Raw genomic sequence first — 57,671 nt, 5'->3', positions numbered from 1 at the left:
ACTTAACCTTTTCATATTTTGAAAATCTAAATTTTAGAAAGTTTCCATAAAGATATTAATTCCACGGAAATTAGCTATTTTTATGGTCTGCAATTTGCAATTAAAATTTAACGTAAAATATTTATACCTATGAAAAAGTTTTTGCCCCTTTTATTATTGCTAGTTACTAGTGTTTTTATCTTCAGTTGTAAGGACGATAATGATGACGTACAAGTTCAAGTAGATTACCCCACAGTATACGACCTTAATTTAAATCTTATAAGAAACAGTGATGATTATTATGGATTTAATCAGCGCTTTGACAGACCTATGCTTGGACAGGATATTGTTTTAGTTTATAGAAAAAATAATCCCGGCTCCAACACTCCTATTTGGGAACCGCTTCCTAAGTCTTACTTTTTCAATGAGGGAACAATGGATTATACTTTTAACTTTACAACAGCAGATGTTCAGATTGATCTAAGAGCAGATTTTAATATGACTATAAAAGAAGACAATAATTTTAAAGCCAATTTCATCAATGGTCAAACCTTTAGAATTGTTCTAGTTCCTGCTGTATATGGAAATAAAAACGCTAATACTACTGACCTTCACAGAATGTCATACGAAGAAGTTATTAAAAAATACAACATTAATGACAGTAAAGTTGGAACATTATAATCCAATCTTATAAAGAAATTAAAAACCACAGTTTTGTGGTTTTTTTTATAATTAAAAATAAATAATACCAAATTAGTATGAATTAAACTTTTATTCCTAAATTTGTTTTCCATTAATTACAAAATTTAAAAAATATGTCTATTAAACTTGGTGATACAGCTCCGGATTTTGACGCAGAAAGCAGTCTTGGAAAAATTAACTTTTACGAATATCTTGGCGATTCCTGGGGAATCTTATTTTCTCATCCCGCAGACTACACGCCGGTTTGTACAACCGAACTGGGAAAAACATCACAATTAAAACCCGAATTTGACAAAAGAAATACAAAAGTTTTAGCATTGAGTGTTGACGGACTTGACAATCACAAAGGTTGGATCTCTGATATTAATGAAACTCAGAATACAGAAGTTGAATTCCCGATTATTGCCGATCAGGACAAAAAAGTTTCAGAATTATATGATTTCATCCATCCGAACGCCAGTGCTACTTTAACTGTAAGATCTTTATTAATTATCGATCCCAATAAAAAAGTAAGATTAATTATTACTTACCCGGCTTCAACGGGAAGAAATTTCTCTGAAATCCTTAGAGTTTTGGATTCTTTACAATTAGTGGACGGTTATGGCGTTGCAACGCCTGTTGACTGGCAAGACGGCGAGGATGTGATTATACCGCCGGCAGTTTCCCAGGAAGATGCTGAAAAGAAGTTTACAAAAGGCGTGAAGGTCATAAAACCTTATTTACGATATACTCCACAACCAAATAAATAATTCTGGATTTACAGAAAAAGAAAGCTCAGATTACCTGAGCTTTTTATTTTTATTTGAAATTACTGCTTGTTTAGTTTGCTATAAAAACTTCTTTGACAAAGTCTCCAGTATTTAAAGGGATTTCTATAACGATATTTCCATTTTCATAATAGCCCAAAGTAGACTCGCCAGACGCAAGTTTAACACGAAAAACATCATTTTTTGCGGTGGTTTTAAAAGTCGCAAAAGGAACACTGCTATTCCCATCAACCAAGATAAACTGAGACTCATCAATTTGTATTTTTTGTAATGTCAGGTTACCTTTAGAATATTTTTGGGCAGATTTTTTAATATCCTGAGCTTTGCTGTTAGCAGCAGAGTTAGTTGTTTGCATTGCAATGGTTTCATTTGCGGGAGCTGTACCAACAGATGTATTGGCAGGATTGGAAACAGGAATTTTTGCAGCAGCCTGTCTCATAGCATCTTGAAAACCAGGTTCGAATTCTTTGATTGTGCTGCTGGATTTTTCGGAGTAAATGATTTTGTTATTACAATCCCTGAATTGTAAGGAAATCTTGTTTCTCAATAAGCTTTTTTCATTAAGAACATCAGCATTCAAAATTTTACATGGATTAATCAATGCATCATTAGGCCAGTTACTTTTTTCAGCAGATAACACTATATATTTTTTGGATTTCAGAGAATTTCTCAAAATCGTATCCATTCCGTAATTTTCTTTCAGTGTTGCAAATTCAGATGGAATCATGACATATTTATAATCACCAACAGTCTGAGCATTAATCGCAACAAGTAAAAAAACTGATAATAAGCCAAGTATCTTTTTCATAATTCGAATTTAATAATTTTTTCTAATTTCTAAAACCCTGCATATCCAATTTCAGAGAAAAGAAATTGGAATAAAAATTAGAACCGCCAATTCCGGAATTGGTAATGGCATAATCCAGCGTCAAACCTTTGTAACGGATTCCTATACCTGCACTAGGCTGGAAAGAAACTTTTCTTTTAAGGTCTTCTATATCAGTAATTGATTGGAAACGATTCAATCCCAATCTTACAAAAATCATATCCTGGAAAATCAATTCTCCACCCAAATAAGGGGTGATACTGGCAAAATCGGTGGAAATAAGTGCAGCCGTTTTAGCAAAATCTATGTTGACACCTGCTTCCGGTAATAATTTTAAATCTCTATTAAACTCATAAGTTCTGCTGACACCAAGATTCAGTTTTGGCATTGTGATTTCCATTTTGTCCGTTGGCGCCGGGTTAAATTCTTCCCCATTCACAACTGCCGATAATTCTTTCTGATTAATGGTCCAAAAATTGACCGTTGTTGTAGCATCTCTTAGCATAAATCCATAGTTCCAATCGGTATCTGTATGGTAAATAGCTCCTAAATCAAATCCAAAACCATAACCACTTGCAAATTTTCCAACATTTCGGTAAACCACTTTTGCTGTTGCCCCAACATCTAATTTTTGATTTCCGTTGGGATGAAAGGCGTAAGAAAATAATGCTGCGTAATCTGATGTTGAAAACGAACTGATTTTATCATAATCAATATTTCCCTCAGAATCTATCAATTGAGTTGTATTAAGAATATTATCAACACCTAATCTTACTAATGAAATTGCGAAAACGCCGTTTCCGTAATCCAAAGGCTTCGCATAGGCGATATAATCGTATTTGGCAATGGATTCAAAATATTCTGCATGCATCGCCGCAGCCTGCCAGTCGCGGTCAATTTTCATCAATCCTGCCGGATTCCACATAGGGGAATAAACATCATCCTGGTTAGAAACAACAGCTCCTCCCATTGCCAAACCTCTGGCACCGGCACCAATATTCAAAAATTCATTAGAATACTTCCTGATGATTTGAGCATCAACAAGTTGCGAAAAAACAATCAGTAAGAAAAATAAAATTCTTTTCATCAAAAGCTGTTTACAGATGATTGGTTTCTGTAGTTATATCTTCTTTTTTCCGTCTTGATTTTATAATGCCGTTGATAACAATTGCTATAATCATCACCAAGGAAGCAATATAAAAAACAGGACTCATATGTTCTGATGCTCCAAAGATAAAAAAAGCCAGAATAATCCCATAAACAGGCTCCAGATTTACGGTCAAAATCAACGTGAAAGGTGAAATAAACTTCATCAACTTGACACTTTCAAACATTGGATAAGCAGTAAAAACAGAAGCCAATAATGTTATTAACGCAATATCTGTATAACTTATTTCACTGACAGAAGAAATTTGTCCTGTGAAAATAAAAAACAAACTGATGATTAACCAACCGCCGGCAATCTCGTAGAAAATAATATTCCCGGAACTGGTTTTACCAAAAATTTTACCATTGAAAACAGAAAAGATCGTCCCGAAAAGTGCGCAAAGAATGCCATAAAATATGCCTTCTTTATATTTCAGCTCGGCATTGAAAATCATAGAAATACAAATCACAATAATAACGCCGATAACAATTTCCATCCAATCCGGTTTCCTTCTGAATATCAAAGGTTCTATCAATGCAGCAAATAACGTTGATAATGACAAACATGATAAAGCTATCGACACATTGGAAACCTTGATAGACTGGAAAAAGAACAGCCAGTGAAAAGCCATTACGCTTCCGATCCCTACTAATTTTAATAATAAGCCTTTTGTCACTTTGATGCTTTCCTTTTTTACAATCCGAAGATATAAATAAAGGAAAACTGCAGCAAATGACATTCTGTAAAAAACAAGGATGTGTGCATCAGCCGAAATCAATTTTCCTAAAATAGCCGTGAATCCCCATAAAAAAACGATAAAATGTAACCGCAGCAAATAAGAATTCTTCATTGGAAATATTGATTTTGATTTGCAAAACTAAGATAAATTTATGGGTTCACAGAGCATATTTTCTAATCAATACATGAAAAAATCCGTATAAAATTTTATACGGATCTTTTAATAAGAAAACTTATTAAAAATAAACATAAACTAACTAAAAATTTATCTCATTTAATCAATAAAACGCCAAAAATTAAAAAATATTACAAAACGAATATTAAATTTTAGTACCCATCAATACGATTGTATAATTAATAAACTCTTTCGTTTTGGTATATGTCAAAAAATTTTATCTTTAGGCCCAAAGAAAACCCTTATGGATTTAGAATTCAATAAAAGAGAAGATATCAACAAACTGAAACTTTCTGACATCAGAGCAGCTTTGGCAAAAATCAAATTAGGCGGCGGTGAAAAAGCACTTCAGAAACAACGCGATCAGGGAAAAATGACTGCCAGAGAACGTGTTGAGTATCTTTTTGATAAGAATTCTGACTCTATAGAAATCGGGGCATTTGCAGGTTATGAAATGTACGATAAAGAAGGCGGTTGTCCAGCAGGCGGCGTTGTTGTAAAAATCGGATATATCTCTGGTAAACAATGTATAGTTGTTGCGAATGATGCTACTGTAAAAGCCGGAGCATGGTTTCCGATCACAGGCAAGAAAAATTTGAGAGCTCAGGAAATCGCTATGGAAAACCGTTTGCCAATTATCTACCTTGTTGATTCTGCAGGTGTCTATCTTCCAATGCAAGATGAGATTTTCCCGGATAAAGAGATGTTTGGCAGAATTTTTAGAAATAATGCGAAAATGAGTTCTGCAGGAATTATCCAGATTTCTGCCATTATGGGAAGTTGTGTTGCCGGTGGCGCTTATCTTCCGATTATGAGTGATGAAGCAATGATTGTGGATAGAACAGGAAGTATTTTTCTGGCAGGAAGTTATCTTGTAAAAGCGGCAATTGGAGAAAATATCGATAACGAAACACTTGGCGGAGCAACTACACATTGTGAAATCTCTGGTGTTACAGATTATAAAGCCAAGGATGACAAGGATGCTTTGGATCGCATCAAAAATATAATGAAATCTATTGGAGATTTCGAAAAAGCTGGCTTTGACAGAACCGAAAGCTTTCCTCCAAAAGAAAGTCCGGAAAATATTTTCGGAATAATGCCGGCCGTGAGATCTGAGCAATATGATACTTTTGAAATCATCAAATGTCTTGTAGATAATTCGGAATACGAAGAATATAAACCAGATTATGGGAAAAGCATTATTTGTGCAACAGCCAGAATCGATGGCTGGAGTGTAGGAATTGTTGCTAATCAAAGAAAACTTGTAAAAAGCGGCAAAGGCGAGATGCAGTTTGGCGGTGTTATCTACTCTGACTCTGCTGACAAGGCGACCCGTTTTATTGCGAATTGTAATCAACGAAAAATACCGTTGGTATTTCTTCAGGACGTTACAGGTTTTATGGTTGGTTCAAAATCCGAACACGGCGGCATCATCAAGGACGGTGCAAAAATGGTCAATGCTGTATCCAATTCGGTAGTTCCGAAATTCACTGTGATTACAGGAAATTCTTATGGCGCTGGAAATTACGCAATGTGCGGAAAAGCATATGATCCTAGATTAATTGTCGCCTGGCCATGGGCAGAACTGGCAGTAATGGGTGGTTCACAGGCAGGGAATGTTCTTTTACAAATCCAGGAATCAGCACTCAAAAAACAGGGAAAAGAAATTTCGGAAGAAGAAAGAAAAGATATTCTGGATAAAATCCTGAAGGATTATAACAAACAGACCCAACCTACTTATGCTGCAGCAAGACTTTGGACAGATGCCATCATCAATCCAATTGATACAAGAAAGTGGATCAGTATGGGAATAGAAGCAGCCAACCATTCTCCAATTACAGAAAAATTTAATCTAGGTGTGATTCAGGTATAAAATTTATTTTATCTTTGCAGGACACACTTATAAAGATGAAAAATTTATTTATTCCGATTGCCGGATTCCTGGCGATCACAAGCTTATATGGGCAATGTACCATCACTGCAAGCAAAATTCCGGTTCAGAACGAAACAACAACTTTCACAGTTGATACAAAAGCACAATGTGAAGAATGTTACTCCTGGAAAGTATCAAATGATGACGTTGTTAAAATTGAAGAAAACAGTAAGATCAATAAGATCAATGTCACAGGAAAAGGTACTGGTAAAAGTACAATATCCGTTTCTGTTTTAACAGCTAAAGGATTAGTCCAATGTGAGAAAGATATTAATATTATTGATTCCAGGCAACAACTTGTTGAAAACAGCTGCGGAATCAAAATCGATGATTTCAAAGATGTGAAAGTTAATGAATCCATTATTTCATTCTTTCCCAATGCCAATTCTTCTGATTATCTCTACAAATGGACTGTAGCTTATTCTAACGGAGAATCCAGCGAATCCGATGATAAGATTCCACAATTCAATTATTCAGACAGCAATTACATTACTTCAGTAAAAGTTAAAATAACCAACAAGGCGCTTTTGTGCTCTATTACACTGATGAAAAAATTTGATCAGAATTACTGGAGAGCTACAAAAAACATTGTAGAGCAAAAAGCTTATTCGCCAATCAGCTACAGTGATTATGTAAAACCCGAAAATAAAACTAAGATCACAAATTAATTATAAATTGTATTTATGTAAGTGAACCTCTCAATAATGAGAGGTTTTTTATTATTCAAAATCAAAAAATAATTTTAATAAAATTAAAATATTTTTTAACTTTATTAAAATTATCATTACATTTGTAAAACAAAAATAGAATAAATGAAACTTCCAATCATATGTCCAAGCTGCGATCATACTCTGAATGTAAGCCAGATGACTTGTCCATCTTGTGCAACTCAGGTGAATGGAGACTACGAATTACCTGTTCTTTTGAAACTGAACAGGGAAGAGCAAGAGTTCGTCCTCAATTTTTTTCTGTCCAGCGGAAGCATCAAAGAAATGGCAAAACAGGCTGAATTGTCCTACCCAACAATGAGAAACAAAATGGATGATCTCATCGAAAAAGTAAAAAAACTTCAAAAGTAAGACTATGACCTGGAGAACTATATTCAATCCGTTTGGGAAATTTAATGATATACATCTGCTTATTACAGGAATTATATTTTTCATTGTGAACATCTTTGGTTGTTATTATTCCGGAAATGTAAATGACAGTATTTTTCATCTTTCTCATTTAGATGAAAATCAAACGATTTGGGATGTTGCGAGAATTAATTCTTTAAGCTTTCTCTTTGCAATTATTATTTTATTTATACTTGCCAAATTCTTTAATAATAGAACAAGAATCATCGATATCATTAATACTATTCTCATATCTGCCATTCCATTAATTATAATAATGCCAGTCTACGGAATGTCATTTTTTAAGAATGCTACGGATAGTGTTACAAAAAGCGCAGGCGATCCAGGTCAAGTGGAAACAATTAATCTCATTGTAGTTACGGCTTTTGCATTAGCAACTTTACCATTGATGATTTACAGTTTCGTATTGTATTATAACGGATTCAAAACGGCTACCAATATCAAAAAGTGGCAACACATTGTTCTCTTCGTAGTTGTTTCATTGATACTGACAATCGTGAGTCAATCGATACTTTAACCAAAATTTAAATATATGAAAACCAAGCTTTTATTGGTGCTGATTTTATTGGCACAGACTTTTTACGCCCAGGATTTAACAGGTTCCTGGAGAGGAGAAATCGATCTAGGCGCAATGAAACTGCCTTTGCTTCTTGATATCAAAAAAGAAAACAACGCTTATGTTTCTACTGCGAGAAGTCCAAAGCAAGGAGACAAAATTATTACAGTCGATAAAACCGAATTCCGTAACGATGAATTGATTTTTGAAATGAATGAGCTGAAAGCTTCTTACAAAGGTCTATACAAAACCGATCATTTTGAAGGAACCTTAGAACAGAATTCAAGATCGTTCCCGTTAAATCTTTACCGAAATGACGGCACCGTTAAGTCAAGTCCACAAGATCAAAAAATCAAAGACATCGGCAACAGAGAAATCAATACTAAGAAAATTGATGATTTCTTAAACTACCTGACGGCGAACAAACAGTCTGTTGGAAGTATTTCGATTTTCAGAAATGGGAAAGAAATTTATCAAAGAAATTTCGGACAAGACCAATTACCAAATGTCAAATGGAATCCCGACACACAGTATCAGGTTGGATCTATCAGCAAATTGTTTACAGCCGTAATGCTGATGCAACAGGTAGAAAAAGGAAAACTGAACATCAACGACAAGCTGTCCAAATATTATCCTGACATTCCAAATGCAGACAAAATCACCATCGAAAAACTAATGAATCACACCAGCGGTCTGGGAGATTATGTTGGAGAACATTATCAATGGTTATTCAAAAAACCAGTCGGAGACAAAACAATTCTTGACACGATCAAAGCACAAGGCGTAGAGTTTCAGCCGGGAGAAAAAACGAGATATTCCAATTCCGGATATTATCTTTTGAGCAGGATTCTGGAGAAAATTACAAAAAAACCTTATAATATTCTCTTAAAGGAAAAAATCACGAGCAAAGCGAATATGAAAAATACTTTGTCAGTTTTGGACAATCCTACCAATGTTTTCAGATCTTACAAGAATAAAGACGGTAATTGGATGGAAATAAAGGATTTCGATTTTCACAATTGCATCGGTTTGGGCGATATTGTTTCAACACCTTATGATCTAAATCTTTTTATTAATGCCTTATTTAACAATAAATTCGTTAAAAAAGAAACACTGGAAAACATGTTGCCAAAGCCAAGTTCAGATTTAAAATTCGGATTAGGAATAATGCCTGTTCCGTTTTACAATCAGGTTTCTTTTGGACACGGAGGTGATACAGCCGGAAGCCACTCGATCACCTCTTATAATACAAAAGAAGATTATTCGGTTTCTATGATTATTAATGGAGAAGAATTTCCCCACAATAATCTGGCTATCGGTATCCTGAGTTTGATTTATGATTCAGGTTATGAATATCCAAAATTTGGAACTCAAACTAATGATATTTCTAAAACACCTGAGAAATTCCAAAAATATATTGGTAATTATACTTCGCCTGATATTGCTATGGGTTTGAAAATCTATTCGGAAGATGATCAATTATTGGCGCAGGGAAAAGGACAATCAGCATTTCCTTTGGAATACGTTGATAAAGATCTGTTCAAATTCGCACCAGCTAACATCGAGGTGGTTTTCTTCCCGAATCAATTGCAGCTGAAGCAGAATGGGAAAATATACCATTTCACAAAAGAATAAAAATTTAAAGGCTTCGTTTTTTGAAGCCTTTAAATTTCAGCAACTTCGGGAATTTTGCCTGTAATCTTTTTTCTGTGCTCAATGCCCCATTCTGCAAGATTCTCAATGATTTTTTTCAAAGTTCGTCCGTAGTCCGTTAATTCATATTCCACACTAATCGGTTGTGTGCTGAGAACTGTTCTTGTTACCAATTGATTGATTTCCAAATCTTTCAGTTCGCTGCTCAACATTTTCGAAGAAACACCTGCGATTTCTTTCTGCAAATCAGAGAATCGCATTTTGTCATAACAAAGCGCCGCAATAATTTGAACTTTCCATCGCCCTTTCAAAATATCCATTGTATCCTGTACAGCGAGAAGGTTGGTTTTACAACATTTAATTTTCATAAATAATATCTTTTATTGAAGAAATGTAAATTAAATTTACGTTAATTCAATTTCACAACTTACTAATTATCAAATAAGTTACCTTTTTGTAACAGTAACTTTTAGTAACTTAATTACAAATATAAACTTTTGTTTTTTAACTTTGATGCCTCAAATCAAGAAAATTATAAAAAATGAGTTTATTAGAAGACTTAAACTGGCGGTACGCAACCAAGAAAATGAATGGACAAGCCGTCCCTCAAGATAAGGTAGATTACATCGTAGAAGCTGCAAGATTGGCACCTTCGTCATCAGGTTTGCAACCTTACAGATTATTCGTCATTTCCAATAAAGAATTATTAGAAAAAATCCGGCCGATTGCTTTTGACCAGGCGCAGATTACAGACGGCTCTCACCTTTTGGTTTGGGCAGCCTGGGACGGTTATTCTCACAACAGCATCTCCGAAGTTTTTGAAAAAACAACATCTGAAAGGGGAATCCCTAAAGAAGCAATGGATGACTACAAAACCAGATTATGGGGAATGTACGAACCGCTTGGAAAGGAATGGCATGCGACACACGCTGCAAAACAAGCCTACATTTCTTTTGGATTGGCAATTGCTGCAGCTGCTGAGCAGAAAGTAGATGCAACACCAATGGAAGGTTTTAATAATGCTGCTCTTGATGAATTGTTAGGATTCCCTGAGAAAGGTTTGAAAAGTGTTGTGATTTTACCGCTGGGCTACAGAGAAGAAAATGGCGACTGGCTGGTGAATCTTAAAAAATACAGAACTCCAAAAGACGAGTTCGTTACTGAAATCAAATAAAAAAAATATTTCTCTCGCTGATTAGATAGATTACGCTGATTGTAAAAAATCGGCTTAATTCATAAAACCTACGAGAAAAATCAAATAAAAAAAGCGGAAATAAATTTCCGCTTTTTCTCGTCTATTATCTTTTATCTAAAAGTCTATTGTCTGAATTTAATATCCCAAAAGTTTCAAAACATCTTCTGGCCTTTGTTCTTCCCGGAATAGTTCGTAAGTGAAGTTTCCGTCTTCATCCTTATCAATCAAAATATGTTTTGGCTGAGGCATCAGACAGTGGTGAACACCGCCGTAACCACCTATAGTTTCCTGATAAGCGCCTGTATGGAAAAAACCAATGTACAAAGGTTTCGTTTCATTGAAAACTGGCAGATAGATCGCATTCGTATGCTGTTCAGAATTATAATAATCATCTGAATCACAAGTCAATCCACCAAGAAAAACTCTTTCATAAGAATCATCCCAACGATTCAACGGCAACATAATGAAGTGACGGGAAATCGCCCAAGTATCAGGCAAAGTTGTCATAAAAGACGAGTCAATCATATTCCATTTTTCCCGGTCGTTCTGACGTTTCTGAGAAATTATTTTATAAAGATGGCCACCACTTTCTCCAACTGTGAAGCTTCCAAATTCTGTATAGATATTAGGTTCTTCAACACCTTCTTCTTCGCAGAATTTTTTGATTTGGGATACAATTTCGTTCACCATATAAGCATAATCGTAATCAAAATTCAAGGATGTTTTAATTGGGAAACCACCACCGATATTCAACGAGTCAACTTCCGGCGCAATCTTTTTCAATCTAGCATAGACGCGAAGACATTTGTACAATTCGTTCCAATAATAAGCCGTGTCTTTGATTCCGGTATTGATGAAAAAGTGAAGCATTTTCAGCCTAGCATTCGGATGTTCAGCAATTTTTTGACTGTAATAAGGAATAATGTCTTTGTATCCGATTCCTAATCTTGAGGTATAAAATTCGAACTTCGGTTCTTCCTCAGAAGCAATTCTGATTCCGATGTCAAAAGTCCTGTCGATACTTTCCGTTAGCTTATCCAACTCTCTGTAGTTATCAAGAATCGGCGTGATATTTTCGAAACCATTATTAATCAGCTCCGAAATTTTCGCCAAATAATCATCAGTTTTGAAACCGTTGCAAATGACTTCGATATCTTTAGTCACTTTTCCTTTGTCGTAAAGCGACTTCACGATATCCATATCATAAGCCGAAGACGTCTCCAGACTGATGTCATTTTTCAACGCTTCTTCTACAACAAATGCAAAATGACTGGACTTTGTGCAGTAGCAATATCTGTAATTTTTCTGATAATCGTTCTTTTCAAAAGCTTCTTTGAACCAGAATTTTGCCCTTTCTATATTCTGAGATATTTTTGGTAAATAATTGAACTTCAAAGGAGTCCCGAATTTTTCCACAACCTCCATCAGATTAATGTCGTGGAACTTCAGATTATTTTCTTCTACACTGAATTCCTCAGTTGGAAAATAAAGCGTTTGATCAATTAGTTCAGAATATTTTATTTTCATTTCTGGCTAAAAAAGTTTAATTGTTTTACGATGCAAAAATGATGAAATAAACTGAATATTCACGTTAATAATTCCATAAAAATTAATGAATTAATTCCCAACAAAAATCAGCAGGTCACCTTGTTTATACTCAATTATAACATCTTTATTTTCAGCAACATTCCGTGTTCCGATCCGTTCTCCCAAAATTAAATCTTCTTTATACAAAGGCCATTTCAACCCTTTTGTTTCGATATTTTTTGCTATAGGAAAAGGCATCAAAGAAATCATCTTCCCTTTAACATCAGAAATTGCGAATTTTTTCGGAATAAAGTAATATGAAGAGTATTCATCAAAAAAACGAAGATTCACTTTATCCTTAAAAGCAAAAGCTACACTCAGATTCCCGAGAAAATGGTCTTGTTCACCTCCACTTCCACCGTAAACATCAATTTCATCAAATCCTTTTTCGATAATGATTTCTAAGGCTTTATGAAAATCCGTTTTGTTCTGGTCAGGCGTTTCTATGATTTCAAAATTGTCATTCTGAGCCTGTCGAAGAATCTCTTCCTCAATTTTATGAGAATCGAAATCGCCGGAAATAAAGTCCAGTTTGTCCAATGGAAATTTCAGTTGTTTCAAATAATGAAATGCACCATCTGTACAAGCAATCAAATCATAACCTGACAAATTCGGAATTGATTTCGGAGAATCTCCGTTGATGAAAAGAAGTGCTTTATTTCTCATTATCTTTTTTATATTTCCATTTAAAGAAAAAGCCTTTATCAGTCTCATTCGTAGGTTTCGAAACTGTGCAAGATGATAGAAAAACAGCACCAATTAAGATCAAAATTATCTTTATCATCATCTTAACTTCTATCATTCGGATTCCAATATTCTTCCGGCTCATTATGAAGTTTCGAAACATATCTTGCCAAAACAAAAAGGTAATCTGACAAACGATTCAGATATTTGATTAATTCCGCTCGTACTTCTTCGGATTGATTGAGAAAAACCAAACTGCGTTCTGCACGTCTGCAAACCGTTCTCGCTACGTGAAGAAAAGTCGCCGCTTTTCCACCGCCGGGCAAAATGAAATATTGCAAAGGCTCAACTTTCTCTTCCATTTCGTCCATCCAAGTTTCCAATTCTTCAATTTCTTTATCAGAAATCACAAGTGGAAGCCGTGCTTTTCCATTAGCCAAAAACAATTTATCAATCGGGGTCGAAGCTTCGGAACCAACCGTAAACAAATCAAATTGAATTTTCTTAAGCTGATTAATGATACTTACATCTTCGATATGAGATTTCGCAACGCCAATATTAGCATTCAGTTCATCGATGTTTCCATAAGATTCTACTCTTGCGCTGGCTTTGGAGATTCTACTTCCGCCATAAAGTCCGGTTTCACCTTTGTCGCCGGTTTTTGTATATATTTTCATTGTTTCTTTTTATGAAAGTTTAAAATTAACTTTTTTTATTTGAATATTGAGGTCAAACACAATGGCACAAAGAATTAATTTGAAGTATTCTAATGTTTTTAAGGCACAAGGTTTGACTTTGTCAGAAATTAAAATCTTTGATTTTTCTTATGCCTTAAAAAATCATCAATGAGAATAAAAACTTTTGTGTCTTTGTGTTAAACTCCAATATTTCCTAACTTGCTGATATGAAAAAACCTTTTCAGAAAACAACCAATCTTATCCATATTTTCAATCAACTGAAAAGTTTTATAAAACCTTACAAATGGATGGTTTTCGGGACTTTGGCTTTGACTTTTATCGGTGCTTTGTTCGCTCAGGTCAATCCGATTGTCTTGAAATATACGGTTGATGAAGTAACTAAGCTGACGCAGCTTCCACATCCGATGTCGGAAGGGATACATATTTTGATTCTGATTTCAATTATACTTTTAGGAAAAGAATTAGCCAATATTTTCATTCAGTTTGGTCAGAAATTTTATGGCGAAAAGATCCGAATTAATGTTAGTTCAGAATTGGCACAAGCGGCGATTGACAAAATTCTAACCTACCGAATTGCTTATTATAACGACGATAGACACGAATCAGGAAAACTTCAAATCCGCATCGACAGAGGAATTGAAAGCTTGACAAAATTGGTTCAAAATTTTTTCATTGATATTTTGCCCTTATTTTCAACTGCCATTATTGCTTTGATTGTAATGTATATGCAGAATCTTTACGTTGGTTTGGTTTCGACTTTTGTAATTCCGATTTACTTTTATGTAACCTCGAGGCAAGCTAAAAAATTAGGAAATGTAAGACGGACTTTAAGAAATCAACGAGAACAAAAAACATCCGGACTTCTGAATCTTATCAATTCCATAATGGTCATTAAGAGTTTTGTCCGTGAAAAATTTGAAGGCAGAAAACAGTACAATCTCCAGATGCATTTGATGGAAAGCCAGTTGTACACGCGCAGAACGAGTTTTATTTTCGATGGTTTGAAAACTTTTATCGAGCAATTTGGCGTTGTTCTGATTATCCTTTTGACCGTTTATCTGGTGCTTGACCAGCAAATGACGATTGGTGCGATTATGCTTCACATTATGTTGTTCAATAACGTTTCTGCGCCGATTCGCCAGCTTCACAGGATTTATGATGATATGAATGATGCTTTTATCTATGCCGAAGGTTATTTTGAAATCCTAAATGACGACGACGAAACCGAACCTAACGGAACGATTGATAATATTCCAATTCAAGGTAACTTTGAAATCAAAAACGTGGATTTCACTTATCCTAACGGTATGAAAGCCTTGAAAAATGTTTCTCTCAAAATCGAAAATGGGAAAACAACGGCTTTGGTTGGATTGAGTGGTGCTGGAAAATCAACAGTTATCAATTTGCTTTGTAAGTTTTACGAACCTGATTCCGGAGAAATCCTTTTGGATGGCAACAATCTGAATGATTTTGACAATGATTATTTGCGTGATGACCTTGGTCTGGTGCTTCAGAAAAATCATATTTTCAAAGGAAGTATTGAAGATAATATACGCTACGGCAATCTTGAAGCCACTTTGGACCAAATCAAAGAAGCGGCGACCAAAGCTTATCTTCACGAGCAGATTTTGGATTTACCAGATGGTTACAATCACGATGCGACACAGCTTTCCGGAGGTCAGCAACAGAGAATTGCCATTGCAAGATTATTCCTGAAAAATCCACCAATTATTTTTCTGGATGAACCCACTGCAAGTCTGGACGCGATTGCAACGGAACAAATCAAAAACTCTCTGGATGCGATTAAAAAAGACAGAACTGTGATTATTATTTCGCACTCGTTGTCGCAAATTTTGGATTCTGATATGATTTACGTGATGAAAAAAGGCGAAGTTGTGGAAAACGGAACGCACGAAGAGTTATACGAAAAAGATGGAACTTACCGAGAAATTTTCGATGCGTCTGCCAGGAGTCTGAATCTGGATAGATTGGTGAAAACTTATAAGGATGAATGAAGACCATTACATTAAAAAAATAGACCGAGTTACTTCGATTCTAACACAACTACAAACCAAATCGATTGTCCGAGCGCAGGATTTGGCTGAGAAATTTGATGTCAGTATCAGAACGATTTACAGAGACATCAAGACTTTGGAAAATGCCGGCATTCCGATTTTTGGAGAAGCGGGTTCCGGTTATTCTTTGGTTGACGGTTATAAACTTCCACCCGTGATGTTCACAAAAGAAGAAGTTCTAAGTTTCATTACTGCAGAAAAACTGATGCAGAAGTTTTCTCATGAAAGTCTCGACTCTCATTACAATTCCGCAATGGAAAAAGTGAAAGCAGTCATCAGAAACTCGGAGAAACATCTGGTTACGACTATTGAGAATCAAATTGACATCTATTCCTATCGCCCGAAAAATTCTGACAATGTCAAAAATATTATTCCAATAATTCTGGAAAGCATTGCCGAAAAGAACCAGTTAAAAATCAGTTATAAAAATGTAAAAGACGAGGCTAGCGAAAGAATTATCGAAGCGGTTGGTATTTTCTACGAAGTCAATTACTGGTATATGATGGCGTTTTGTACAATGCGAAAGGATTTCCGACAATTTCGTGTAGATAGAATTTTGAAAATCGAGAAAACTCAGAATTCCTTTCATCAAGAATATGGAAATGTTGGAGATTACCGAAAAAAATCAAAGAATCAAAAAGTGAGTGTTAAACTTTTGGTTGAGAAAAAAATCCTGCCTTTTCTGGTTAATTCTAAAAAATATTATGGATTGATTTCTGAAGAAGAAAACAGTAACCGGATGCTGATGACCTTTGAAACTGAGTGGATCGATGAAGGTTTTCCGCGCTGGCTAATTACGTTTGCAGATTTTGCGGAAATCCTTGAACCTGAATATCTCAAAGATACGATGAATGATTTAATTAGTAAAATTTCTAATCAATTGAACAAAAAATAAAGTCTGCCAAAAAGCAGACTTTAAAATCAAATCAAGCGTATAAAATTATCTTTCTCTTTCCCAGAAAAACGGAGGTTCAATTCCCAAAGCTCTCAGGTAAACATAACCTTGTCCTCTGTGATGAATCTCATTATCCACAAAATATAGAATATTCTGATAAATAGGAAACTCGTATTGTCCAAAAAGATTGAACATTTCCTGAAAACGTTCCTCTGAAATCTGAGAAAAATATTCGTTAATAGTTTCCGTTTCTTCATCCCATTTTGCCAAAAGCTCATCTTTGGTTGTAGGGTTGAAAGTTTCATCGAATTTATTAATTGTCCCTTCAACAATAGATTTCAGGGCTGGTCCGCCAATAGCAATCAGTTCAAGAGCTAATTTTGAAAACGGTCTCATTCCACCAATCGAGAATTCGAATAAATCTTTCTCGGGAAAAGCTTCAATCACTCTTCTGGTCAGATTTCTGTGGCCTTGCCAATGGATTAAAAGTTGTTGTGAGTCAAGGACTTTTGCGTTTGCGTTCATAATAGTTTGTTTTATTTGATACAAATTTATAACGCTGTTGTGACAATGGTTTGTCAGTAGGATTTTTGAATAATTTTTTTTTGCAAAGGCGCAGAAATATTTGATTTGAGCAATAAAAAAGCCGCCAAGTTTTCCTTTGCGACTTTATATATTTATAACAAATTTAAAATGTCCGCCTTTGCGATACAATCTAAAACTTTTCAAACCTGAAGTTTTCTCCAAGATAAGCCTGTCTCACTTCCGGGTCATTGGCAAGATCTTCCGGCAAACCTTCTTTCAGGATTTTCCCTTCGAACATAATATAAGTTTTGTTGGTAATCGCCAAAGTCTGCTGAACGTTGTGATCGGTGATCAGAATTCCGATATTTTTCTCTACGAGAGACCTTACAATTTTCTGAATATCTTCTACCGCAATCGGGTCAACGCCTGCAAAAGGCTCATCCAGAAGGATAAAATTCGGACTTGTTGCCAGACAACGTGCAATTTCCGTTCTACGTCTTTCACCTCCGGAAAGCAGATCACCTCGGTTTTTACGAACGTGTTCCAGGTGGAATTCTTCAATCAATTCATCACATTTTTTTCTCTGCTCCTTTTTTGATAGCTTCGTCAGTTGCAAAACTCCCAGGATATTATCTTCAACAGATAGCTTCCTGAAAACCGAAGCTTCCTGCGCGAGATAACCGATTCCTTTCTGCGCTCGCCTGTACATTGCATCTTGTGTGATATTCTGATCATCCAGAAATACATTGCCCAAGGTTGGCTTCACCAATCCTACAATCATATAAAAAGATGTTGTTTTTCCTGCTCCGTTTGGTCCCAAAAGTCCGACAATTTCACCTTGTTGAACCTCCAACGACACGCCTTTTACCACCTTTTTCGGTCCGTATTCCTTGATTAAATTTTCTCCTCGTAAAATCATAAAACAAAGATAGATATTTTTTATCTTCTCATTATAACAATTTGGACGTGTCCCTCGCCTTCAGCAATGCAACAGCTCGGGCCGGGCTATCCACTGCAATCTTTTTGAACGCATGGGCGTTCAAAAAGGATTTCCGTTACTATCCCTCACGCACTGCGCAGAGTTAAATATTAGTCAAAAATTCATTTCACGACTCATAACGCATCATTCATAACTACTTTGTACATTTGCAAAAAATATAAAAATGCTCATAGAAAGCCTTCAAAACGAAAAAATAAAAAGATTGACCCGACTTCTATCCAAAAACCAGGACAGAAGAAAAGCCGGTGTTTTCATCGTAGAAGGTCAGCAGGAAAACGAACGCGCATTACATTTCGGAAATCAGCCGGAAGAATATTTTATCTGCGAAACTATTTTCAAAGGAATATTGCCCGATTCCAAAATTCATTTTGTCTCGGAAAAGCTTTATGAAAAAATCGCCTATCGCGGAACAACCGAAGGAATTATAGGAATTTATAAATTAGAACAAAGGAATCTTGATGAATTCAAACCGAAACAAGATTCGGCAATCATCATTTTAGAAAGTGTGGAGAAACCGGGAAATCTTGGAGCAATCCTAAGAAGTTGCGAAGCATTTGGAATAAACGCTTTGATTGTTACCGATACAAGAACGGACTTCTACAACCCAAACGTTATCCGCTCAAGTGTTGGTTGTCTTTTCGGGATGAATATTTTCCAGGCTTCTAATGAAGAAACTTTAGAATTCTTAAAAATCAATGACTACAACATTTTCACTACTTTTATGAGTGATGATGCAAAACCTATTCAGGAGAAAGATTTGACTGCCAAATCTGCTGTTTTATTTGGAACAGAACATTCAGGTTTGAGTGACTTCTGGAAAGGAAAAGGAGAAAATGTGTTGATTCCAATGTCCGGAACTATTGATTCTCTTAACCTGAGTAACGCTGCTGCCATTACTTGCTACGAAATTCTGAGACAGAAATTAGACAAATAAAAAAACCGCCTCTAAAAGAAGCGGTTTATAATTCTTAACAGGGTTAAGATTATTTTTTAGCAGCAGCTGAATCAACTTTTTTAGCAGCTCCTTCTACTTTAGCAGCAGCAGAATCAACTTTTACAGCAGCAGAATCAACTTTAGCAGCAGCAGAATCAAGAGTTGCAGCAGAAGAATCTACTACAGCAGAATCAGCAGATGCAGTTTCTACGTTTTCAGTTTTTTTACAAGCTACAAGAGCAACAGCAGCGATAGCAGCTACGAATAATGACTTTTTCATAATAATTAAATTAAATTGTTAGTTAATAGATTGTCCTTATTTGAACGGGACAAAATTATGACAACAAATAAATCTTGTTTTTGAAAATTAATTGTAATATATTTGTAAAACACGATTTACAAATAAGAACAACTGTAAATCAACAAATTAAGAACAAAATACAACTTTGAGCGATATAGAATTTTCACATTTTCAATCCTTAAAAAGGGCCGTTCAGGAAAAATATCTTGAGACACACTCGCCGTCCTATGATGACATTTCCAAATGGAAGGGTATTGACATTATATATTTTCAAGAGGACTTAAGACAAAAAGCCAAAGGAAATATTAGCGAAAAAACCTTTTACACTTATTTCAAAAATAATGCTCAGGAAAAAATCCCGAGAATCGATATGCTGAATATCCTTTCTGTCTATGCAGGCTATAATTCCTGGTTCGAATTCAAAAAGAAAAACCCAATCGTAACAGCAGTCAATGATAGCTTTCAGACATCTTTACCTGTCGAAGTTCCTTCAGAGAACAAACCTGAGGTAATAGAGTCAAAAGTTCCAGTTACAATTGCTGAAAAACCGCCGGTCTCAATCGACAATCAGGCGTTTGACGAGATTAATCAGAATATCAATTTTAATAAACCTAAACAAAATTTCCTGAGAACATATTTGTGGTTAGGCATTTCTGCATTTTTATTTGCTGTTGTTTTGATTTTGGTATTTTATGACAATTTATTTTATAAAAAATACACTTACGCTTTTACTGACGCTGACAGAAATTCTTCTATAAAAGGAGAATTGGATGTAAAAATCATCAGAGAAAACGAATCTCCCATACTTTTTAAAGTGAAGCCTAACTCTCCCTTTGTTTACGAAACAAAAAGCAAGAAGCTTAAGATGATCATCTCTTCCCCTTTCTACAAGACAGACACTGTCAGCAGGGATTTGACAAGCGCTCCGGAATCAGAAAATATTGAGTTGAAGCCTAATGACTATGCCATTCAGCTTTATTATTATTCAAAATCAATCACGGACTTTAAGAAAAAAACTAATGAACTCAACAGGCTTATAAGTGACAACGCATTGATTTATCAGGTTGTAGATAGTGACATCTATGGCATTGAAACAATGGATAAACAAAAATACATCTCGCTGGTTACGCTTCCTACAACATCACTGGAAAATTTGGAAGTGATCGATTCTCAGATGAAAAACGGTAAAATAGTCATGATTAAATTCAAAATTACTGATGATGGAAAAGAAAAATAACTTATATAAATGGATGTTGATTCCAGCTCTGCTGATTATCGGAATTATATCCTGTAATAAAAAATACGAAGGTGATGATAATTCTCTGGAAACACTCAGAAATGCTAACAATAACGCAACCTATTCCAAAACAAAGCTGGATAGTTTGCAGGCTACTAATGTGATTACTTCGCAAAAAGTCCAGGATCTATTAGATTTATCGGCACTTTATACATCCGGAAATAAGGATACTGAAATAGATTCCGTTATCTATACACAGATGCAAGCTCATTTTCTTACAAAAGATTCAAATAACCTTAAGCCTTTGTTAAAGGAAATGGATAGCCTGAAAGTAAGATATGCAAAAGTCAATAACCTAATGACATCAAAAAAAATTAAGGAAAAGGATACGCTTGACTTTGCAACTTTTGATGTAGAATATTATGATAACAAGAGAACTTATATTACTACAGTTAATAGAAAAGCACAATATATGCTGAAGGCTTCGCCTGTGAAATTCCAGAAAGAATTCAAATTCTATTTTACAAGTTTTTATCCAAAAAATATAGACAGTATCAAATAAAAAAAGCCGCTAAATAGCGGCTTTTTTTGTAATAATTAGAATCTAATTATTTTTTGATTTCTTCTTTTGCAGCTTTTTCGTCAGCTTTTACTTCAGCTTTAGCAGAATCAGCAGTAGCTTTTACAGAATCAACTGTAGCAGTAGCAGTAGAATCGATAGCAGCAACAGCAGAATCAGCTTTTGCGTCTACTGAATCAACAGCAGCAGCTTCTACGTTATCAGTTTTTTTACAAGCTACAAGAGCGATAGCAGCGATAGCAGCTACAAATAATGACTTTTTCATTTTCTAAAAATTTAAATTAATTATTGTGATTATATTATCTTTTAATATTGAATCATATTAACAAGACAAAATTAGGACGGTCTGATAAAAATCATTTAGAAATAACTTGTAAAGCGTTTGTAAAGCATTTTACAAAAAAATATTATTGATTTTCAGTTAATTAATATTAAAATCAATAAAATTATAAGGCGTTATCAAACCATCTAAAGCTATATCTGATTCAAAAACATCAGCAACATCTTGATCCGGAAAAAAGAAGTTTAAACCAATTTTATTATGAATCCCAAAATCCCCAGAAAAGAAAGAATCATAAAAACCTTTTCCATAACCTACTCTGTTTCCAAATCGATCACAGTATAATAAAGGTGCTAAAACATAGTCCAGATCAACATTAGAGTCAATATTAGAAACCGGCTCCTTAATTCCCCAATTATTAATTTCAAAATCCGAATCAGGAAAAATCTCTACAGATATAATTTTATCGCCTTTAATTTTTGGCGCAAAAACCTTTAATTTTTTATCAAAAAAATAATCAATAAAAATCTGAGTATTGATTTCATTCATTTTTCCAATCGGTAAAAAAACATTAACCTTTTGATTTTCAAATACATTAAATTGTAAAACGAATTGTTCAAAGATTTTTTGAGACAAAAAATTGACCTCATCTTGTGATAAGGCCATTCTTTTTGCTTTATAAATCGATCTAAGTTCTTTTTTTGTAAGACTGAGATTCACCTTTAAATTGTATTAATTTTCTAAAATCTTGTAAAGTTTATCCGACAAGCGAACTCTGAAAGGCAGTTCAAAAGTAATCTGATCTCCCGCTTTCGCAGTATCGCTGAAATCACCATTTACAAAGATCTGAGTAACCGTAATTTCCTGATCGCCAGTTGTTGGTCCGGAAATTAACACTTTATCACCTACGGAAAGTTCATTATTTTCAATGAAGAACTGTGCGATTTTTGATTTTGAATAATAATGCTCAGCTTTTCCGATCAAAGTTTTTTTCGTTTTTATTTTCTGGCGAATATCTTTTGTCTCGGCTTTAGTCACTTTTGCTAAAGTCTGTGTCGACAGATCTCCGGAATTTTTAAATTTCAAAGCTTCAGATTTTCCTTTTCTGAACACTTTGTTTCCAACCTGAAGACCTTTTCTCAGTTTCACCTGCTCTTCCCAAGGCAAATGAATGGTTTCCAGACATTCCGTAGAACATGTATTTTCCATTGCTGCCTTACATTCATCACATTGGATGAAAAGTAAATGACAGGCATCATTGGCACAATTGGTATGATTATCACAAGGTTTTCCGCACTGATGACACTGTGCAATAATATCATCTGTAATTCTTTCTCCTAAACGATGATCGAATACGAAGTTTTTACCGATGAATTTACTTTCGATTCCCTCTTCTTTAATCTGGCGTGTGTATTCTATAATTCCGCCTTCCAGCTGGAAAACATTTTTAAAACCCTGATGTTTGAAGTAAGCGCTTGCCTTTTCACAACGGATTCCGCCGGTGCAGTACATCAAAAGATTTTTATCTTCTTTAAAATCTTGTAATTGTTCGTTGATGATCGGTAAACTTTCCCTGAAGTTTTCCACATCCGGAGTAATAGCCCCTTCAAAATGCCCTACTTCACTTTCGTAATGGTTTCTGAAATCCACCACGATCGTATTCGGATCTTCCAGCATATTGTTGAATTCCTGTGCTTTCAGGTGAATTCCTTTATTGGTAACGTCAAAAGTTTCATCATTCAGACCGTCTGCAACAATTTTGTGTCTTACTTTGATGGTTAGTTTTAAAAAAGAATGATTATCCTGCTCCACCGCCACATTCAGACGGATACCTTTCATAAAATCATAAGCCTCCAGCGTTTCGCGAAATGCCTCAAACTGATCCGCAGGAACACTCATCTGAGCGTTGATTCCTTCATGAGCGACATAAATACGACCCAATGCATCAAGAGCATTCCAGGCTATAAATAAATCGTCGCGAAATTTTTTGGGATCTTCAATTTTGGCATACGCATAGAAAGATAATGTAAGGCGCTCTTTTCCGGCCTCATCTATAAGTCGAGCTCTTTCTTCTGCGCTTAAGGTGTTGTACAGTTGCATGCTATAAACGTTTTAAGTGAGAAAATAATGGCGCAAAGATAAGAAATTTGGCCAATATTTTTGGGTTGATAGTTGTCACCTATTCAGTAGGTCATCAAACGATATGATTAAACAGTCAAAGTAATTAAGTAAACCTCAAGGGCCTTGAGTAGATAATGAAGACCCTTAAATAGTCAATCAAAGCGCTTTAGTAAGCAATCAAAGGTCTTGAGTAAACTGTCAAAGGAGTTAAGTAGACAATCAGAAGAGTAAAGTTGACTGTGAGAGAAGCAAAGCAGATTATTACAGATACAATTAACCTTATATGGACTAGCCTCAAAACAATTAATCTTTATTATATTTACGTCATTAAAATTTGAAAAATGAAGAAAGTTCTCTTATCTGTTGTTTTGATGGCAGCAGTTTTTTCCCAAAACATTAGTGCACAGGAAATCACATTAGATAAGATCTATTCCGGATATTACCGTGGAAAAGGAATTTCAGGAATTGCATCGCTGAATGATGGTGAAAATTATGCAACCATAGAAAAAGACGGCATCGTAAAATACAGCTACAAGACTTTCCAGAAAGTTGGAAACATTGTGGATGGAAGTTATGAGTCTTATATTTTTTCGGCGGATGAATCCAAAATTTTGCTTCAGAAAGAAAGCGAACAGATTTACAGACATTCTTTTTTAGGGAAATTTGATGTGAAGGATTTGAAATCCAATAAAGTAATGCCTCTTAATAACGGCAATTATATCCAGGAACCGAAATTTTCGCCGGACGGAAGCAAAGTGGCTTTTATAGTTGATAATAATTTGTTTTACCAGGATTTGATCTCGGGGAAAATTACTCAAATCACGAATGACGGGAAGAAAAATTCTATCATCAATGGGCTTGGAGACTGGGTTTATGAGGAGGAATTTGGTCACGCTGATTATTATCAATGGAACAAAACAGGTGATGCGATTGTTTTCGTGAGGTTTGATGAGTCCAAAGTTCCGGAAATCTATATTCCTATCTACGGAAAATCCCTATATCCAAAGGAGATGCGATACAAATATCCAAAAGCGGGTGAAACAAACTCGACGGTTACCGCCAATCTTTACCAATTAAATTCGGCAAAAACAACCGTTTTGAATTTGGGAAGGTTTGAGAATTATTATATCCCGCAACTTTGGCAGACGAATGGTAAAGATGAAATTGTTTTGGCGACCAGCAACAGACACCACAATCACGTGGACTTGCTAAAAGTGGATACCAAATCCGGCAACATAACCAAACTGCTTACGGAGACGGACAATGCCTGGATAGAAACCGATAATCTGACTTTGGAATTTTTGGATGACAACTCATTCCTTTGGGCTTCGGAACGTGATGGCTACAGACAATTGTATTGGTACGAAAAAGATGGAAAACTGAAAAAACAGGTCGCAAAAGGACAATGGGAAATCACAGATTATTACGGTTATAATCCAAAAACCAAAGAAGCTTACATCCAGACAACCGAAAAAGGAAGTCTTAATAAGGTAGTTTCAAAGCTAAATATCAATTCCGGAAAAACAACTTTGATTTCTTATCCGGAAGGGAACAACTCAGCGAGTTTCAGCAAGTCATTTAATTATTTCATTAATACCAATTCAACTGCAGGAACACCTTACAGATATGTATTGAAAGACGCATCGGGAAAGGAAATCAAGGAACTTCAGAATAACAATGAGTTGCTTTCCAAACTCCAAAAAGATAACTTCGTGACAAAGGAATTCATCACCATTCCGAATTCTGTTGGCGACCAGCTCAATGCCTGGATCATCAAGCCGAAAAACTTTGACCCGAACAAAAAATATCCATTGTTTATGTTCCAATATTCCGGTCCGGGTTCGCAGCAGGTTTCCAATTCGTGGGACGGCGGAAACGGAATCTGGTTCGAAATGCTGGCTCAAAAAGGCTATGTCGTAGCTTGTGTGGACGGCCGTGGAACAGGTTACAAAGGTGCAAAATTCAAAAAAGTCATTTACAAACAATTGGGGAAATATGAAATCGAAGACCAGATTACTGCTGCAAAATGGTTCGGAAATCAGTCTTATATTGACAAATCCAGAATTGGAATCTTCGGATGGAGTTTTGGCGGTTATATGAGTTCTTTGGCTTTGACAAAGGGTGCGGATGTTTTCAAACTGGGAATTGCTGTTGCACCAGTGACAAACTGGAGATATTATGATACAGTTTACACAGAAAAATTCTTACAAACGCCACAGGAAAACCCGGAAGGTTATGACCAAAACTCGCCAACCACTTTTGCAAATCTGTTGAAAGGGAAATTTCTTTTGATTCACGGAACAGCTGATGACAATGTGCATTTCCAGAACTCTATGGAGTTTTCTGAGGCATTGATTCAGAATAAAAAACAGTTTGAGTTTATGGCTTATCCGGATAAGAATCACGGAATCTATGGTGGAAACACCAGATCTCAGCTTTATGAGAAGATGACGAATTTTATTTTGGAGAATTTGTAGAAGTCGAAAGACTGAGGCTTGAACAAAAAAACCGCAGAAGATATTTTCTTTTGCGGTTTTTTTAATATGGATGTGAACTTTTATTATCCATTAAAGAAATAAGGAATATTTTTCCATTAATTTCCTGATATATCAGGGAGTTGTTTTTGTCAATCAAGCATTTTCGGAAATTTAAAATTTTAGATTTTGGACAAATCCTCGTATTGACTTTAATCCTTTCAATCAATTCATCAAAATTACTTTCAAAATTTTCAATTTCATTGCTAGTCCAGTTATCGAAAAGATAATCCAAAACCTTGAAATAATTCTTCAAAGCTTCATCCGACCAAATAATTTCCATTATTTCGATTTTTCTGAAAGATAATTTTTGATTCTTTCCTTAGCTTCTGTATGGGAATAGACTCGTCCGTTTTCAATATCTTCTAAACCTTTATCTATTGATTTTTTTTGACTTTCGGATAAATAAGTTGCCCAATCTTCATTGACTTGTCCGGTATATTTCATCTTTAAAAAAGCAACATAATCACTTACCTGCTGAAGAAGTTCCGTCGGCAGCGATTTCAAATCCTTTTCTAAATCTTTTATTGTGATTTCCATTGTTCAAGTGTTTAGCCTTATCAAAGTTAGCAATTTTTTTAATTGGCTGAAAAAAGCTATCTTTAATCACATCCTAAATTTATGAATCGCAAAATCATCGTCCCCATTCTATTTCTATTTAACATTATGATTTTTAGTCAAAGTGATAAAGAAGTATTGTTGCTGTACAAAAATGTCATTGAAAAATCGGATTCATTATTAGCGGTTGGGAAAATAGCGCAAATTGATTCCAAAAAAGTTCTTTCGGACGCCAAATTAGCTGATAAAGAATATCCTGTGAAGTATTTTGAAAAATCAATGGAATATTTCAGGAATCATCAATATAACGAAAGTGGATTTCTATTCTATCTCGGGAAAATGAGAACAGAAGACCTTAATAATCTGGGACAGGAACATTATACTACTGGTAGTGAATATGACACCTTGCTGGAGGAAGGTCTATTTATATATCTGGCTGTTGATGCTGACAATTATGCAAAGGTTTTGAAAATGACGCAGGATTATTATGAGAACAATGATTACACCTACATCAGCAAAACCAAAGGTTATAAAAAGCTGAAAGACCCGAAAAATTATTCGCAAATGATTAAAGCTCTGCAGGAAGACAAAGGAAAAATCCAGGCTGAGTTGAACGCAGAAAGAGAAGAAATGAAGAAAAGGATTACGCCTTATTTTCAAATGCTTAAAGAGTAAATACAACAAAAGCCTTTCAAATAAGAGAGGCTTTTTCGTATATTAAATTTAAAATCCTATTTTTGGAAACGTTGTGAAAAATTAAGTTATGAAGACTAAGCATCCTAAAGGTTTACCTTATTTGTTTTTTACCGAGATGTGGGAACGTTTCGGTTACTATTTGATTCTGGGCATTTTCGTTCTCTATCTGATAGAGCCACAAGGTGTTGCCGGTGGATTGGGAATACCGGATAAAGATGCAGATGATATTTTCGGAACCTTCATTGCGCTCACTTATCTTACACCTTTTCTTGGCGGATTTTTGGCAGACCGCGTTTTAGGTTACATCAGATCCATTTATCTTGGCGGCGTTTTGATGGCAATTGGGTATATCGGCGTTGGTGTTTTTAAAGAATTGCCTCTGTTTTACGGTTCGCTTGCATTAATTATTATTGGGAATGGCTTTTTCAAACCAACCATTTCTACACTTTTGGGGAATCTATATTCCGAAGAACCTTATAAAGCTAACAAAGACTCCGGTTACAATATTTTTTATATGGGAATCAACATCGGGGCATTTATCTGTAATATCATTGCGGCATTTATGCGTAACAAATTCGGTTGGGGCGAAGCATTTATAACAGCAGGAGTTGGGATGTTGCTTGGGTTGGTCATTTTTACGATTGGTAGAAAACATTACCTCCACGCTGCACAGATGAAACCGAAACAGGAAGGCGACACCAAACTGTCTGAAATCCTGATGAAGGTTTTTGTTCCTGCAATTGTTGCGGGAGTTATCGGCTGGTTTGTTCCGACGATGATTATTGGAACTAATATTTTTGGAAGCACGAATACGGATGCCTTTATTTTCGCCTGTATTCCTGTGATTTATTTTTATGTTTCGCTTTATTTCAAATCCAATCCACTGGAGAAACCTGCGATTGGCGCTTTGCTTTCGATATTCCTCATCAGTATGTTTTTCTGGGCGGTTTTCAAGCAGAATGGAACGGCTTTGACAAGATGGGCCAATTATTACACAGACAGAAGCGTGTCTGAAAAAGTCGAAAAGCCTTTGGCTTCGCTATATCTTGTCGAGGAGAAAAGTTATGCTGATAAAGAGACACCTATTTTTGATGAGCAATTCCGGTCTCAGAAAGATGCTGACGGAAAAGCTTTAAAAGAAACAGGAAAAGATATTTACTTTAGAAATGTTTCCGCTGAGAAAAAAGCAGAATTAGAATCCAATCCCGACAAACCTGTTTTCCTGTATAATACAGAATTATTCCAATCGATAAATCCATTTTGGGTAATTGCATTAACACCTGTAATTGTCGGAGTTTGGGCAATGCTGAGAAAACGAGGAAAAGAACCATTGACACCCACGAAAATCGTTTTGGGATTATTCATCACCAGCTTATCTTGTCTTGTAATGGTTGCAGCCGTTTATGCTGGAAATAATGGTGCAGAAAAAGTCTCTTCACTTTGGTTAATTGCGGGATACGGCGTAGTAACAATTGGGGAACTTTGCCTGTCGCCAATGGGATTATCATTCGTTTCAAAATTATCTCCGGCAAGATTGACAGCCTTGATGATGGGAGGATTCTTCTTAGCCAATTCTGTTGGAAACAAACTGTCGGGAATCCTTGCAAGTACCTGGTACAATTATGAAAACAAAGCCAATTATTTCCTGGTCAATTTTGGCTTATTGATATTTGCAACATTGCTAGGATTAATGATGCTAAAAAGACTGAACAGAATAATGAAAGAAAGTGGACATTAAATCGACAAAGACATATTCATAGAAAGTAAAAGCGAAATTAGTCTAATTAATTTCGCTTTTTATTTGCTTAAATTTCAATAAAGTCATAATACTTTTTCAAAAGCTTTTCTTGCACTTCCCCGGAAATGAACTTCTCCACAATATTGGTAGCCTAATTTATCCAGAATCGCCAGCATTGCCGGATTATCAAAGTTGGTATCCACTTTTATACTGAATGTATTATTCTGTTTTGCAACATCTTCGATAAAACTAAAAATCTTTTTAGACAAACCTTTTCCCGCGAAGTTATCTGAAATCGCTACTCTGTGAACCACCAAAAAGTCTCCATTAGTCAGCCATTCACCTTCGATAGCGTCATAAGCCGGCTCATCATTGAAAATTAGTGCACTGTAACCGGCAATAATCCCGTCCACCAATAAAACATAACCCAATCCTTTTTCGATATCAGATTTTACAGTTTCTAAGTTCGGATAACCATCCTGCCACTGCCGGCTGCCATCGTTTTTTCTCCTTGTAATAGCGTCCTGTAATATTTCCCAAATCACCGAAGAATCTTCGGTAATTGCCTTTCTAAATTCTAAATACATTTCCATAAAAAAGACAAAATTAAATCAAATCTGTAAAATATGGATTATTAAATCTTGCATAAACAGCAACTTGAATCACTTACGTTGATGAAAAAAAACTATATTTGTTACCTTTAAGAAAATTTAACAATTAATTTATATGGAGACAGTTCAGACTAATTCAAAACATCCTAGAGGTCTATGGGTCCTTTTTGGGACGGAGATGTGGGAGCGTTTTAATTTCTATGGAATGAGAGCTTTACTTACCTTATTTATGGTAAACTCTCTCTTAATAAGAGAAGCCGATGCTTCTATCATCTATGGTGGATTTTTAGCATTGTGTTATTTAACGCCGCTTTTAGGAGGTTTTATTTCTGATAAATATCTTGGAAACAGGAACTGTATTATTCTTGGAGGAAGTTTGATGGCAATTGGACAATTCCTACTTTTCCTGAGCGCATCTACTTTTTCTGACAATCTTGGAGGTGCAAAAGGCCTAATGTGGTTCGCCCTTTTCGTCATCATCTTCGGAAACGGATTTTTCAAGCCGAATATCTCATCAATGGTTGGAAGTCTTTATCCAAAACAAGAAAAGTCCAAACTGGATTCTGCTTTCACGATTTTCTACATGGGAATCAACATTGGAGCATTTTTGGGTCAGTTCATCTGTCCTTACGTAGGTGACGTAAAAGATGCTGCGGGAGTAAGAGATATTTTTGCTTTCAAATGGGGATTCTTAGCTGCATCTATTGCAATGATTATTGGAACCGTAACATTCTTCATTCTTAAAAATAAATATGTTGTAACGCCGGAAGGAAGACCAATCGGAGGATTACCAAAGCATAATACGAGCGAAGACTTTGAAGAAGGTGAAACTCAAACCGCTAAATTTGCTGGAAAATCAATAGGAATTACAACGGTATTGTTTGTGATGCTGTTCTTCGTATTCAGATACTTTTTGGTGGGCGAATTTGGATTCAACTCTGTGGAAATGGGACAATTGATCAAAGGAATTATTTATCCTTTCATCTATGCAGCCGGGATTTCATTGGCATTCTTAATTATGAGTTCTGCTGAAAATAAAATCGAAAGACAAAGAATCTGGGTGATCTACATTGTTTCGTTTTTCATTATTTTCTTCTGGGCGGCTTTTGAGCAGGCAGGTTCATCACTAACCTTCATCGCAGATAATCAAACTGACAGAAATATTTTTGGCTGGGATATGCCGCCTTCAATGGTTCAGATTTTCAACGGGCTTTTCGTGGTGCTTTTGGCTTTACCATTCAGTTTACTTTGGGATAAATTAAGAGCTAAAGGCAAAGAGCCGGTTTCTCCTTTGAAACAGGCGATCGGTTTAGCTTTGATTGCACTATCTTATTTCATCATCGCTTACAACGTAAAAGACCTTGGAAACTCAGGATTATTAGCAATCAAATGGTTGATTTTGCTTTATCTGATCCAAACAATGGGTGAACTTTGTTTATCGCCAATCGGATTGTCTTTGGTTGGTAAATTAGCGCCAAAAAGATTCTCATCTTTATTATATGGCGTATTCTTCATCGCCAATGCTGCAGGTTACGCATTAGCAGGAACTTTGGGAGCAATCATCCCTGCAACTGGAGACAAATTTGCAAAAGCGCAGGAAATTGGTGTTAATCTTCAGGATGTTCTGGATAAAAAAATAACACTTAATCCTGAACAGGCAAAGGCTTTTGCTACAGCGCAATTGCCGACAGAATACACAACATTCGCAGGTTTTACCATTCACAATCTTTTCGAATTCTTTATGGTATTCGTGGTTCTTTGTGGAATTGCAGCCGTATTATTAGCCTTCTTATCACCAATTCTTAAGAGAATGATGCACGGTGTGAAATAAAAATTTTCACATTGATTTATAAATTCAAACCACCGGATATTCGGTGGTTTTTTGTTAAATTCGTATAATGGAAATCTCAGAAGACTCTTTGTTTCTTTCCGTAAAAGAAATTATTAATCAATCGCGCGAACGTGTTTTTCGAATGGCGAATTCTACTCTGTTGATTTCTTATTGGAAAATTGGACAACTCATTGTAGAAGATGAACAAAAAGGAAATGAGCGTGCAGAGTATGGAAAATTTGTTCTAAAAAATCTTTCTAAAAAACTGACTTTCGAATTCGGAAAAGGTTTTGATGAGAGCAATCTTAGAAATATGCGCTCTTTTTTTAATGCATTTCCAAAATGTGACGCATTGCGTCACGAATTGACCTGGACTCATTATAGATTGCTTTTAAAAATAGATAATCCCAATAAAATCAATTACTATATAGAAGAATCTATACAAAATAACTGGAGTTCCAGAGACCTCAAAAGACAAATCAATTCTCTGGCTTACGAAAGAGTTTTAGTACATAAAAAATCTTCGACTGAAAATATCCAAAGCGTTCTAAGAGACCCATACATTTTTGAATTCTTAGGATTAAAGACAGACGAAAAAATTTCGGAAAAAGAAATTGAAACTGCCATTATTGACCACATTCAGAAATTTCTGCTTGAGTTTGGAAAAGGTTTCGCTTTTGTAACAAGGCAGCAGCATATTTCTACAGACACTTCAGATTTTTATATTGATTTGGTCTTCTACAATTACATTCTCAAATGCTTTGTCATCATTGATTTAAAAACCGGAGAACTTTCTCATCAGGACATTGGACAAATCGATATGTATGTGAGAATGTACGATGATTTGAAACGTAACGAAGGCGATAATCCGACAATCGGAATTTTGCTGTGTTCTGAAAAAGATGAAACCATTGTAAAATATTCTGTCCTTAATGATAAAAACAATCTTTTTGCCAGCAAATATCTGCTCTACCTTCCAAAAGAGGAAGAACTGAAACAGATTATAGACCAAGATAGAATCCGGTTTGAGCTAGACAAAGAAAACAATAATTAAAATTTAATATCATAAACTTATTATGAATCTTACCCTCGAAGAAATTCAGAATTTCAAAGGCAAATACCCTAAACAGATTTGGTCTTTATTTTTCTCAGAAATGTGGGAGCGTTTTTGCTTTTATGGAATGCGGGGAATGCTCGTTTTCTTTATGATTTCCCAATTAAAATTTGGCGATGAACAGGCTAATCTTCAATATGGCGCAACGCAGGCATTTGTTTATGCATTTACATTTGTAGGCGGTTTGTTTGCCGATAAGATTCTTGGATTCAGAAAATCTTTATTTTGGGGCGGAATTCTGATGATTATCGGAAGCCTTATTCTTGCGGCCAATCCTCACGATTATTTCTTTTTAGGAATTTCATTCACTGTTGTGGGAACAGGATTTTTCAAACCGAATATCTCCACAATGGTTGGAAAACTATATAAGCCTAATGACAGCAGAACAGATGCGGGATTTTCCCTGTTCTATGCAGGAATCAACCTTGGAGCGCTATTGGGAGGCTATCTTTGTATTGCTATTGGAAAGGGCGAAATGTTTTCGGATCTGATTCCGGAGTATAAAAGATGGAATGTAGCTTTTGGATTAGCGGCTATTGTTATGGTCGTTAGTCTGATTAATTTCATTTTTACACAAAGAAGCCTTGGGCCAATTGGACTTCAGCCTCAAAAGCTGAATGCTGATGGTACATTTTCTCCACTGGACAAATGGAAAGAATATGGCGTTTACATTTTATCATTAGTTTTCATTCCGTTGATTATGATAATGGTTTCCGTTCCGCAATACACGGATTATTTTATGTGGACGGTCGGACCATTGACACTGCTCTATCTTTTTTACGAGATGACAAAAGTGAATTCAGCCGAACGCAAAAAACTTTGGGCAGCGTTGATTTTCATTATTTTCTCCATTTTATTCTGGGGAATCTACGAACAGAGCGGCGGTTCATTAAGTATTTTCGCAGCGAAAAACCTCAACAAAGACCTTTTCGGATTGGATCCAAATGGCGTTAACAATTCTGGTGGTGCTTTCTTTATCATTTTTCTGGCACCTCTGGTTGGATTACTTTGGATCTGGTTAAATAAAAAGAAACTGGAACCGAATACTATTAATAAATTCGGGTTAGGCTTTATATTCCTGGGACTAGGTTATTATATTCTTTTCGGAACCAAATTTTTCGCTAATCTGCAAGGGATCACCTCGCTTAATATTTTCACCATTGCATTATTAGTAATCACTTTCGGAGAACTATGTTTATCACCAATCGGACTGTCTATTATGACAAAACTGTCTACAGAAAAACTACAGGGAATGATGATGGGAATGTGGTTTCTTGCCTCTGCTTATGGACAATATGTTGCGGGACAAATAGGTGCAGGAATGGCAAAGGTAAAAGCCGGCGCCAACAACTATGATGCGCTCATCACTTATACCGATGGATATAAACAATTGGGATTATACGCTCTAATTGCCGGAGTAATATTAATTTTGATTTCACCTTTTGTAAAAAAACTAATGCAAGGTGTAAAGTAAACTGAATCATTGAAACGTCTATAATTATGGAAAGCTAACTGAATATAAACACAGATGAAAAAAATACTATTATTAACCTTATTTCTAATTCAAGCTTCGGGTTTTGCACAGGTCCGCTGGATGACGATGACGCAGGCTTTGGCTGCGCAGAAAAAAGAGCCTAAAAAAATCCTGATTGACTTCTATGCTGATTGGTGTGCGCCTTGTAAAGAGATGGACAAATTCACGTTCAATCATCCGGAGATTGCGAAGATTATCAATGAAAAATTCTATGCTGTTAAGTTCGAAAGTGACGGCAATGAGACAGTTAGTTTTGCCGGACATACATTTATCAATCCTGACTATAAAAACAAGAAAACAAAAAATCCGCTTCACCAGTTTTCCAAGTATATGAACATCAATATGATTCCGACAATGGTTTTTCTGGATGAAAAAGCAGATCCAATCACCAGCCTTTCCGGAGCGCTCAAAGCCAAAGAAGTGGAACCCTATTTCACAATGATTGCTTCCGACGAATATAAAAACATCAAGACCCGAAAAGAATGGGAAAGCTACCAGAAAAAGTTCAGGTCGAAGATTAAGGATTAATTTAAATTCAAAAGAAAATTAATGCTACATTCTTTTCCGGTGACAAATTTTGCGTTTTTCTTTTGTGACTTTTGTGGTTTACTTTAATTTTCCCGAAATTCGTCGGAACAAATTTTTCTTGTTTGACTTTAGAAACTTCCATAGAATTTCTCAAAAATATCGGAACCGAACGCGCAAAACTCATCAAAAACGTGTTGGGAATCTCGACTGTGGAAGATTTGCTGACCTTTTATCCCATACGTTATATTGATAAAAGTAAGATTTACAAAATCGGTGATTTGACAAAAGAGCCGGATGCGGATATTCAGTTGAGAGGAAAAATCACAGATATCCAGGAAGTTGTTTACGAAAAGGGAAAACGTTTGTCCGCAAAATTTCGGGATGAAACCGGAACGATGGATTTAGTTTGGTTCCGATATACGAATTGGATGAAAGATTCGATTCCGTTAAATAAAGAAATCTTTATTTTTGGGAAAGTTAACCTGTTCAGTGGCAATTTTTCGATGCCTCATCCAGAGATTGAAGCCGATGAAAAAAAAGCGTTGTCAGGTACGCTTTTACCGGTTTATCCTGGAAGCGAAAAGCTTAGCAAACGAAGTATTAATAATAAGTTTTTTCAAAATATCATTTTCAACCTTTTAAAAGATCTGCCTCAACTGATTTCAGAAAATCTGCCGGATTATCTTTTAAAATCGATGAAATTAATGGGAAGACTGAATTCCTATTACAACATTCATTTTCCAAAAGATTTCAAACATTTTGAAGCGGCTGACAGACGATTGAAATTTGAGGAAGCTTTTTTCTTTCAGCTAGGCTATGGCTTGAAAAAACTGCATCAGAAAACAAAATCATTTGGAAATCCGTTTCCGATTGTCGGTGATCATTTCACTAATTTCTATAACAATAATCTTCCTTTCGAATTAACGAACGCTCAAAAACGTGTTCTGAAAGAAATCAGAACCGATATGAAACGTTCGACTCAAATGAATCGTCTTTTGCAAGGCGATGTAGGCTCAGGAAAAACGATGGTTGCTTTGTTAACGATGTTGATCGCGATGGATAACGGATTCCAGTCTTGCCTGATGGCTCCGACAGAAATCCTGGCTCAGCAACATTTCAATTCGATCCAAGAATTATTGCAAAATACGGATATCAACGTCAGACTTTTGACCGGTTCATCCAAAGCTTCGGAAAGAAAAATCATCCACGAAGAATTAGAAAATGGTCAACTATCTATCCTGATCGGAACACATGCAATCCTTGAAGACAAAGTGAAATTTCAAAAATTGGGATTGGCAATTATTGATGAACAACATAGATTTGGAGTAGCTCAACGTGCGAAACTTTGGGCAAAAAATAATATTCCGCCTCATATTTTGGTAATGACAGCAACACCGATTCCGAGGACGTTGGCGATGAGTTTTTATTCGGATCTGGATGTTTCTGTGATTGACGAAATGCCAGTTGGAAGAAAACCAATCATTACAGCGCACAGACGGGAAAAAGACCGGCTTTCCGTGTATCAATTTTGCAGGGATGAGATTGAAAAAGGTCGCCAGATCTATTTTGTATATCCGCTCATCGAAGAATCGGAAACCATGGATTACAAAAACCTGATGGAAGGCCTGGATCACGTAATGACTTTTTTCAAAAGCTATAATGTAACAATGGTGCACGGAAGAATGAAACCTGCAGAGAAAGATATCAATATGCAATTCTTCGCTTCCGGAAATGCCCAGATTATGGTTGCAACCACCGTAATAGAAGTTGGCGTCAATGTTCCCAATGCTTCTGTTATGGTGATTGAAAGTGCGGAAAGATTTGGGTTGTCACAGCTTCATCAGTTGCGGGGGCGTGTTGGAAGAGGTGCTGAACAAAGTTATTGTATCCTGATGACAGACGACAAACTGAGCAAAGAAAGCCGGACGAGAATCAAAACGATGGTTCAGACGAATGACGGTTTCAAAATCTCGGAAGTTGATATGGAATTGCGTGGTCCTGGTGATATTCTCGGAACTCAGCAAAGTGGTGTCATCGATTTCAAAAAATTAAGCCTGATAGAAGATTCTGCAATCATCAAAGCTTCAAAATCAACTGTTGAAAAAATCCTGGAAAGAGATTCTCTTCTCAATCATCCCGATAATCAAGTGATGAAACAGTATTACATCAGGCAATATAAAGGAAAAAATAAATGGTCGCAGATCAGCTAATTGGTAATTCCATCAGATAGTCATCCATTACATAACCGTTTCCAACATCCAAAATTTTTTCTTCATAAATTTTAAATCCTTGATATTCATAAAATTTTTGAGCAGAATTATTTTTATTAACCGTTAGAATCAGTCTTCGGTTTCCATTTTTCTTAGCTTCATTTTTCACAAATTCCAAAACTTCTTTGCCTAAGCCTTTTCCTTGTGCTTCTTTCAAAAAGTAAATCCTATGGAGCTTTGTAGTTTCCGGTTCTTGATGGAATTCAAACCCAACAAAACCTAAAAACTGATTTTCTTCCCGGATCAGATAATAATGAAAATTGGGGTTTTCGAAATGTTTTTTCAAAGCTTCTTCAGAGTACATCATATCCAACATGTAATCAATCTGATCTTGTTTCAAAATATCGGCATAAGCAACAATCCATGACTTTTTTGCTAAGTCCTGAATGGTGGGAATATCTTTTTCTTTTGCTTTGATAATCATAATTAAAAAATTTCTTTAATAATTTCTAGGGATTTCGGCTCTCTGAAATCTGCTAAATGATAATGGTAATATACTAATATAGAGTCCAGAAAATTTTGTTTTACAATCCTGCTAAATTTAATGTCATAAGGATTTTCTGACACCAACAATTCTTTCCAAATGGCCGAAATATCCTTATTAAAAAAATGATGTGATTCAGTTTCTTCGAAGTTTCCGGACTCAGGGTTCAAAAAAACATGTTGGTTGAATAATGGTTGTAAACCCTGATGCTTCAGTAACTGGAAAATAAAAACCAAATGTGACTGGAAATTTTCTGTTTGCAATTCATATAGAAAATTAGTTATTTCATAAAAAATATTCTGATTTTGACTTTCATTTCTGAGAACCTGATTCAGCAGATCCGATACAAAAAACAAAATGGAATTTTTTCTGATATCAGAACTGAAGAGATTAGCATTCTTTTGCTCTATCTTCAATATATTCCGGATATTCTTCTTTCTGTCTGATGTCTGAAGAAATAGCTGGTTCAAAGGAAACAGAAAAGCTTTCTTTTTGTTCTTTGGGGCATAAATTCCTTTTGCAAAGAAACTTTCGAATCCATTTTCCTTACAAAAACAATGGAGAACAGCATCGTGATCTCCATATTTTGTATATGACAATAAAAAAACTTCCTGTGTCATTGATTAGTTCACAACGGCAATTTTTGCGGTAGCCTTATCTGTTCCGTCTTCGTTTGTCATCAAGACATAATAGATCCCCGAAGCCACTCTCACACCACGTTGATTATTAAGATTCCACTCAAAATAACCACCATTCGCGACTGCGGAATGTACAAGATTACCAGCAGCATCAGTAATTCTGATATTTGTTTTTTGTGCTAATCCACGGATTCTAACATTACCTTTGTATTGAGCATACACTACCGGATTTGGATAAACCAATACATTACCAAAATTGGATGTAACTTCAGAAACATCACCTTGATAAACCACAATACCATCTGTAGTCGCAAAATAAACTTTGCCTGTTTTTTCATCAATTTTGATATCTGTTACACTGTTGTTGGGTAATGATGAATTAGACTTAGTAAAATGATAAATTGTTCTATCACCATTGGGTGTGATATAAAAAACACCACCACCATCAACAGAAATCCATTTTTGATTTCCGGAATCTACTACAATCTGTAAAATTTTCGCATCCCTGAAAAGTTCTTCGGCTAATCCATTTTCTTCAATAACAATAGGATCGGTCTGCGGATTTTCTTCCAAGATAGCAGATTTGGGGCTAGATAGAATTCTAAGCCCTTCTCCATTCCCTATCCATACATCATCATTATTATCCACAGATACAGATGATGTTCCATTGATAGGTAAATTATTAGTGGTTTTTAAAACTTTGAATTTGTCATCCGATGTTGATGCTGCAGTATTATTGTAGTCATACATCAAGAGTCCGCCATCCGAAAAGAAAGGTGCAGGAATATATATAATACCGTCTTTCGTAAGCGGTTTTTGTACACCCCCGATATTAAAAGTAGTAAAAGGATCCGCCCCAAAAGCATCTGCGGCTTTATTAAACAGATAAAAACTGGAAACACTACAGTTACCGCTTAATGCCGGGATGGTACATTGTACACTACAGAAAAGGTTATTTTGCTCATCAAAAGTAAGCCCCACAGGTCTGTAATAATAAGCACTACCATTATTAAAGTTATATCTTTTTACAAACTCATTATTTTGCATTTTGTATACACCTTTTTCGGCTGGAGCAGGTCCGTTAGCAAAAAAGTTTGTAAAATAAACAGTAGTAGGATCAGAAGGATCCGGAACTACATCCAGAATATTAAAAAGAATAGTAGAGTTGCTTACAAAAAACTGTGGGTAGTTCCATTTTGTGCCATCGTAATGATAATAACCAATTTTTTGTTCATTAGGTTTTGAAGGTGTAGCAATAGGGTCTGCATCTCTATTTCCGGAAGATACCCATATCTGATTATTGAGAAGGGATAATTTATAAGATCTATTATTATAGGGTCCATCTGGTTTAAAACTACTTTTTTGTTCATTATACATCCCGGAAACCTTGGTTCCTGTAAATAAAGCAGTATTATATACCAAAGCAGTATTGATCAATTCTCCCGCATTAAAATTCTTCTGCTGAATTCCATTTGTACCATAAACATAAACCTGTGATTCATCGGATACGATGATCTGATTATTTGTAACTTTCACATCCTGAATATTGGTGAACGTTCTGGGAATTGTTGAAAAAGTTGTCCCTGTACCATATTTGACCTGATTATTACTTGCAAAAGCAATAACAGCATTTGCATCTACTTTTTTAAAAGCTCCCGACTGAAAGTTTGCCCAACTGGAATATACGGGAAATGTGGAATTAACCTCATGATACTTTAGTCCTGCGTCGGTCGCTGCATATACAACGTTATCCTTTAAGACTGCTGCATTTACAGCCTGATAAACTCCCCCTACAGCAAAAAATGCAGTATCCCCAAACTCTCTTCTCGAAACATTAAAAATTGATAAGCCATAACCTGATGAAATAATTGCTTTATCACCATTAATGGATATATGATTTATATTTTTACTACCATTATAACCTGTTGCCAAAGGAATGTCAACTACCATAAAAATACCGTTAGGAGTAATTACATCAAGTGAACCACTTTGATAACCCACAATGCCCGTTTGAGTTTCTGCATTATAATCAAAGGCGGAAATTTTAACTTCATGCAAACCATTGGCTTTTGATAGCTTTTTAATTTCTCCTGTTCCTGGATAATAGTAAAAGATGCCATTCTCGGTAGCCGCAATTATACGATCTCCATCTTCACGTATTACCAAAACGTTATTGTACGAAAACAAATCACTCCATTTGGTTGCCTGCGCCTGAGAAATCAGAGTTATAAAAATTGATATAAGTAATAAAATTTTTTTCATCTTAAACTATTATGCTTTCATCTATTAACTGATTATTCCACGAAATATTTTTTACGTTTTTGTTTTTATCAAAATAAAAATCTAATCTTCCTAATAAAATCCCTGCCCATCCTACCTGATTGACAATGACATTTTTACCGTCCTTATTCTGAAAGCTTAATGGTTCTTTCAAAAAAGTATGTGTATGGCCTCCTAAAATCAAATCTATTCCGGAAGTTTTTGCTGCCAAATGTTTATCCGACATTTTCTCAGGCTGGTCCTGGTAATCAAAACCAATGTGGGACAAGCAAATTACCAAATCACATTTTTTCTCGTTTCTTAAAAAATCGGCATAATGCTGAGCCACTTCAATTGGATCGTGATAAACCGTTTCTGCATAGTTCTTCTTTCCAACCAAGCCATTCAGCTCGATTCCGACTCCAAAAATTCCTATTCTGATTCCGTCTTTGTTGAAGATTTTATATTGCTCGGTTTTTCCGTCAAGGATTGTATTTTTGAAATCATAATTAGAGCAAATGAAAGGGAATTTTGCATTCGGAAGGACTTTCAGAAAACCTTCCAAACCGTTATCAAAATCGTGATTTCCCATTGTTGACGCATCATACTGCATCATACTCATCAGTTTAAATTCCAATTCGCCGCCAAAGAAATTGAAGTAAGGTGTTCCCTGGAAAATATCGCCGGAATCCAGAAGAAGAACATTTCTTTCTTCGCTTCTGATTTTCTTGATTAATGAAGCTCTTCTTGCAAAACCGCCCTGGTTGGGATTACTTTTAAACGAATCAGCAAAAGGTTCAATCCTGCTGTGCTGATCATTGGTATGTAAAATAGTCAACTTGTATGCAGATTCTTTTTTCAGTAGATCAAATTGTTCTGCTAACAAAAGATTAGGCGCTAATGTCAAAGCAAGACTTCCGCCTCCAATATATTTTAGAAACTCTTTTCTTTTCATTATTCCTGCACTTTTTTATTTTTGAAAATCAATCTGACGTCATCAGGCGCAGAAATTTCCGGATTTTGCTTAAACTTTTCCAGAAACAGATCACGCATTTTGATTCCGGTAGGAATCATTTCGCCTTTGCTGAAGAAAAACATATTATCTCCTCCCAAAGCCAGATAATCCGATGTTGCAATATAATACGTTTTGTTCTCATCAATTGTTTTGCCGTTGATAAGCTTTTTCGAGATCATATCACCTCCGTCTGTTTCTATTATCATATGAGAAACTGGGTTATTTTGCTGCGTTTTTAAATAATATTGAAACATACCATCAATAACCTTTCCGGACATTTTTACAATTACAATTTCGTTATTGAAAGGCATCACTTCGTAAATATTTTTCAGAGTAATATCTCCTTTCGGAATTATATTTCGGATTCCTCCGATATTGATCACTGCCGCATCTATTGCAGGAATGTTATTCTTTTTCGCCCATTCGTCAGCACCTTCGAAAGTATAATCCGCCAGAAGGTTTCCCAGGTTGCTGTTGTCTCCTGATTTATTAAGTTCCGTATTGGTATGAGAAATTTTGGTATTCATTTTACCTTCCAATTCGTGTTTGTAAGGTTCTATGATAGCAGCCATTTCTTTATCCTCCGTGAGATCGCTGGTGATGTAAATATTCTTTTCGGTATGGATGTTTGCTATATTGAGCGGTGCTTTACAACCAATCAACAACAAACTGATGATACCAAATCCTAATAATTTATTTTTATTCATTTAATTTTTATCTTAATTACTGAATCGTGAATCTCCGATTTCATTTAAAAATAATATGGATACAAATCTAATGATTTTCGGGTTTTAAAACTAAATTAATCCTGTTATTGATTCTTCAAATTGGATTCTTAATTATAACATTTTGAGATGTTGTTTTTATGAAATGAATTGCACGCAGCCCGGCCTGAGTGGAGCTCATCCGCCACAGGCGGATAGCGGGAACGGAGGACGGAAATAGCTGCCCAAATAAAAATATTAATATTGACAATTTAACAGCAACATCAATGTTTTAAATAAATATTGTGAGTGAGTTCTATTGTCTGTTTATCAAAATAAATTAACTTTGAGAAATTTAATTTTCAAATAAAAATGGGTCAGCTAAAAGGCGTAGGTGTAGCTTTGGTAACACCTTTCAATGAAGATCTATCCGTAGATTTTGATTCTCTTACGAGATTAATCGATTATAATATAGACAACGGAACCAGCTTCCTGGTTGTTTTGGGAACTACAGCTGAGGCTGCAACACTTTCTAAGGAAGAAAAGGACAGAGTCATTGCTCACATCACCAAGATCAATAATAACAGATTACCATTAGTTTTAGGAATTGGCGGAAATAATACGGCTGAAGTTGTACAGCAAATCAAGGAAACGGATTTGTCAGATTTTGATGCTGTTTTATCGGTTTCTCCTTATTACAACAAACCAAATCAGGAAGGGCTTTACCAGCATTACAAAGCTTTGGCGGAAACTGGCGAAAAAATCATCATTTATAATGTTCCCGGAAGAACCGGTCAAAATGTTGAAGCTTCTACAACTTTGCGTTTAGCTAACGATTTCCCGAATCTTTTTATGATTAAAGAAGCAGCACCAAATATTTTGCAGTATTTCGATATCCTGAGACAAAAGCCAGAGAATTTTTCACTAATGTCTGGCGATGACGAATATACTTTGCCAGTGACTTTGGCGGGCGGTGACGGTGTCATTTCGGTAATCGGCCAGGCCTATCCCAAAGAATTTTCTACAATGGTAAAATTGGCTCGCAACAGAGAAGTGGATGAAGCTTATAAAATTCACAATTCTTTGGTAGAAATCACAAGATTGATCTTTGCTGAAGGTAATCCTTGCGGCGTCAAAACTATCCTTGCGGAAAAAGGTTTGATTAAAAATTACTTGAGACTTCCATTAGTTGCGGCTTCGGAAGGACTTCAGGAAAAGATAAGACAAGAGATGCAAAAGCTTTCTTAAAAAATAAAAAGGTTCAGAGATTCTGAACCTTTCTTGTTATATATCCAATTTGATTTTATAAACATCGGAAGAGTTTCTTACAATACCTTCCTGAAAAAATCCCCCATTCTGAGGAATCAATTCGATAAAATCAAAAACCAGACAATCTTTTGGTAATCCTGAGAAAATCAATGTAAACCAATATTCTTTTCCATAAGGGACATCTGTCCAATCCGGGAACAAGCTGATATTCTCAAAATGAATCAGCTTAGAAATATGTTCAGAATGCCTGTCAACCAAATAAGTTGAAGACCAAATTCTGATTTTCTCCTCCAAAAACATATCTGATTTGTAACAGCAATGCAATATGACTTGCTTTTCTTCCAGGATTTCCGTTTTCAGTTTCAGAAGAAGGTCTTCGGAGATATTCGGTTTTACTTTTGTTTCACTCATTGGTTGAGTTCTGTATTAATAGTCCAATTCCAGTTTTTCTTTAGAATAATCTCTGATGTGATGAATCAATTCCGGATGCTCAGCTAATTTTTTACCATAACTTGGTATCATTTCCAGAAGTTTATCATACCAGTCTGTTGTCAGTTTCTTTTCAAAACATTTCTCCAAAACCATTATCATTGCAAATGCAGATGTACTTGCTCCGGGAGAAGCCCCTAATAATGATGCGATATTTCCTTCTTTGTTCACAACAACTTCTGTCCCGAACTCTAGTCTTCCACCTTCGAAACGGTCTCTTTTGATAATCTGGACTCTTTGTCCTGCATGTTTCAGTTCCCAGTCTTCTTCTTTTGCATCTTTCACAAAATCCCTCAGATGTGACATTCTCTGAGATTTGTTCATCGTTACTTGCTGAATCAAATATCTCGTTAAAGGCATATTGTGCCACCAAGCTCCGAACAAAGAACGGATATTTTTGAAGTTAACACTTTCCGGCAGATCCAGATAACTTCCTTCTTTTAGAAACTTAGTTGAAAATCCTGCAAAAGGCCCGAACAACAATGCTTTTTTTCCGTCAATAATTCGAAGATCAAGATGCGGAACTGACATTGGCGGCGCACCAACCGTTGCCTGTGTATAAACTTTAGCGTGGTGTTTTTCCACCAATTCCGGGTTGGTTGTAACCAGCCATTGCCCGCTTACAGGAAAACCGCCATAACCTTTGCTTTCCTCGATGCCTGAACTCTCCAAAAGTGGTAAAGCATAACCGCCGGCTCCTATGAAAACAAAGTCAGCGTTTACAGTTTGTTTATGAAGATTTTTCCTGTCATTGACCTGCAGTTCCCAGCCACCTTTTCCATCGGCATCAATATCTTTAACCTCGTGGTAAGTGAAAACTTCTACAGATTCAGTTTTGTTGAGATGATCAATTAATTTCGACGTTAATTTTCCGAAATCGACATCGGTTCCCAGATCCATTTTAGTTGCAGCCAGTTTGTCCGATGGCATTCTTTTATGCATCATTAGCGGAACCCATTCGTTCAGTTTTTGATGATCATCAGAATATTCCATCCCTTGGAACAGAGGCGACTTTTGTAATGCTTCGTGTCTTTTTTTAAGATATTCCACATCTTTTTCACCAAAAACAAAGCTCATATGTGAGCAGGAATTAATGAATTCTTTCGGCTTATCAATAATACCTTTATTAATCAGGTAAGACCAGAATTGCTTAGAAACTTCGAACTGTTCAGCAATATATTCCGCTTTTTTGATGTCAATTTTACCTTCTTTTTCCGGCGTGTAATTCAGTTCACAAAAAGCGGAATGTCCTGTTCCTGCATTGTTCCATGCAGATGAACTTTCTTTTGCCACTTCGCCTAATCGCTCAAAAATTACAATTTCCAGATTCGGGTCAAATTCGTGAAGCATTGTTGCCAGAGTTGCACTCATTATACCACCTCCGATCAATGCAACATCATACTTTGGTTTAGGGGTCATTTATTTAGATTTTTCGGTTACAAAATTACAGATTAATGTCAAGTTTTGTGCCTCATTATTTTCAAAATAACTTATCATTTGTTAAGAAATCTCAAATCTGGTTGTAAAGTGTTATCTGAAATTTTAAATCATTAATTTTGCAAGGATTTTGGAAAATCGGAGTGTAAAAAAAATGAAAGCTTTAAAAACACTGAATCCATATTTCTGGAAACATCGCGTCTTACTTTTTTGGGGATTTTTATTCATTGTCCTGAGTAATTTTTTCGCGATCTACAAAATCCAGTATATCGGTCAGACCATTAATATCATTGAGAAAAATTACTCAACACTTAACTTATCATCTGACCTTAACATCATTGATAATGTTAAGAATAACTGGACTTATTTCAGAGTAATTTTTATCAACTCAGGAATATTAATTGGGTGTTCGTTACTTTCGGGCTTCTTTACCTTTATGATGAGGCAAACTATTATTGTAGCATCCAGAAGGATTGAGTACGAACTGAAAAATAAAATCTATCGCCATTATCAGGAATTGTCGGTCACAGATTATAAAAAGACAACCATTGGAGATTTGTTGAATCGCTTGAGTGAAGATGTTGTAGCTATCAGAATGTATCTTGGTCCTGGCGTGATGTATGTTGTGAATTTGATTATCTTATTAATCATTACCAGCGTTTACATGTTTATGACCGATCTGCAGATGACACTTTGGACTTTGATCCCGCTTCCGATCCTTTCTTACGGGATTTATAAAGTGAGCGACATCATCAACAAAAAATCGAAAGTCATGCAGAAAAGCCAGTCTGCAATTTCGACATTTGTACAAGACAGTTTTTCCGGAATCCGGGTTGTAAAGTTTTTCAGTAAAGAAAGATATATTGAGAAAAATTACGGAATCAAAGTAAAAGATTATCAGGACAAAGCGCTTGATCTGGCTAGAACTGAAGCTTACTTTTTTACGATTATCATTTTCGTCATCGGGCTTCTGAATGTTGCGATTCTTTACATTGGCGGGCAAAAATATATTGCCGGAGAAATGAGTGTAGGAACCATTGCCGACTTCTTTATGTATATTAATATGTTGATTTTTCCTTTCTCTATGTTGGGTTGGGTAACGTCTGTCAATCAAAGAGCGGAAGCCAGTATGCAGCGTGTGAATGAGTTTCTGGATTTGAAATCTGAAATTATTAACACAAATAATGAAGTTTATCCGATAACAGGCGACATCGAATTCCGAAATGTAAGCTACACTTATCCAAATACGGGGATCAAGGCTATAGAAAATCTCAGTTTTAAAATTAATGCCGGAAAATCGCTTGCAATAATGGGTAAAACCGGAAGCGGAAAATCAACAATCGCACAATTGCTTTGCCGGTTAATTGATCCGGATGAAGGTGAAATTCTTATCGACGGTAAGAACCTAAAAACTCATAATCTGAAACTTTACCGAGACCAAATCGGTTATACGCCACAAGAAAGTTATCTTTTTTCTGACACGATAGAGAACAATATTGGATTCGCCATTGACAATCCAAATCATAATTTGGTAGTAGAAATGGCGAAAAAGGCAGATGTTCACAAAAATATTGAAGAATTCAAAGAGCAATATCAAACGATGGTTGGTGAACGCGGTGTAATGCTTTCTGGCGGGCAAAAACAGAGGATTTGTATTGCCAGAGCAATGATAAAACAGCCAAATATTCTGATCTTTGATGACTGCCTTTCCGCCTTGGATACCGAAACGGAAGAGAATATTTTACAAAACATTGATAAGGATATCAAAAATACAACTTCCATCATAATAACTCACAGAGAATCAAGCGCAAAAAGAGCAGATGAAATTCTATTTTTGAATTAATCGACAAATAAATTCAACTCATTTTTTATCAATATTTTAAGAAAAAAGAGGATTTAACAGATTTTTTTAACAAAATATTTTGAAATTCCGAGAATTCTGTTATATTTGTTAATACAGATTTCTAAAAAATATTTAACAATGAGTGAATTTAAGGAACGACATGAGAATGAGATTTTCACTAAAGTGTTGAAAGCAGGAAGAAGAACTTATTTCTTTGATGTGCGGGAGACAAAGGCGGGTGATTATTATTTGACCATTACAGAAAGTAAGAAAAACTTCGGGGAAAATGGCGAGGCTACTTTTGAAAAACACAAGATCTATCTTTACAAAGAAGATTTCAAAAGTTTCCAGGAATTATTTAATGAATCGACAGATTTTATTATCCAGCAAAAAGGCGAAGATGTAATCTCTGAAAGACATGATAAAGACTTCAAATCCAAATCTTTTACGATAGATTCTGACGACGAGGTTTAAAAGAAAAAGCGCATTATATAATGCGCTTTTTTATTTCAGGTATTTTGTAAATATTTTCCTATTTGCAATTTACCATAATTAGCTTTTAAAATTACCGCTATAAATATTGGATAATAAAGCAACATATATCTTGGCAAAGGTGCAATAACATAAAAGAAAAGAGAAAATAGATATAAACCACCCGTAATATAAACGAGAAAACTTCTTTTATTTTGCAGATAAAGTTTTTTTAATGATATTATTAATAAAATCTGAATAAAAATACTATACAAGCTATAAAATAAATAGACCTTATTGCGATTGAGTCCTTCGTAGCCAGGAAAATATTGCGTTAAATTAATTAAAAATTTAATAACTGTCTGTTTTACAAAAAGTTTAGGGTTATTTTCTACAAACTCCATATTCAGATTGTGCAAATATTCATTCATATCTTTTTCATTTGTGAACATTTTTGACAGTGTCGTATTTGATAGAGTCAGTTTTAATTTTGAAGAATATGGATTATTAAAAGTAATATAAGGATCATATTTTTCACTATAACCTTTAGCAAAATTAAAATTAAATGATGTTGAGTATGCAAATGTTCCTATTTTATAATAGTTTCTGATACACCAAGGTAAATAGATCAAGGATGCGACTAATAAAAATGATATCGCATTTTTTAAAGATATTCTTTTCGAAATGTAAAAAGCAATAACTGATAGAATAATAATAAATATAAATTCATATCTCAGATACAAGCTTATTGTACAGATAAGAACAATAGAAAGCCATTGTTTATTGCTGATTGATTTTGATACTGATATTCTATAAATTACTGAAAAGAACAAAAGCATTGAACTGAGAGAAAATGCAAATGAGCTAACTTTATAAATCCCTATTAAAAGCGGAGGAAAGAATAATATTGAGCAAAACCCTGCAATTACAATTATAGATGTAATTTTCTCTTTAAACAGAGTTTTGAAAAGCGAGAATAACGAAAAAAAGATTACTAATCCTTGTATAAAACATACAATTTCCAACCAATTGCTTCCGAAAATTTTGCTCGAAATTAGTAGAAAATAAGAGTAAAAAGGAGGCATGTATGCCGTATATTTTCCATATAAACGATATTCCCAGCCGTAATTGGAAAAGTCTTTCATAATAACCATCCACTCATATTCTAATGAGATCTGTTTTCTTAAGAAATAAATACTGACTATCAAATAAATCAAGAATATCAAAAAATATATTTTCTTCATGAGTTTTCTAGGAAATTACATTTTTCTTCTGTTTAGATTTTTGGTACAAGATAACTAATAAATATGAAACCAAAATCAATTGATACCATTCAAAATCTAATTTAAATCGCATATTTGCTGCATGACCTATCAGATAAGGAAAGGTAAAATTGGCAAAAAATAAAAGAGAAAAATAAAATAATAATTTTGATCGGCGGTATAAAAATACGAGTGAGATTATGGTTAGGATATTTAATACAATAATGTACAATTTTCTTGTTACCAATACTGATAAAGAATTGTCATTATAATATTTCAAAGGCACATACCAAAGACATATAAAATTGCCCACAGCTTTCTTTACGAAAAAATGAGGCTCAAAATTAGTTACTTTTCTTACTTCATTTTTAAAAACCTTTTCATATATGAATTCATCATGCTCGTTTCTCATTTCATATAAGGTTTCATCTCTTTTAAGAGGGATCAATTTCAAATCATCAAAAAACTGAACATTATCCTTGAATCCAAAATAAATGTTTTGCCAAACCGGAGTCTTTGAAATAATAATTTTGTCAAATACAACATAATTTCTAATAACCCAAGGCGAATAGAACAAAACTGTTCCAAAAGAAATTAATATCAAATTTTTGAAATTAATTTTTTTGAAAATCAGTAATGATAAAATTAAAATTCCGGCTATTGGAATCACAACAACTTGTGTCAGAAATAATATTCCGCTTATAAAACTGAAAAAAATATAGCCTTTAAAACTACCGGAATCCCGAAACCAGATTTTTAAATATAAATAAATCCAATAAAGAAATAACGGAACAAATATGTTAGTTGCCTCTATTATAAATGAATAAAAATAGTAAGCCGGAGACAATAAAAACAAATATCCTGCAGCTATCCCAACTTTTTCCTGATTAAAAAATCTCGTGATTTTGCACATCAATACAGGCACTAAGAAAAATAAAACAGATTGCGCTACAGCAGCATATCTGAGTGCTTCACTGTTAAATAAATAGACAAATACGCTGACAAATAGAGGATAGATCGGTAATTTATAAGCAGTAGAGCCTAAACTAATAAACTCGGAATATTGATGATATTTTATGAGGTTTACAGCAATAGTATAATCTTCAAAGACCGAAAATTGTTCTTTAAAAAATAGTATGACTATACATTTAGAAAGTAATACAAGAATATTTGCTATCAATAATCTTTTATAATTAAAAACAAGATTAAAGTACTTTTCCATATATTAATTATAGCCTACAATATAATAAAAAAAACGCTTCTCTATGAGAAACGTTTTAGTTTTGGGTGAATGATGGGTCTCGAACCCACGACCTTCGGAACCACAATCCGACGCTCTAACCAACTGAGCTACAATCACCGTTTTGCGTGTGCAAATATAGATAATTTTATCGATTACTAACAAACAATTCCGTCAAAATTTTTGAAAGCGAGCAATTTTTCTGTTGTGAAGCCTTCAGCGTACTCTACTCCTGAAAGTCTTCCGAGATCTTGTGCTCTGTAAGTCAGACTCTCCAAAAAGTCTTTGGTTGCAATTGGTGTTATCGGTTCGTTGGATTCGGGATTATAAAATTGAGTTTTGTAGGCTAGACAGGCTTCAATTTTTTTGTTCAGAAAGCCAGATATGTCAACTACAAAGTCCGGTGTTATATTTTTCCATTGGATATAATGAAAAATTTGCTTCGGTCTCCAGACATCCTGAATGTTTCCATTATCAAAAGTTTCTATCTTTCTCAATCCTGCCAAGAAACACGCATCGGAAACTAGCTTTGCAGCTTTTGCATGATCGGGATGACGATCATCTATAGCATTAGCCAATACTATTTCCGGTTGATACTTTCTTATCTTTTCAACAATTTTCAATTGATACTCTTCAGAATTATTCAGGAAGCCATCTTTTAATTTAAGATTTTCTCTAATGCTGATTCCCATAATATCTGCTGCGTTTTTCGCTTCAACAGCTCTGGTATCGCGTGTCCCTCTGGTTCCTAATTCACCTTCGGTTAAATCAATAATACCAATTTTTTTACCTTCAGAAATCAATTTCACAATGGTTCCGCCACAGCCCAACTCTACATCATCGGGATGAGCTCCGATTGCTAAAATATCACATTTCATTTGAATCTAATTTTTATACAAATTTACTAAAACAAAACTTCCCAATTTTTGAAATTGGGAAGTTTGATAATGAAAATAATTTTAAAAAATTATTTGTTTAAAGTCTTTTGAAGATTAATTGCATCCTGATATGTCGGCTCATATTCAAGTGACTTCGCAATCGCTTGTTTTGCTTTTTCAGGATTGGCATCTTTTTCCATATAAGCTATAAAGAAATAAGCATAACCTAGACTCTGCTTACTCGCTTCTATCTCAGCCGGCTTCACAAGAGAAATAAATTTTTCGTAAGAAGATTTTGCCATATCATTATTTCCTGCCTGCTGATAAGCATAACCCTGGCTATAATAAGCAGGAGCCCAATCTGGTAACGCAGAAGACATCTTGCTCCAGGTTAATATAGCGCCATTCCAGTTCTGAACATTTTGATATTCCTGAGCAAGTTTATAAAGTGAGTCGGTATCTTTAGGATTAGCTGCCACTTTGGCTTTTAACGCCTCTATGGTAGCATTTGTCGGACCTTGATTAGCAGACGCATTACTAATTCCGCCTCTTATTTTAGCCAATTCTTCGTCCCATTTCAGTGTTTCATCTTTTGCGGCTTTCGCAAATGCAACTTTCTGTTGAGCCACTGCTTCCAGTTGTGCTTTTACAGCAGCATCCTTTTCAGTTTTTGCTAATCCGGCAGCAATTAAACCTTGTAAACCTTCATCAGAAGCCTGTACTCTACTTTTCTCAGCCTGAGAAAGGAATGTATCCATATTTTGTTTCGCACCAGCATAATCACCATCTCCATATTGAATATAAGATCTTAATTTATATTTGATCGGGTCATTAACCTTATCAAAAACCTCGTCTAAGGTTTTTTTGGCATTGGCATAATCCTCATTAGTAAAGTAAAGTTTTGCTATTTCCAATTTGGTATATGGATCATCGTCCGCATACTTTGTATAATTAATAAGGTTTTGTGTAGCCTCAGCATTTTTCTGATACTTGATATTAAATCCAGCAAGAGCTTTGTAAGCCGGTGCATAAGTAGGATCTACGGCAATTGCTTTATCAATATTCTCTTTAGCTTGCTGCCATTGTTGTGCAGCAATCCAAAGAGTACCTTTTCTTGTGAATACAGAAGCTTTATTTTTGGCTACAGCTTCTGCTTTATCATAAGCAGACATAGCATTTCCCGGATCTTTTTTCAAACGGTAAGCGTCGCCTAAAGAATAATAATAATTGGCAGGAACACCTCCTTTTTGTGCTTTTTCAATCGCTTTATTAAGATATGTAATAGCTAGATCAGGAGAACTGTTTTTTTCAAATAAAGTCAAAGCTTCTCCCGCTCTGAACAATACTTCAGCATCCTTTTCTTTAGAGTCTTTTACAATCTGTTGAATTTCTGCGATTGCTGATTTGTCACCTTTACCAAGTTTTATAGAAGCCAACCCGATTTTGTTTAAATAACTTTTTGGATCCGCGGCTAAACCTTTATTAAAACTTTCCTGAGCTTCTGTGAAGTTAGGATCGAACTGTGTTAAATATGTGTTACCTAAGTAAAAATAGTTACTTGCTTCCTTAGGATTTTGATTGATTAAGTCAGTGAAATTTTGTTTTGCCTTAGCATACTTTTGACTGTCTACATAATTGATACCGTCCTGGACACTTTGTCCAAAAGTTAGATTTACAAAAAAACCTACTGCAGCAGTTAAAGCAATTTTCTTCGTTAAATTCATTATATACTTTGTTTTCATTATTTTTTCAAAAAATTAAATCGCTGGTATGAATCGCAATATTCAGACCATTATTTTATAAAAAAAAGTTTTTTAAGTTAAAATAATATTAAAATTTAATATTATCTCATTTGCACCTCTCTTTTGAATATATTGTAAGGTTGTAAACCTTCTTTTTCAACAATAATCTGTCCTAATTGCTGACAGGAAAATCGTATAAATCCATTTCCTAATCCATAGTAAGCCTCATTTGTTAAAAAATAAAGAACTCTCGTAAAAGGATATCTCATTTCTTTCAGATTATCCAGAGAGGCTTCATAGCTTTTATTTGCTTTTGTAATTTTAAGAACTTTTAATTGGGCTCTTAGTTTTTGTGCTTCTTCTCCAAAAGGACGGCTAATTGTATTAAAACTGATAACGCCAATTTTATCGGGATAATTCTTCAGTTGCTCTACCACATTCTCATTACCGTTAATGATTGAAAATTTCAGATCAGAAGGATTTTTATTAAATTTTTGAGCAATGAAATTAAGATTGCTGGAGTTCGTACCGTCAAAAATCAATCGTTTTTTATCAGACGTCAACTCAGTATTAATTTCATCCATAGAAATTGATTCTAAAGGAGAATCTTTGGGTACAACAAAAAGAACTGCATCCGCAGCAAATTTGGCAGGTTGCCAAGGCAAATCAATTTTGGCATCGTACGCTTTTTTTTCGTCGTCAGAAAGCTCACGAGACATTACAATAACCCTAACTTTTTTATCTAAAAGATCAAGTAAACCTAAGTCTTCTTTTTTGATAACAACATTGATTTTTGTTTCAGGATTAAGTGCAGTATATCTTTCTACTAAAGCTTCTGTAACGCTTTTAAAAGACTCATCTGCCTCAAGGATAATTTCACCTTTGTTAGGCGTATCAATTTCTTTTGTCTTTTCTTTTGAACAAGAAAAAGCAATAGCATAAATAGCCACTAGTAAGAAAAATATTTTTTTCATTTTAATTATCATTTTTAATTCTGAAAATAGCCCGTACTATTCTGAAGATACCATAAGCTATTAATAAACCTCCTAATGGGTAAGCCACATTAGGTTCCAGAATAATGATGAAGAATTTATAAAGTATAACAACGATTCCTAAAACTATGTAGAAAATTCCTGTTATCAAAGAAAGCCAATTAAACATATACAAATCTAATAAAAAAAGAGAAGTTATAAAAACTTCTCTTTTTAATATGATATTACAAAAAAATTCTATTGGAAATTCATTGTAATTGGGAATCTAAATCTAGATCTTACAGGCTGTCCATTAACTTTACCAGGAGTCCATTTTGTCTTGATTCCTTTTACAGTAGCTTCAGCTTCTCTATTAAAATCAGCATTAGATCCATTGGCTTTTACCTGAGTTAGTGTACCATCTTTTTCAACTACGAAAGTAACTTCCGTTTTAAGAGTACCTTCACCTTCCAAGTTACCAGAGTCAAAATTATTTTGAAATTTACTTCTGAAAGAATTAATACCTCCCGGGAATTCAGCTGATTGATCAACCGATTCATAAACTTCGTTTGTTACTGGTTTTACCTCAGCCGTTGTAGATTTACCTGTGGACGGCGGTGGTGGCGGTGGCGTATAAGTTGGCGTTTTTACACCTTCCTGATTCTGCAACCCCGTTGTAGTTTCCAATTGTTGTGTAATTGGTGGTGGTGGTGTTTCAATCTTTGGAACTCTTTTTGGCTCCGGAACAACATTCTGGATTACCTCCTGTTTTTCTTCCTCTTTTGGTGGAGGTGGTGGAGGTGGTTCTTCTTCTTTCGGTTGCTCAATGATTGGTTCTTCCTCCAGGATATTTACCAGATTTGCATCCACTTCGGTTTTTTCCTTAGCATTCATTTGTTGAATCTTAAGGTAAATCAGCGGAGAAACTGCCAAAAGAAGAAAGAAAGCTGTCCCAATTAAAAAAGACCTTGTAAGCAACTTAGGATAAGTAGTCCTTAGATCATAAGCTCCGTACTCTTTATTTCTATTTTCAAATACAATCTCATCAAGAGTCAGATCGTATTTTAGATTATCATCTGCCATTGTTTATATTTTTAACATGATACTTGTAGAGAGGTTATTCCCCAACTTTCTTTTTATAAACAGCCAATTCCCATGGTTTGATATCGGTAACCCCGTATCTCTCATTTTTGGTAATAGCCATTTCATCAAGAATATCTACAAAGTTCTTATATACTGCATCGTCAGTCGGCTTGATAATTACGGTGAATTTGTCTTTATCAGCTGCTCTAGCTTTTGCTTGCTCAATTACTTTTCTAATTCCTTCTCTATCAAAGTTGGTTTCAACAAGAGTCTGATCGTTAAGACCTTGTTGATCTTGCTGATGATAAAAAATCTTATTATCCTTGCCTATGATGATAGAAATTGAATTACTTAGTTTAATCTCTGTATCTGGTGGTTTTTGGTTTTCCTTCGGTTTCGCAGGAAGACCAAGATCCATTACGTTTGGTTTGCTAAATGTGGTGGTAAACATAAAGAATGTAATCAAAAGAAAACCTAAGTCTACCATCGGCGTCATATCTACGCGGGTATTCTGCTTTTTCGAACGGACTTTGCCGCCTTTCCCGCTATCCTCTTTTACTTGAACTTCTGCCATTTCTATTGATTATTCAGATTTTTCTTGTGATGTTATCAACCAAAATTTAAGAAAGTCAATATCTCTTAAACCTTCAAACAAACTTTTCACCTTCGGGTATTTTGTAGTTACATCTCCTTTAATTGCTAACTTATAGTTAGGATTAACGGCTAAACTTTGTTGAACCCAGTCAATTAATTGCTTGTTTGTACTATCCATTGGAATACCATCTTTCGCCTTAAAAGTTTTTTGCTGATCTTCTGGAAGATTCAAATAACTTTTTAGCTGCCCCATTGGTACTCCTACCGCCTGTACTTTTGTAAATGCTACTTTCTCAGGATCAGTGAAACTCATTCCATATTTCTGACCCATTTTATCCAATAGTTGCATTCTTTCTGTACCGTTTTCAACCGGTTGAAAATAGAATACACCATTCTGAGTAACATTAATCGTCATAAGACTTGCATCAGGAAGCAATTTCTCTGATATAGAAGAAGGCGGTTTTATCTGCTCCACATCAGGTTTTTTGAACTGTGTGGTTAATATAAAGAATGTAAGTAGCAGGAACGCAACGTCGCACATCGCGGTCATATCCGTAACTACTCCATGTCTTTTTGGTTTAATTCTCGCCATTATTTAAATGTCTTTGTTAACTAATTTATGATGATTTTAAAAATGTAAGTTTTACATTTTTATTTATTTCCAATTGCTATTAATTTCTTAGTGAAACTCGGCAAAAGACTGTTGGATACTCATAGAGATTTCGTCAATCTTATAAGTTAAACCATCAATTTTAGAAGTAAAGAAGTTATAAAGGATAATTGCGATAGCAGAAGTACCAATACCCAAAGCTGTGTTCATCAAGGCTTCTGAGATACCGATTGATAATGCTGCAGCATCCGGAGTTCCACCTCCACCACCTAAAGCAGCGAACGCTCTGATCATCCCGATTACCGTTCCCAATAGTGCTACTAATGTTGCAACTGTACCCAAAGTAGAAAGGATCATCATATTCTTTTCCAACATTGGCATTTCAAGAGTTGTTGCTTCTTCTATAGCTTTGTTAAGAGCCGCCATTTTCTGTTCTTTGTCTAGTGTAGTATCTTTCGCCAATGCTTTGTAAGTAGTTAAACCTTCTTTTACAACATTACCTACAGATCCTTGTTGTCTGTCGCACTCTTCAAGAGCTTCGTCAACTCTGTTTTGGTTCAATAAACTTCTAATTTTTAAAACAAAATTATCAAGATTACCATTACCAGAAGCTTTGCTCAAAACGAATGCACGCTCGATCGCGAAAACTATTACTGTGATCATGAATGTAATAAGGATTGGTACAATAAACCCTCCCATGTAAACCATCCCAAGACCGTGTGGGTGCAATTCCTTACTTTCGATATCTGCAAATGCAACCGAAGCTACACCATTGATACGCGCATCTTCTTGAAAGTTAGACGGGTTACCACAAACAAATAAATAAATGGCAATACCTATTACTAATAAGATAGGAATAATTACCGCTGGGTTAAGACCTCCTTTTTTCTTAGCAACTACTTGCTCATCCGTGTTTGAAACATTCATTTCCATATTAAAACTAAATTATAATTGTTAAATTTTATCGTGTAAAATAAAGTCAAATTTTTGAAAAATGCAAAATTATTTTCCGTTTGACTTGTAATTTTTTTATCTGCTAAAATAGCAATTTTTAATTATTAATTAAATTAAAACAGTGTTTTTATGAATTCATTATCTCTTTTAGAAACATTAATGGAAGATATATAAAATTGATTTACATAAATTATGATTTTAATTTTAATGAATTCCAATGTAAAGAATGATAATTTTTCTTAACATTTCTTAAAACCGTAAAATCACATAACAATATTAATGATTTTCTTCGGAACAAAAATGAAATTTTTAACTGATTTATCTCCTAAAACCTTCTTTACGTCATCATTCTCCATCATCAATTTTTCAACATCTTCCTTACCTAAGTCGGCCGCTAATTTGATTTTAAATTTCATCTTACCATTGAAACTTACCGGATAATCTATCTCATCCTCAACAAGATAGCTTTCATCAAGAACAGGAAATGGTTCAAATTCAACAGAATCATTATTTCCCAGCAAATTCCATACCTCTTCGCAAATATGTGGCGCATATGGTGAGATTATAACAGCTAAAGGCTGCAAAATATT

59 protein-coding genes and 1 tRNA gene (2 of these 60 cut by a window edge) are annotated in these 57,671 nt (G+C 35.0%); 24 read left to right on the top strand and 36 right to left on the bottom strand.

Features of this window, described 5'->3' with window-relative positions:
* Positions 1-15, bottom strand: the 5' end (the start) of a protein-coding gene (locus QOL71_RS07165; RefSeq protein WP_283416257.1) for a glycoside hydrolase family 3 protein. Its footprint begins 1,734 nt before the window's first position; the window shows 15 of its 1,749 coding nt (coding positions 1-15); its start codon is at positions 13-15; the stop codon falls past the left edge of the window.
* Between the two features lie 126 nt (positions 16-141).
* On the opposite strand from QOL71_RS07165, the gene QOL71_RS07160 reads away from it, so the two are divergent.
* Positions 142-660 (top strand): hypothetical protein, encoded by a 519-nt coding sequence (locus QOL71_RS07160; RefSeq protein WP_283416256.1) that lies wholly within the window; start codon positions 142-144, stop codon positions 658-660.
* A 134-nt stretch (positions 661-794) separates the two neighbouring features.
* Entirely contained in the window at positions 795-1,430 is a 636-nt protein-coding gene (locus tag QOL71_RS07155; RefSeq protein ID WP_283416255.1) for a peroxiredoxin, read from the top strand.
* A 70-nt stretch (positions 1,431-1,500) separates the two neighbouring features.
* Here QOL71_RS07155 and QOL71_RS07150 read toward each other — a convergent pair whose 3' ends face one another.
* From QOL71_RS07150 to QOL71_RS07140, 3 genes are read right to left on the bottom strand one after another with little or no spacing between them, the layout of a single operon-like run.
* Entirely contained in the window at positions 1,501-2,256 is a 756-nt protein-coding gene (locus QOL71_RS07150; protein ID WP_283416254.1) for a hypothetical protein, read from the bottom strand.
* A gap of 22 nt (positions 2,257-2,278) precedes the next feature.
* Positions 2,279-3,361, bottom strand: a complete 1,083-nt coding sequence (locus tag QOL71_RS07145; RefSeq protein ID WP_283416253.1) for a putative type IX sorting system protein PorV2 — start codon at positions 3,359-3,361, stop codon at positions 2,279-2,281.
* Between the two features lie 10 nt (positions 3,362-3,371).
* Positions 3,372-4,271 carry a DMT family transporter gene (locus QOL71_RS07140; RefSeq protein ID WP_283416252.1) on the bottom strand — a complete coding sequence of 300 codons (900 nt, stop codon included), beginning with the start codon at positions 4,269-4,271 and terminating at the stop codon, positions 3,372-3,374.
* 307 nt (positions 4,272-4,578) lie between these two features.
* Here QOL71_RS07140 and QOL71_RS07135 point away from each other — a divergent pair, with 307 nt between their 5' ends.
* The 5 genes from QOL71_RS07135 (at position 4,579) to QOL71_RS07115 (ending at position 9,594) form a co-directional block, all read left to right on the top strand.
* Complete coding sequence (locus QOL71_RS07135; protein ID WP_283416251.1) at positions 4,579-6,207, top strand: acyl-CoA carboxylase subunit beta; 1,629 nt, start codon at positions 4,579-4,581, stop codon at positions 6,205-6,207.
* A gap of 35 nt (positions 6,208-6,242) precedes the next feature.
* On the top strand, positions 6,243-6,935 hold the full coding sequence (locus tag QOL71_RS07130) for a hypothetical protein (protein WP_283416250.1): 693 nt from the start codon (positions 6,243-6,245) through the stop codon (positions 6,933-6,935).
* A 144-nt stretch (positions 6,936-7,079) separates the two neighbouring features.
* Positions 7,080-7,346 (top strand): DUF2089 family protein, encoded by a 267-nt coding sequence (locus QOL71_RS07125; protein ID WP_283416249.1) that lies wholly within the window; start codon positions 7,080-7,082, stop codon positions 7,344-7,346.
* A 4-nt stretch (positions 7,347-7,350) separates the two neighbouring features.
* Positions 7,351-7,920: a YIP1 family protein gene (locus tag QOL71_RS07120; protein ID WP_283416248.1), complete on the top strand. Its 570-nt coding sequence runs from the start codon at positions 7,351-7,353 to the stop codon at positions 7,918-7,920.
* A 15-nt stretch (positions 7,921-7,935) separates the two neighbouring features.
* On the top strand, positions 7,936-9,594 hold the full coding sequence (locus tag QOL71_RS07115; protein ID WP_283416247.1) for a serine hydrolase domain-containing protein: 1,659 nt from the start codon (positions 7,936-7,938) through the stop codon (positions 9,592-9,594).
* 29 nt (positions 9,595-9,623) lie between these two features.
* Here QOL71_RS07115 and QOL71_RS07110 read toward each other — a convergent pair whose 3' ends face one another.
* Positions 9,624-9,980: a winged helix-turn-helix transcriptional regulator gene (locus QOL71_RS07110; protein ID WP_283416246.1), complete on the bottom strand. Its 357-nt coding sequence runs from the start codon at positions 9,978-9,980 to the stop codon at positions 9,624-9,626.
* 173 nt (positions 9,981-10,153) lie between these two features.
* On the opposite strand from QOL71_RS07110, the gene QOL71_RS07105 reads away from it, so the two are divergent.
* Positions 10,154-10,786, top strand: coding sequence for an NAD(P)H-dependent oxidoreductase (locus QOL71_RS07105; protein WP_283416245.1), 633 nt, complete (start codon positions 10,154-10,156; stop codon positions 10,784-10,786).
* Positions 10,787-10,942: 156 nt separating this feature from the next.
* Here the strand turns inward: QOL71_RS07105 and QOL71_RS07100 are convergent, their stop codons facing one another.
* The 3 genes from QOL71_RS07100 to QOL71_RS07090 all read right to left on the bottom strand — a co-directional run bounded on the left by QOL71_RS07100 (position 10,943) and on the right by QOL71_RS07090 (position 13,755).
* Complete coding sequence (locus QOL71_RS07100; RefSeq protein WP_283416244.1) at positions 10,943-12,334, bottom strand: type III PLP-dependent enzyme domain-containing protein; 1,392 nt, start codon at positions 12,332-12,334, stop codon at positions 10,943-10,945.
* Positions 12,335-12,424: 90 nt separating this feature from the next.
* Entirely contained in the window at positions 12,425-13,060 is a 636-nt protein-coding gene (locus QOL71_RS07095; RefSeq protein WP_283416243.1) for a thiamine diphosphokinase, read from the bottom strand.
* Between the two features lie 122 nt (positions 13,061-13,182).
* Positions 13,183-13,755, bottom strand: coding sequence for a cob(I)yrinic acid a,c-diamide adenosyltransferase (locus QOL71_RS07090; protein ID WP_283416242.1), 573 nt, complete (start codon positions 13,753-13,755; stop codon positions 13,183-13,185).
* A gap of 308 nt (positions 13,756-14,063) precedes the next feature.
* Here QOL71_RS07090 and QOL71_RS07085 point away from each other — a divergent pair, with 308 nt between their 5' ends.
* Both QOL71_RS07085 and QOL71_RS07080 read left to right on the top strand, forming a co-directional pair.
* The gene (locus QOL71_RS07085; protein ID WP_283416473.1) at positions 14,064-15,791 is read left to right on the top strand and encodes an ABC transporter ATP-binding protein; all 1,728 of its coding nucleotides are present in this window, start codon (positions 14,064-14,066) and stop codon (positions 15,789-15,791) included.
* Positions 15,784-16,746, top strand: coding sequence for a helix-turn-helix transcriptional regulator (locus QOL71_RS07080; RefSeq protein WP_283416241.1), 963 nt, complete (start codon positions 15,784-15,786; stop codon positions 16,744-16,746). Before QOL71_RS07085 ends, QOL71_RS07080 begins: the two co-directional genes overlap by 8 nt.
* 45 nt (positions 16,747-16,791) lie before the next feature.
* Here the strand turns inward: QOL71_RS07080 and QOL71_RS07075 are convergent, their stop codons facing one another.
* On the bottom strand, positions 16,792-17,271 hold the full coding sequence (locus tag QOL71_RS07075; RefSeq protein ID WP_283416240.1) for a DinB family protein: 480 nt from the start codon (positions 17,269-17,271) through the stop codon (positions 16,792-16,794).
* Positions 17,272-17,461: 190 nt separating this feature from the next.
* A complete protein-coding gene (lptB, locus tag QOL71_RS07070; RefSeq protein ID WP_283416239.1) occupies positions 17,462-18,190 on the bottom strand; it encodes an LPS export ABC transporter ATP-binding protein in 729 nt (242 codons plus the stop codon).
* A gap of 244 nt (positions 18,191-18,434) precedes the next feature.
* Here lptB and QOL71_RS07065 point away from each other — a divergent pair, with 244 nt between their 5' ends.
* Positions 18,435-19,205, top strand: a complete 771-nt coding sequence (locus QOL71_RS07065) for a TrmH family RNA methyltransferase (RefSeq protein ID WP_283416238.1) — start codon at positions 18,435-18,437, stop codon at positions 19,203-19,205.
* Positions 19,206-19,254: 49 nt separating this feature from the next.
* Here QOL71_RS07065 and QOL71_RS07060 read toward each other — a convergent pair whose 3' ends face one another.
* A complete protein-coding gene (locus QOL71_RS07060; RefSeq protein ID WP_283416237.1) occupies positions 19,255-19,485 on the bottom strand; it encodes a hypothetical protein in 231 nt (76 codons plus the stop codon).
* 166 nt (positions 19,486-19,651) lie between these two features.
* Between QOL71_RS07060 and QOL71_RS07055 the strand changes: the two genes are divergently transcribed.
* Both QOL71_RS07055 and QOL71_RS07050 read left to right on the top strand, forming a co-directional pair.
* Positions 19,652-20,743, top strand: coding sequence for a hypothetical protein (locus QOL71_RS07055; RefSeq protein WP_283416236.1), 1,092 nt, complete (start codon positions 19,652-19,654; stop codon positions 20,741-20,743).
* Positions 20,724-21,305: a hypothetical protein gene (locus QOL71_RS07050; protein WP_283416235.1), complete on the top strand. Its 582-nt coding sequence runs from the start codon at positions 20,724-20,726 to the stop codon at positions 21,303-21,305. The genes QOL71_RS07055 and QOL71_RS07050 overlap by 20 nt, the downstream gene beginning before the upstream one ends.
* Positions 21,306-21,351: 46 nt before the next feature.
* Here QOL71_RS07050 and QOL71_RS07045 read toward each other — a convergent pair whose 3' ends face one another.
* The 3 genes from QOL71_RS07045 to trhO form a co-directional block, all read right to left on the bottom strand.
* Entirely contained in the window at positions 21,352-21,588 is a 237-nt protein-coding gene (locus QOL71_RS07045; protein WP_283416234.1) for a hypothetical protein, read from the bottom strand.
* Positions 21,589-21,744: 156 nt separating this feature from the next.
* Positions 21,745-22,323, bottom strand: coding sequence for a 5-formyltetrahydrofolate cyclo-ligase (locus QOL71_RS07040; protein ID WP_283416233.1), 579 nt, complete (start codon positions 22,321-22,323; stop codon positions 21,745-21,747).
* Positions 22,324-22,335: 12 nt separating this feature from the next.
* Positions 22,336-23,703: an oxygen-dependent tRNA uridine(34) hydroxylase TrhO gene (trhO, locus tag QOL71_RS07035; RefSeq protein ID WP_283416232.1), complete on the bottom strand. Its 1,368-nt coding sequence runs from the start codon at positions 23,701-23,703 to the stop codon at positions 22,336-22,338.
* Positions 23,704-24,065: 362 nt separating this feature from the next.
* Between trhO and QOL71_RS07030 the strand changes: the two genes are divergently transcribed.
* Positions 24,066-26,201: a S9 family peptidase gene (locus tag QOL71_RS07030; protein ID WP_283416231.1), complete on the top strand. Its 2,136-nt coding sequence runs from the start codon at positions 24,066-24,068 to the stop codon at positions 26,199-26,201.
* Between the two features lie 61 nt (positions 26,202-26,262).
* Here QOL71_RS07030 and QOL71_RS07025 read toward each other — a convergent pair whose 3' ends face one another.
* Together QOL71_RS07025 and QOL71_RS07020 are read right to left on the bottom strand one after the other, a co-directional pair.
* A complete protein-coding gene (locus QOL71_RS07025) occupies positions 26,263-26,541 on the bottom strand; it encodes a type II toxin-antitoxin system RelE/ParE family toxin (RefSeq protein ID WP_283416230.1) in 279 nt (92 codons plus the stop codon).
* On the bottom strand, positions 26,541-26,798 hold the full coding sequence (locus tag QOL71_RS07020; RefSeq protein WP_283416229.1) for a hypothetical protein: 258 nt from the start codon (positions 26,796-26,798) through the stop codon (positions 26,541-26,543). Before QOL71_RS07020 ends, QOL71_RS07025 begins: the two co-directional genes overlap by 1 nt.
* A 126-nt stretch (positions 26,799-26,924) precedes the next feature.
* Here QOL71_RS07020 and QOL71_RS07015 point away from each other — a divergent pair, with 126 nt between their 5' ends.
* The gene (locus QOL71_RS07015; protein WP_283416228.1) at positions 26,925-27,491 is read left to right on the top strand and encodes a hypothetical protein; all 567 of its coding nucleotides are present in this window, start codon (positions 26,925-26,927) and stop codon (positions 27,489-27,491) included.
* An 88-nt stretch (positions 27,492-27,579) separates the two neighbouring features.
* Positions 27,580-29,250 carry a peptide MFS transporter gene (locus QOL71_RS07010; RefSeq protein WP_283416227.1) on the top strand — a complete coding sequence of 557 codons (1,671 nt, stop codon included), beginning with the start codon at positions 27,580-27,582 and terminating at the stop codon, positions 29,248-29,250.
* Positions 29,251-29,333: 83 nt separating this feature from the next.
* Here QOL71_RS07010 and QOL71_RS07005 read toward each other — a convergent pair whose 3' ends face one another.
* On the bottom strand, positions 29,334-29,843 hold the full coding sequence (locus QOL71_RS07005) for a GNAT family N-acetyltransferase (RefSeq protein WP_283416226.1): 510 nt from the start codon (positions 29,841-29,843) through the stop codon (positions 29,334-29,336).
* Positions 29,844-29,976: 133 nt separating this feature from the next.
* On the opposite strand from QOL71_RS07005, the gene QOL71_RS07000 reads away from it, so the two are divergent.
* From QOL71_RS07000 to recG, 5 genes are all read left to right on the top strand, one after another.
* Positions 29,977-31,692 (top strand): peptide MFS transporter, encoded by a 1,716-nt coding sequence (locus QOL71_RS07000; protein WP_283416225.1) that lies wholly within the window; start codon positions 29,977-29,979, stop codon positions 31,690-31,692.
* 67 nt (positions 31,693-31,759) lie between these two features.
* The gene (locus tag QOL71_RS06995) at positions 31,760-32,746 is read left to right on the top strand and encodes a PDDEXK nuclease domain-containing protein (protein ID WP_283416224.1); all 987 of its coding nucleotides are present in this window, start codon (positions 31,760-31,762) and stop codon (positions 32,744-32,746) included.
* 22 nt (positions 32,747-32,768) lie between these two features.
* Positions 32,769-34,280, top strand: a complete 1,512-nt coding sequence (locus QOL71_RS06990; protein ID WP_283416223.1) for a peptide MFS transporter — start codon at positions 32,769-32,771, stop codon at positions 34,278-34,280.
* Positions 34,281-34,334: 54 nt separating this feature from the next.
* A complete protein-coding gene (locus QOL71_RS06985; protein WP_283416222.1) occupies positions 34,335-34,868 on the top strand; it encodes a thioredoxin family protein in 534 nt (177 codons plus the stop codon).
* Between the two features lie 122 nt (positions 34,869-34,990).
* On the top strand, positions 34,991-37,078 hold the full coding sequence (gene recG, locus QOL71_RS06980) for an ATP-dependent DNA helicase RecG (RefSeq protein WP_283416221.1): 2,088 nt from the start codon (positions 34,991-34,993) through the stop codon (positions 37,076-37,078).
* Here recG and QOL71_RS06975 read toward each other — a convergent pair.
* Genes QOL71_RS06975 through QOL71_RS06955 form a run of 5 tightly spaced genes read right to left on the bottom strand, consistent with a single transcriptional unit; the run spans position 37,071 to position 42,241 of the window.
* Entirely contained in the window at positions 37,071-37,562 is a 492-nt protein-coding gene (locus QOL71_RS06975) for a GNAT family N-acetyltransferase (protein WP_345425545.1), read from the bottom strand. The two genes, recG and QOL71_RS06975, sit on opposite strands and share 8 nt — an antisense overlap.
* Positions 37,563-37,564: 2 nt before the next feature.
* Positions 37,565-38,242, bottom strand: coding sequence for a DNA repair protein RecO (gene recO, locus QOL71_RS06970; RefSeq protein ID WP_283416220.1), 678 nt, complete (start codon positions 38,240-38,242; stop codon positions 37,565-37,567).
* A gap of 3 nt (positions 38,243-38,245) precedes the next feature.
* A complete protein-coding gene (gene porZ / locus QOL71_RS06965) occupies positions 38,246-40,522 on the bottom strand; it encodes a type IX secretion system anionic LPS delivery protein PorZ (protein WP_283416219.1) in 2,277 nt (758 codons plus the stop codon).
* A gap of 1 nt (position 40,523) precedes the next feature.
* On the bottom strand, positions 40,524-41,474 hold the full coding sequence (locus QOL71_RS06960; protein WP_283416218.1) for a bifunctional metallophosphatase/5'-nucleotidase: 951 nt from the start codon (positions 41,472-41,474) through the stop codon (positions 40,524-40,526).
* Complete coding sequence (locus QOL71_RS06955; RefSeq protein ID WP_283416217.1) at positions 41,474-42,241, bottom strand: 5'-nucleotidase C-terminal domain-containing protein; 768 nt, start codon at positions 42,239-42,241, stop codon at positions 41,474-41,476. The genes QOL71_RS06960 and QOL71_RS06955 overlap by 1 nt, the downstream gene beginning before the upstream one ends.
* A gap of 369 nt (positions 42,242-42,610) precedes the next feature.
* Between QOL71_RS06955 and dapA the strand changes: the two genes are divergently transcribed.
* Entirely contained in the window at positions 42,611-43,486 is an 876-nt protein-coding gene (dapA, locus tag QOL71_RS06950) for a 4-hydroxy-tetrahydrodipicolinate synthase (protein WP_283416216.1), read from the top strand.
* Between the two features lie 36 nt (positions 43,487-43,522).
* Here dapA and QOL71_RS06945 read toward each other — a convergent pair whose 3' ends face one another.
* Positions 43,523-43,918 (bottom strand): hypothetical protein, encoded by a 396-nt coding sequence (locus QOL71_RS06945; RefSeq protein ID WP_283416215.1) that lies wholly within the window; start codon positions 43,916-43,918, stop codon positions 43,523-43,525.
* Positions 43,919-43,933: 15 nt separating this feature from the next.
* Positions 43,934-45,415: a malate dehydrogenase (quinone) gene (gene mqo, locus QOL71_RS06940; protein WP_283416214.1), complete on the bottom strand. Its 1,482-nt coding sequence runs from the start codon at positions 45,413-45,415 to the stop codon at positions 43,934-43,936.
* Positions 45,416-45,587: 172 nt separating this feature from the next.
* On the opposite strand from mqo, the gene QOL71_RS06935 reads away from it, so the two are divergent.
* Both QOL71_RS06935 and QOL71_RS06930 read left to right on the top strand, forming a co-directional pair.
* Positions 45,588-47,276, top strand: a complete 1,689-nt coding sequence (locus QOL71_RS06935) for an ABC transporter ATP-binding protein (protein WP_283416213.1) — start codon at positions 45,588-45,590, stop codon at positions 47,274-47,276.
* A gap of 138 nt (positions 47,277-47,414) precedes the next feature.
* Complete coding sequence (locus tag QOL71_RS06930) at positions 47,415-47,750, top strand: DUF3276 family protein (RefSeq protein WP_027383662.1); 336 nt, start codon at positions 47,415-47,417, stop codon at positions 47,748-47,750.
* A 35-nt stretch (positions 47,751-47,785) separates the two neighbouring features.
* Here QOL71_RS06930 and QOL71_RS06925 read toward each other — a convergent pair whose 3' ends face one another.
* From QOL71_RS06925 to leuS, 12 genes are all read right to left on the bottom strand, one after another.
* On the bottom strand, positions 47,786-48,991 hold the full coding sequence (locus QOL71_RS06925) for a hypothetical protein (protein WP_283416212.1): 1,206 nt from the start codon (positions 48,989-48,991) through the stop codon (positions 47,786-47,788).
* Positions 48,992-48,998: 7 nt separating this feature from the next.
* Complete coding sequence (locus QOL71_RS06920) at positions 48,999-50,231, bottom strand: hypothetical protein (protein WP_283416211.1); 1,233 nt, start codon at positions 50,229-50,231, stop codon at positions 48,999-49,001.
* A gap of 63 nt (positions 50,232-50,294) precedes the next feature.
* A tRNA-His gene (locus QOL71_RS06915) sits at positions 50,295-50,370 on the bottom strand.
* Positions 50,371-50,407: 37 nt separating this feature from the next.
* On the bottom strand, positions 50,408-51,127 hold the full coding sequence (bshB1, locus tag QOL71_RS06910; RefSeq protein WP_283416210.1) for a bacillithiol biosynthesis deacetylase BshB1: 720 nt from the start codon (positions 51,125-51,127) through the stop codon (positions 50,408-50,410).
* Between the two features lie 89 nt (positions 51,128-51,216).
* Positions 51,217-52,869 (bottom strand): tetratricopeptide repeat protein, encoded by a 1,653-nt coding sequence (locus tag QOL71_RS06905; RefSeq protein ID WP_283416209.1) that lies wholly within the window; start codon positions 52,867-52,869, stop codon positions 51,217-51,219.
* A 101-nt stretch (positions 52,870-52,970) separates the two neighbouring features.
* The gene (locus QOL71_RS06900) at positions 52,971-53,843 is read right to left on the bottom strand and encodes a PstS family phosphate ABC transporter substrate-binding protein (RefSeq protein ID WP_283416208.1); all 873 of its coding nucleotides are present in this window, start codon (positions 53,841-53,843) and stop codon (positions 52,971-52,973) included.
* Position 53,844: 1 nt separating this feature from the next.
* Entirely contained in the window at positions 53,845-54,030 is a 186-nt protein-coding gene (locus tag QOL71_RS06895) for a C4-dicarboxylate ABC transporter (protein WP_283416207.1), read from the bottom strand.
* A 68-nt stretch (positions 54,031-54,098) separates the two neighbouring features.
* Positions 54,099-54,923, bottom strand: coding sequence for an energy transducer TonB (locus tag QOL71_RS06890; RefSeq protein WP_283416206.1), 825 nt, complete (start codon positions 54,921-54,923; stop codon positions 54,099-54,101).
* A 34-nt stretch (positions 54,924-54,957) separates the two neighbouring features.
* Entirely contained in the window at positions 54,958-55,497 is a 540-nt protein-coding gene (locus tag QOL71_RS06885; RefSeq protein ID WP_283416205.1) for an ExbD/TolR family protein, read from the bottom strand.
* Between the two features lie 9 nt (positions 55,498-55,506).
* A complete protein-coding gene (locus QOL71_RS06880) occupies positions 55,507-56,109 on the bottom strand; it encodes an ExbD/TolR family protein (protein WP_283416204.1) in 603 nt (200 codons plus the stop codon).
* An 87-nt stretch (positions 56,110-56,196) separates the two neighbouring features.
* Positions 56,197-57,060: a MotA/TolQ/ExbB proton channel family protein gene (locus QOL71_RS06875; protein WP_283416203.1), complete on the bottom strand. Its 864-nt coding sequence runs from the start codon at positions 57,058-57,060 to the stop codon at positions 56,197-56,199.
* A gap of 284 nt (positions 57,061-57,344) precedes the next feature.
* Positions 57,345-57,671, bottom strand: partial view of a leucine--tRNA ligase gene (leuS, locus tag QOL71_RS06870; protein WP_283416202.1) — the 3' portion only. 2,487 nt of this gene lie beyond the right edge of the window; 327 of the gene's 2,814 nt are visible here — the last part of the coding sequence; the start codon falls outside the window, past its right edge — the gene reads right to left on this strand; the stop codon is at positions 57,345-57,347.

This window comes from Epilithonimonas pallida, from assembly GCF_900182975.1.
Classification (GTDB): Bacteria; Bacteroidota; Bacteroidia; order Flavobacteriales; family Weeksellaceae; genus Epilithonimonas; species Epilithonimonas pallida.
This window is presented reverse-complemented; position numbering and strand designations above follow the sequence as displayed.

Coding starts and splice junctions, on each gene's coding strand:
- recO (WP_283416220.1), bottom strand. CDS start 38,242: ATGACACAGGAAGTTTTTTTATTGTCATATACAAAATATGGAGATCAC.
- QOL71_RS06875 (WP_283416203.1), bottom strand. CDS start 57,060: ATGGAAATGAATGTTTCAAACACGGATGAGCAAGTAGTTGCTAAGAAA.
- QOL71_RS07100 (WP_283416244.1), bottom strand. CDS start 12,334: ATGAAAATAAAATATTCTGAACTAATTGATCAAACGCTTTATTTTCCA.
- QOL71_RS07085 (WP_283416473.1), top strand. CDS start 14,064: ATGGTTTTCGGGACTTTGGCTTTGACTTTTATCGGTGCTTTGTTCGCT.
- trhO (WP_283416232.1), bottom strand. CDS start 23,703: ATGCAACTGTACAACACCTTAAGCGCAGAAGAAAGAGCTCGACTTATA.
- QOL71_RS06985 (WP_283416222.1), top strand. CDS start 34,335: ATGAAAAAAATACTATTATTAACCTTATTTCTAATTCAAGCTTCGGGT.
- lptB (WP_283416239.1), bottom strand. CDS start 18,190: ATGATTTTACGAGGAGAAAATTTAATCAAGGAATACGGACCGAAAAAG.
- QOL71_RS06880 (WP_283416204.1), bottom strand. CDS start 56,109: ATGGCGAGAATTAAACCAAAAAGACATGGAGTAGTTACGGATATGACC.
- QOL71_RS07120 (WP_283416248.1), top strand. CDS start 7,351: ATGACCTGGAGAACTATATTCAATCCGTTTGGGAAATTTAATGATATA.
- QOL71_RS07030 (WP_283416231.1), top strand. CDS start 24,066: ATGAAGAAAGTTCTCTTATCTGTTGTTTTGATGGCAGCAGTTTTTTCC.
- QOL71_RS07010 (WP_283416227.1), top strand. CDS start 27,580: ATGAAGACTAAGCATCCTAAAGGTTTACCTTATTTGTTTTTTACCGAG.
- QOL71_RS07145 (WP_283416253.1), bottom strand. CDS start 3,361: ATGAAAAGAATTTTATTTTTCTTACTGATTGTTTTTTCGCAACTTGTT.
- QOL71_RS06890 (WP_283416206.1), bottom strand. CDS start 54,923: ATGGCAGATGATAATCTAAAATACGATCTGACTCTTGATGAGATTGTA.
- QOL71_RS07150 (WP_283416254.1), bottom strand. CDS start 2,256: ATGAAAAAGATACTTGGCTTATTATCAGTTTTTTTACTTGTTGCGATT.
- mqo (WP_283416214.1), bottom strand. CDS start 45,415: ATGACCCCTAAACCAAAGTATGATGTTGCATTGATCGGAGGTGGTATA.
- QOL71_RS06960 (WP_283416218.1), bottom strand. CDS start 41,474: ATGAAAAGAAAAGAGTTTCTAAAATATATTGGAGGCGGAAGTCTTGCT.
- QOL71_RS07015 (WP_283416228.1), top strand. CDS start 26,925: ATGATTTTTAGTCAAAGTGATAAAGAAGTATTGTTGCTGTACAAAAAT.
- QOL71_RS07045 (WP_283416234.1), bottom strand. CDS start 21,588: ATGAAAAAGTCATTATTTGTAGCTGCTATCGCTGCTATCGCTCTTGTA.
- QOL71_RS07105 (WP_283416245.1), top strand. CDS start 10,154: ATGAGTTTATTAGAAGACTTAAACTGGCGGTACGCAACCAAGAAAATG.
- QOL71_RS06935 (WP_283416213.1), top strand. CDS start 45,588: ATGAAAGCTTTAAAAACACTGAATCCATATTTCTGGAAACATCGCGTC.
- QOL71_RS07140 (WP_283416252.1), bottom strand. CDS start 4,271: ATGAAGAATTCTTATTTGCTGCGGTTACATTTTATCGTTTTTTTATGG.
- QOL71_RS07095 (WP_283416243.1), bottom strand. CDS start 13,060: ATGAGAAATAAAGCACTTCTTTTCATCAACGGAGATTCTCCGAAATCA.
- QOL71_RS07080 (WP_283416241.1), top strand. CDS start 15,784: ATGAATGAAGACCATTACATTAAAAAAATAGACCGAGTTACTTCGATT.
- QOL71_RS07135 (WP_283416251.1), top strand. CDS start 4,579: ATGGATTTAGAATTCAATAAAAGAGAAGATATCAACAAACTGAAACTT.
- QOL71_RS06900 (WP_283416208.1), bottom strand. CDS start 53,843: ATGAAAAAAATATTTTTCTTACTAGTGGCTATTTATGCTATTGCTTTT.
- QOL71_RS07000 (WP_283416225.1), top strand. CDS start 29,977: ATGGAGACAGTTCAGACTAATTCAAAACATCCTAGAGGTCTATGGGTC.
- QOL71_RS07060 (WP_283416237.1), bottom strand. CDS start 19,485: ATGAAAAAGTCATTATTCGTAGCTGCTATCGCTGCTGTTGCTCTTGTA.
- QOL71_RS07025 (WP_283416230.1), bottom strand. CDS start 26,541: ATGGAAATTATTTGGTCGGATGAAGCTTTGAAGAATTATTTCAAGGTT.
- QOL71_RS06925 (WP_283416212.1), bottom strand. CDS start 48,991: ATGAAGAAAATATATTTTTTGATATTCTTGATTTATTTGATAGTCAGT.
- QOL71_RS07065 (WP_283416238.1), top strand. CDS start 18,435: ATGCTCATAGAAAGCCTTCAAAACGAAAAAATAAAAAGATTGACCCGA.
- QOL71_RS07005 (WP_283416226.1), bottom strand. CDS start 29,843: ATGGAAATGTATTTAGAATTTAGAAAGGCAATTACCGAAGATTCTTCG.
- QOL71_RS07090 (WP_283416242.1), bottom strand. CDS start 13,755: ATGAAAATATATACAAAAACCGGCGACAAAGGTGAAACCGGACTTTAT.
- QOL71_RS06930 (WP_027383662.1), top strand. CDS start 47,415: ATGAGTGAATTTAAGGAACGACATGAGAATGAGATTTTCACTAAAGTG.
- QOL71_RS06885 (WP_283416205.1), bottom strand. CDS start 55,497: ATGGCAGAAGTTCAAGTAAAAGAGGATAGCGGGAAAGGCGGCAAAGTC.
- QOL71_RS07130 (WP_283416250.1), top strand. CDS start 6,243: ATGAAAAATTTATTTATTCCGATTGCCGGATTCCTGGCGATCACAAGC.
- QOL71_RS07125 (WP_283416249.1), top strand. CDS start 7,080: ATGAAACTTCCAATCATATGTCCAAGCTGCGATCATACTCTGAATGTA.
- QOL71_RS06995 (WP_283416224.1), top strand. CDS start 31,760: ATGGAAATCTCAGAAGACTCTTTGTTTCTTTCCGTAAAAGAAATTATT.
- bshB1 (WP_283416210.1), bottom strand. CDS start 51,127: ATGAAATGTGATATTTTAGCAATCGGAGCTCATCCCGATGATGTAGAG.
- QOL71_RS07075 (WP_283416240.1), bottom strand. CDS start 17,271: ATGAACGCAAACGCAAAAGTCCTTGACTCACAACAACTTTTAATCCAT.
- QOL71_RS07155 (WP_283416255.1), top strand. CDS start 795: ATGTCTATTAAACTTGGTGATACAGCTCCGGATTTTGACGCAGAAAGC.
- dapA (WP_283416216.1), top strand. CDS start 42,611: ATGGGTCAGCTAAAAGGCGTAGGTGTAGCTTTGGTAACACCTTTCAAT.
- QOL71_RS06920 (WP_283416211.1), bottom strand. CDS start 50,231: ATGGAAAAGTACTTTAATCTTGTTTTTAATTATAAAAGATTATTGATA.
- QOL71_RS06945 (WP_283416215.1), bottom strand. CDS start 43,918: ATGAGTGAAACAAAAGTAAAACCGAATATCTCCGAAGACCTTCTTCTG.
- QOL71_RS06955 (WP_283416217.1), bottom strand. CDS start 42,241: ATGAATAAAAATAAATTATTAGGATTTGGTATCATCAGTTTGTTGTTG.
- QOL71_RS07115 (WP_283416247.1), top strand. CDS start 7,936: ATGAAAACCAAGCTTTTATTGGTGCTGATTTTATTGGCACAGACTTTT.
- QOL71_RS06895 (WP_283416207.1), bottom strand. CDS start 54,030: ATGTTTAATTGGCTTTCTTTGATAACAGGAATTTTCTACATAGTTTTA.
- QOL71_RS06905 (WP_283416209.1), bottom strand. CDS start 52,869: ATGAAAACAAAGTATATAATGAATTTAACGAAGAAAATTGCTTTAACT.
- QOL71_RS07050 (WP_283416235.1), top strand. CDS start 20,724: ATGATGGAAAAGAAAAATAACTTATATAAATGGATGTTGATTCCAGCT.
- porZ (WP_283416219.1), bottom strand. CDS start 40,522: ATGAAAAAAATTTTATTACTTATATCAATTTTTATAACTCTGATTTCT.
- QOL71_RS06975 (WP_345425545.1), bottom strand. CDS start 37,562: ATGATTATCAAAGCAAAAGAAAAAGATATTCCCACCATTCAGGACTTA.
- QOL71_RS07110 (WP_283416246.1), bottom strand. CDS start 9,980: ATGAAAATTAAATGTTGTAAAACCAACCTTCTCGCTGTACAGGATACA.
- QOL71_RS07020 (WP_283416229.1), bottom strand. CDS start 26,798: ATGGAAATCACAATAAAAGATTTAGAAAAGGATTTGAAATCGCTGCCG.
- QOL71_RS06990 (WP_283416223.1), top strand. CDS start 32,769: ATGAATCTTACCCTCGAAGAAATTCAGAATTTCAAAGGCAAATACCCT.